Genomic DNA, 57,671 nt, shown 5'->3' with positions numbered 1-57,671 from the left:
CAAAAAGCTTTGCATCAAACACCATACAATGTCGAAATATTCAACGAAATCAGGTGTTTGCAGGGGGTCAGCCAAAGGCTGCGGGGGAGAGTTTCAAAGCTCGCGTGACCGCCGGTCCGTTATCGATACCGGCGGTCCGCCTATCTGGCGTCAATCGTCCGACTGATCGTCGCCTTCACCGTTGCCGCGGCTCATGCCGTATTTGCGCATCTTCTCCACCAGGGTGGTACGACGGATACGCAAGCGCTCGGCAGCCCGGGCAACGATACCGTTGGCGTCATCCAGCGCCTGCTGGATCAGGCCCTGCTCCAGGCCACCGAGGTAGTCCTTGAGGTCCAGGCCTTCGGGCGGCAGCATGGCGCTTGAGGCGAAGTCCGGGGTGTGACCGTTGATGGCCACGCGTTCTTCGAGATCGCTGCGCAGGCTGTCCACCAGTTGCTCGTCTTCGTCGTCGACGTAGCGGAATTTCTTCGGCAACTCGGCAACGCCGATCACACCATAGGGATGCATGATCGCCATGCGCTCCACCAGGTTGGCCAGCTCGCGCACGTTGCCCGGCCAGCCATGGCGGCACAGCGACATGATCGCGGCGGAGTTGAAGCGAATCGAGCCGCGCTTTTCGTGTTCCATGCGCGAGATCAGTTCGTTCATCAGCAACGGGATGTCCTCGACGCGTTCGCGCAGCGGGGCCATCTCGATGGGGAATACATTCAAGCGGTAGTACAGGTCTTCGCGGAAGGTCCCGACCTCGATCATGCTCTCGAGGTTCTTGTGGGTCGCGGCGATGATCCGCACGTCGATGCTCTGGGTCTTGTTGCTGCCCACGCGCTCGAAGGTACGCTCCTGCAGCACGCGCAGCAGCTTGACCTGCATCGGCAGCGGCATGTCGCCGATCTCGTCGAGAAACAGGGTACCGCCATTGGCCAGCTCGAAACGCCCGGCGCGGCTGGTGATGGCTCCGGTGAACGCGCCCTTCTCGTGGCCGAACAATTCGCTTTCGAGCAGCTCCGCGGGGATGGCCCCACAGTTGACCGGCACGAATGGCGCATCGCGGCGCTTGGAATGGTAATGCAGGTTGCGCGCGACCACTTCCTTGCCGGTACCGGACTCGCCGAGGATCAGCACACTGGCGTCGGTATCGGCCACTTGCTGCATCATCTGCCGCACATGCTGGATGGCACGGCTGGTGCCGACCAGGCTGCGGAACAGGTTGGGCTCGCGCTGACGGCCGCGTTCACGGGCCTGGTCGTACATCTCGCGATAGACCTGGGCGCGGTGCAGGGAGTCCAGCAGCTTGCTGTAGCTGGGCGGCATTTCGAGGCTGGAAAGAACACGACGACGCTGGTCGTCAGGCAATTCCGCGGGCGAGACATCCGACAACAACAGCACCGGGAGGAACTCATCCCAGGCGCCCAGGGTCTTGACCAGGGCCTGCAGGCTGCCGGGTGCGGTGACCGCACCGATCAGCACGCACAGGACCTCACGACTGGAGCCCAGCCCTTCGACCGAGTGCTGCCAATCCTGGCTTGAGCAGGACAGGTTGTCTTCACCGAGGAAATTCAGAATGACCGCGAGGTCGCGCCGACGGACGCTATCGTCATCGATCAGCAGGATTTTGGTTTCACGCCACATGCAATAGCAACTTCCCTAGTCAACTCGACGCCCAGAAGGGGCTAGCTCGACGTATTTGAAGGCCGGTTCAGCTCTTTGACGACTGAACCTTGCCAACAGCCACTAGTAAAGTCAAAAAAATGGTCATAGTCAAATTTATGGCGACTTTAGTACCCACTTTCAAACACAACTAGCCGAACAGATGGTATACCTTCGCAGCGCTATTCGCTTGGCGAACTTGCATGACTTCGTCGAACAAGGCTTGACGTTCTCCCGTCGCCGCGTCGATTACCGTTTTATACACGAACAGTAGTTTTTCCAGACTGTTACGCAGCTCACCCTCATGTGCCTTGAAATCCGCCACGCCCGTCAAGCCCTCGACGCAGTCGCGGCAGGCCAGATCGAGCTGGGCGATCGCTGACCAGTCTCGACGCTCCAGGGCGCCAACCAGCGCTTCGCGGGTTTCTTCAATACGTTGCATTGCGACCGACATGGTAATGACCTCGGGTGCTTGCGAACTGCCTGGTGTCGAACCCAGGGTACTAGACGACGGGAGCGATGGCATCCCAACCTTCCTTGACCGTGATCATCAGGCCAGCGACTTCGTCGATGATCTTCACGTCGGTCTTGATATTGGCTTCGGTCAGGCGCGTCATCATGTAGGTATAGAGGGCGTCGACACGGGCCACTTCCTTGGCCGAATTGGTCATGTCGAGGCCTTCGCGCAGGCCACCGATCAAGGCGACGGCACGGGTGATCGCCAGGCCTTTGCCGGGGATATCCTTGCGCGCGATAGCGCCTTTGGCCTGGGCCAGGCGATCGAGCACGCCTTGCATCAACATCTGCACCAGGCGATGAGGGCTGGCCTCGGAAGTCTGTGCCTGCGCGGTTACGTTCTGGTATTGCCGAAGAGCTCGCATCGGGTTCATTTGCTTGCCTCACCACAACTGAAGTGATCTGTATATTCTCTGTATCGGCGTGCGGTCCGGATACTTTAGGCGAAAAGTCAAAAGCCCGGCACACGCTTGCGCATGGCCGGGCTTTCAATCGAGCGACATCAGGACTGCGATGCAGTCAGGTTGTCGAAGAACGAGGTGATGCTGGTCGCCGTGGCCTTCATCTGCCCGACCAGGGTATCCATGGCGTTGTATTTGGCAGTCAGGGTCGCGGTGAAGGTTTCGACGTGCAGGTCCAGCGCTGTCTGCTTGTCTGCCAGGTCCGACTTGGTCTTGTTCAGCTGCGTGTTGCGCTGATCGAGAATGCCGCCGGTCTGGGTATAAGGCGTCAGTACCGCGGTCATTCTCGCGACCACGCCATTGGTGCCCGAGAACATCGCCTGCACCTGACTGCCCAGCCCCTTGTCGGTCATGGCCGAAGTGAACTTGGTGCTGTCGAACGTCAACTGACCCGAGGTGAAGTCGGTGCTGATGCCCAATTGCGACAGGACCGTCAGGCTGCCGCTGGTGGTGGAAGGCGTCGACAGCACGCTGCTCATCGCGGACAGCAGCGAGCGCGGCAACGAGTCACCGGTCATCGCGCCACTGACGACGTTGCCGTCGGAATCGGTGGTCGTGGCCGTCAGCGATTTCACCGCGGTGGTCAGGGTGTTGTATGCCGTGACGAACGACTGCAGCGCGCTTTGCAGGCCGGAGGTGTTCGAGGCCACGGTGATGGTCGTCGGTACGCTGGCGCTGGCATTGATAGCGGTCAGGTTCAAACTCAGGCCGCCAATCGCGTTACTCACCGTGTTGCTGGAACTGGTGACCGACAGACCATCGATGGTCAGCTTCGCATCGGCGCCCTGGGTGATGTAGCCACCCGCGGTGCTGCTGCTCGAAAAGGCCGTGGTGCCATCGACCGCCAACTCGCTGATGCCACTCATGGTCAGGTCATTGCCCGCACCGGTCGTGGAAGAGGTCAGGACCAACCGCGAACCTTGGGTATCGGTAATGATGTTGGCGGTGATGCCCTTGGATTGCAGCGAGCTGTTGATCGAGTCACGCACTGTCTGCAACGTCGCGCCGGAACCTACCGACACACTGTAGTTAGTGCCATTTTGACTGATCTGCAGGGTACCACTCGAAATAGCACTACTCGAACCGCCGGAAAACGACGGGCTGGCAATCTTCGAACCGCTGGCCAGCTGGTTGACGACCACGTTGTAGGTACCCGCTACCGCCGTATTGTCCGAGGTCGCAGTAATGTTGGAGCTCGAGGATGTCGCGGCAAAGGCGTTGAAGGCGGGCGTGGTGGTGCTGCCCAGGGTGGTCAAGGCGGTCTGATAGGCTGCCATGGCACTCTTGAGCGTACCAATCGCCGAAATACTGGCGGTGTTGGCCGTGGTACCGTTGGTGATCTGCGTCTGCGCGGCCAGCTTGTCCGAATCAACCAGCGCGGTCACGATCGAGTTGATGTCCAGCCCCGAGCCAAGGCCCGTGGATGTGGTAATAGGACTCGTCATGTGGATCTCCTGGAATTAGTTGCCGGTCGTTTGACCCGCACACACCCCTGCATGGGTGTGGAAACACTTTTCATGCCAGTTCTCAGACTTTGCCGTCGAACAGCACGCTACCCTGCTTGCTCACGTTATCGGCCAGCTTCAGCGCTTCTTCAGTGGGCATCTGACGAATGACTTCGCCGGTCTCGGTGGACACCACCTTGACGATTGCAATGCCGTGCACCTGGTCGATGGAATACTCCAGGTCGCGCTCGGTGGCCCTGAGAAACTGATCGATGGCCTTTACGGCAGAATCGACACTCGCAGGCTTTACGGAAGAGTCGGCAGAGGCCCCGGTAGCGGTCGTGATCGCCATAGCCGAATCGGCCGTACCGGTGATATCGCTAGAAGGCTTTGTCGCCGCTGTATAAGCAGTATTCAGCTTGACGTTGACGTCCATTTGGGGACCTCCACAAAGTAAAAAAGCGAGAGAGCACGCTGAGCGCCCTCTCCCGCCGAAGCCTAAGCTTTAAACAGTCTTACTGAAGCAGTTTCAGTACAGCGGATGGCAGTTGGTTAGCCTGTGCCAGTACCGAAGTCGAAGCTTGCTGCAGGGTTTGCTGCTTGGTCAGGTTAGCAGTCTCTGCGGCGAAGTCGGTATCCTGGATACGACCCAGTGCAGCAGTTGCGTTCTGGTTCACGTTCTGCAAGTTCGAGATGGTGCTGGACAGACGGTTTTGCGAAGCACCCAGGTTTGCACGAGTGGAGTTGATGGTCTGCAGAGCGGCGTCGATTGCAGTGATAGCGTTAGCGACGGTCGAAGCAGCAGTACCCGTGGTACCACCAGTACCAGTGATCGAAACCGAGCTGCCGACACCCAGGGTGTTGGCGTCGAAGCTGGAGCTCAGGGTCAGCGTGATGGTGTTGGCCGAACCAGTGTTGGAACCGACTTGCAGATTCATGGTGCCAGCCGAGCCGTCCAGCAGGTTCTTGCCGTTCAGGTTGGTCGAAGCCGAGATACGGGTCAATTCATCCGACATCTGGGTGAATTCAGCGTTCAGTGCAACGCGGTCGCTGGAGCTGTTCGAGTCGTTCGCAGACTGCACGGCCAGTTCACGCATACGCTGCAGAATGTTGGTCGATTCCTGCAGAGCACCTTCAGCGGTCTGAGCCATCGAGATACCGTCGTTAGCGTTCTTGATCGCTACGGTCTGGCCACGAATCTGGCTGGTTTCCTTGGTAGCGATCTGCAGGCCGGCGGCGTCATCTTTTGCGCTGTTGATTTTCAGGCCAGAAGACAGACGAGTCATGGAGGTGGTCAGAGCATCGGAAGCTTTGTTCAGGTTGTTTTGAACGGCCAAAGATGCAACGTTGGTGTTTACGCCTAACATAATGAATTCCTCGTGGTTTGGGTACTGGTCCGGCCCTGGCTACAGCCGGTGTGGCCTAGAGAACCTTCGTAATAGTTATCGTCGTGGTGGGCGTTTGCTTGAGCCCTTTTTGAAAGTTTTTTTGCCTTTTTCGCCAGACCCCACGTGAATCAAGGCCTTGAGCAAAATTTGACGCCAAAAAACTTCCACGACGATCCGTTGCTCTGAGAACCGCGTCACACTCCGAGGCTTATGCCTGGTCGTGCTTCAACAGCTGCAGCAGATCTACTTCCAAGGTATCGGCCAGTCCCAACCAATCTTGACGCTCTTGTGCGTGCAATAACGCATTCAGTACGGCGGGGCACTGCTGGGCCACGTCAGGCGGGCAGCCCTGCAGCGTATTCATCAACCCCTCGAACACTTCGACCATCCGCAACGCCGCCTCCACATCGCGCCCCAGGCGAAACAGCGCCGCACATTCCCGTGCCCGGCGTTCGAATGCGAGATCGACACTCATGCCACGAACTCCGGGTGATAGTGCGTGCCGGCGATCCGCGCGCCGTCACGACTGGTATTGAAGAACTCCACCTGCGGATGACGCGCGATGAAGCGCTCGAGCTCCATCAGGTAACTGCGGAAATTGAGTTGGGTCTTGACCCGCTGGCCATGACCATCGTGCAACCAGTACCGCGCGGCATTCACGGACGGGCCCAATTCCCCGTCCAGCCAGCCGGCATGGGTCTTGCCGCGAGGAAACGCAAAGTCGGCGCCGAACAGGGTGATCCGTCGCGCGCCCATCTTCACCGCCAGGTCAACGGCCGGATGCAGCACGCTGCCGGCCGTATGCAGATTGCCCCGGGGCAGGCGTGTGCGCATCGCGTCGTACAGCGGGCTGGCGGAATAACCCGCGTAACGTGGGCCCTGCCAACGCTCCAGAACATCCGCGGGCACCAGCGGCAGATACACCAGCGTCACCGCCTGAGAGTCCTCGGGAGGCAGGTGGCGCTCGCTGATCAGTTGGTCGACGCTGACCACCAGGTCGGGCACGATGCCGTGTTTGCGCAAGGGCCGATAGGCGGTGTCGACGCTGATGATCAAGGGCCGTTCAGCAAGCTGGGCAATCGCCTGGAGCGCCGCGAAATGCTGCTCCAGACTCGGCCCCGTCGCAATCACCAGGACCTCGCGGCCGTGCAGCGTACCGAACAGTCGGGCGACATCGGGATCGCTGCGCACCAGCGCCTCGGTCTCCTGCAGGCGCTGCAGGAGATGCGCTTGCTCGGTGGCGAAGTGGCGATTGTTGAACGCCAGATGAGTCTCGCTTACCAGGCGATCTCGCATCCGTGCATTGAAATCATCGGCCAGCACCATCTCGCCAGGCAGGGCGAAAAACGGCAGGGCCATTTCGCTGTGCTCCCCCGCCAGGCTCAGTTCGATGCGCGGGTCCTCGAGCCATGGGCGTTGGTCGAGCAAACCCAGGACCAGGGCGAAGAGCGCACTGTTGAGGATGTACACCTGCAAGCTGCGCAGTAGCGGGCGCTCCAGCAGCACGGCCTGCAGATCCCCCAGGCCGGTGCCGTAGAGATGCACCACGGCGCTGTCCGGGGCCAGGGTGTCGGCCTGCAGGCGCGCCTCGGCGTGGCGATCGTAACGGCTGGTCAGCTGCACCCCATCGAGGCTCAGGGTGACCCCGCAGCCCTGGACTCGCTGCGACAGGGCAGCGACGTCCTCACCCTGCAGCCGTGCCCACAACGCCGGCCAGCGGCGCTGGAGGACTTCACCGTTGGCCTGGAATGTTTCGTTCATGGCGCTGCGATTCCCTGAAAACGACTGCGCCCAAGGTTAACTCACCTTGGGCGCAGACACATGGCTGGCGGGGCTCCCGACGTGGCGGGAGCGGCCACGGCTCAAGGCCGATAGATGATCGCCGAACCCCAGGACAGACCGACACCGAATCCGCTCAGGGCGACGCGCTTCCAGCTGGAGTCGAGGACGTGTTTTTCCAGCAGCAGCGGCACGCTGGAAGACACCGTGTTGCCGGTCTCGAGCATGTCCTTGACGAACTTCTCCGGCGGCGCGGCTTCGAAGCGGCGTGCCACGGCGTCGACGATCGCGGCGCTGCCCTGATGAATGCAGAACGCGTCGATATCCTCGGCACTGAGGCCCGACTCGTCGAGCAGCTCGTGCAAATGCGCGGGCACCTTGAGCAGGGCGAAGTTGAACACCTGCCGGCCGTTCATGAAGAACACGCCATCGCTGACCTTCAGGTGCGGCGCGCCGGAGCCGTCGGTACCGAACTTGGCCTTGCCCAGCTGCCACGGGGCGTCTTCGCCCATCCAGGTGGCCGTGGCGGCATCGCCGAAGAGCATGGTGGTGTTACGGTCTTCAGGGTCGACGATCTTCGAATAGGGGTCGGCGGTGATCAGCAGGCCGTTCTTAAGGCCCGCGGCTTCCATGAAGCCCTTCATTGCATAGATGCCGTAGACATACCCCGAGCAGCCCAGGGAGATGTCGAACGCGGCAACCTGGGTCGGCAAGCCGAGCTTGTCCTGGACGATCGCGGCCGTGTGCGGCAGGCCTTCTTCGTCGCCGTTCTGGGTGACGACGATCAGCGCGTCGATGGACTCGCGCTCGAGTTGCGGGTTGTTCGCGAACAGCGCGTTGACGGCCTCGACGCACAGGTCGGAGGTTTCCTGCGCGGCGTCCTTGCGCGGCAGGAACGCCGAACCGATCTTGCCCAGGATGAAGTCTTCGTCCTTGGCAAATTTGGCACCCTGCGCGTAGTTATCGACACCGGCCTTCGGCACGTAACTCGCTATGCTTTTTATGCCAATCATTCTGGCTTCCCAATAATAAACCGCTGAATATCACCGCTCGGATGGATCGAGAGGCCGACAGAAACCGGCGCCGCACGGCTCGCAGAGGGCAGCAGCCGGCGGCGCCACAGGCGCGAAGGCCCGGCCATTCGGCCCAGGATCCTCTTCAACGCCCACAAAAACATGACAGTGGGATGCACTGCGTGACCCATAGGTCACGCCAATATAACGTCTGCGTCGCATTTTGTGACATTTTTGCTTGAGTCAGCCAGCGCGGCGGACTTGCCCTGCGTTGTCTCCACGCTCGCCGGCTGCCGCCGACGCGGGTCACCGATCAGCGAAATACGCGGGGTTCAGGCAGGCCACGCAAACGCGATCCACCGATTCGCCATCGACCCAGTAATAGCCTTTCTGGGTGCCCTCTATTACCCAGCCGGCGGCGGTATAGGCTTTGATCGAAGCGATATTGCCGGCCAGCATGCCACTGTGCAGGCGGCGGATGTCAAAGCTGGAAAAGGCGATCTGGTTGGCCAGGGCTATCGCCTTGCGCGCTACGCCTTGGCCAAGAAACTGGCGATTGCCCACCAGGCACACCAGGTCGGAGGTCTTGTTCTTGAGGTCCATCGGGCCGATTTTGACGTTGCCGATTTTTTCGGCTGATGGCCCCTCGATCAAAAAATACCTCCACAGCCCTGATTCCAGGCCCTTGTGGTAATCAGCGAAGATCATGTCCGGGGTGAACATTCGCCCAGAACCGGTGAAATAACGCAAATGCCCGTCCTGGTTATCGAACCAGGCCAGGTATTGATCATCGATATCCTCCACTTCAAGCGCGCGCAGCGTTATTTCGATGCCCATCATCTACCTCGATTATTCATTGGCCCTGCCCGCTCGACCCCGTATGCAGAAACCCAGCGCCAAGCGAGCCCGTGGCCATCGGCAAAGACTCAGTCGACCATCGACCAATCCAGCGCCGTGCCGCGCTGCAGCGGCAGGCGGGCACGGCGGGTGAGCAGCGTGTCGATATGTTTGGGCGCCAGGCCGAGCCCGGGGCGAATGGCCCGCAGGTTATCGGCGCTGAAAGGCTCACCGGCGGCCATATCACGCACCACGTACAGGGATCGGCGGTACACCAGCGACTTTTGTTCGGCCGTGGTCGGGCCGTAATGGACTTGCCCCAGGGCCTGCCACGCCCGCTCGGTTTCGATCACCAGACTGTGCAGCTCTGCCGGCTCCAGCGAGAAGCTGGCATCGACGCCGCCGGCGGCACGGCTCAGGGTGAAGTGCTTTTCGACCACGCTCGCCCCCAGCGCCACCGCGGCGACCGCTGCGCCCACTCCCATGGTGTGATCTGACAACCCCACTTCGCAGCCGAACAGCTCGCGCAGATGCGGGATAGTGCGCAGGTGGGTGTTGAGCGGTTGGGCCGGATAGGTGCTGGTGCATTTGAGCAGCAGCAAATCCTGGCAACCCGCCGCCCGTGCAGCGCGCACGCTTTCATCGAGCTCGGCGACGCTGGCCATGCCGGTGGAAATGATCACCGGCTTGCCGGTGGCCGCCACGCGCCGGATCAGCGGCAGGTCGGTATTTTCGAAACTGGCGATCTTGTAGGCCGGCACGTCGAGGCTTTCGAGAAAATCCACAGCGGACTCATCGAATGGCGATGAGAACGCCAGCATGCCATGGGCCTTGGCCCGGGCGAAAATCGGTGCGTGCCACGCCCATGGCGTATGGGCCTGCTCATACAGAGCAAACAGCGAGGTGTCAGCCCACAGGCTGTCGGGGTCGCTGATCCGAAACTCGCCTTGGTCCAGGTCCAGGGTCATGGTCTCGGCCGTGTAGGTCTGCAGCTTCAGCGCGTGCGCGCCTGCAGCGGCAGCGGCGTCGACTATGGCCAGCGCGGTATCCAGCGACTGATTATGATTGCCGCTCATTTCGGCAATGATGAAGGGGGCCGAGCCCAGACCGATAGTCCGCGTGCCGATCTTGAAAACGCTCATGGCTGCTCCTTGAAAACCGCTATTGAATGAATGTGCCAAGTGATGTCGCAACCTGTTGCGACTGCAGGGCCAGCGCCACCCGCCGCGCGCCGAAGCCGTCCACCAGTTGCCGAGTACGCTGGGCATACTGCTGGCGCAGGTCGAAACGCTGCAACAGCTCGCCGATGGCCGTTGCCAGCATCGGCACCGAGACCGCCGCGCAGGGGCCCAGATAAGTCTGCATGCCCGCCGCCGCCATGGCCTCGGCGTTGGCCTGCTGGTTGTCGGCGACGGCCATGCACAGGGTCGGCAGGCCGAGGGCCGCGCGCTCCCAACTGCTGCCGCCACCGGCGCCGATAAACAGATCTGCCGCCGCCATCAACTGGCCAAAGTCATTGCTATGGGCCAGCAAGCGCCACCCCTCTTGCTCGGCCACACAGGCGTGCAAGGCGTCCAGATCCGGATTGCCGATACCCGCCACCAACGTCACCTGCAGCCCAGCGAAGTCCCGGAGCGCCTGAGCCGCCTTGAGCGTGTGGCCGCCACTGTCCATGCCGCCGAAGTTCACCAGAACCTGCTCCACCTGCGGACGCACCACGCGTGCGTCCCGCTGAAATTCCTCGCGCAGCAGCGCATAGCGCGGTCCCAGCAGGCAGCGACAGGGCCCGGCCAGCCAGGGCGCATAACGCTGCTCGCTGGCGATGTAGTTCTGGTCGAGCAGCAGATCGACCGCGTGGGGGCGATCGGCCAGGTCATCGATCGCCGCAACGTGCGCAGCCCATGCCCGGGCGGCGGACTCCCAGTGCGCATCGAGGCCGTAATGATCGACCACGATCCAGTCGAAGGCCGCACCGCTGGGCAAGGCGGCTGCCAGTGCGCGGCTATCGGCCTGGGAGAAGGGTGCCATGCTGGCGGGTGCAGAGGTCGCCGAGCTCGCGACAAGGCTGGGCGATTCGAGGGTCAGCAGGGTGTAGCCGGGACCGCTGACCAGCGCCTGCAGGCTGCTCGGCAGCGCGCGGCAGGCAAAGGTGATCTGCGCGCCCAGCGACTTGAGCGCAGCCGCCAGTGCCAGGCAGCGCATGACATGGCCGCTGCCGATGAGCGCCGACGCATCGGCACGGATCAGCACCTTCACGGCTGCAACTCGCCACCGGCGCGCAACGCGGCGTGCAGATACTCGGCACGCGTCCAGTCCTCAGGGGTGTCGATATCCTGAACCAGATGCCGCGGCAGCACGACCGGCACGCTGCACTCCGAGAACAGCACGTCGCCGCGCAGCCAGGCCTCGCTGCGGCCCCAATAGAACTGCGCCGCATCCTGATAGGCCGGGGCCAGATCCTGGGAGCGCACCTGGCGAAACTCGGGATACATGGCCGTCAGTTGCCCTTGCTCGTTGATCGCCAGTGCCCGCTGGACCGGGAAGCCGAAGTCGCATACCGAGAACGCATAGGACGCCAGCGGCCGGGCGCGCAATGCCGCAAGCCCTGCAGCGAGGAAACGCTGCTGCAACAAGGGCGCCGTGGCGTAGATGCAGCAGCTGTACTCGGCCGACGTGCCGCTCTCCTGCAGAGCCCGTATTGCGTGGGACACCACTGCCGCAGTGCCGGTAAACGCATCCGCGAGGGTCGCCGGGCGCACGAACGGCACCTCGGCGCCGCACGAGCGCGCCACTTCGCTGATCTCGGGGTCGTCGGTGCTGACAATCACCCGCTCGAACAAGCCACTGGCCAGCGCCACGGCAATGGAGTGAGCGATCATGGGCTGGCCGTTGAACAGCTTGATGTTCTTGCGCGCAATACGCTGGCTGCCGCCCCTGGCAGGGATAATGGCGATGGCGCTCATGGGCGCTTTTCCAGCAAGAACCACGTCACGTCGTCCAAGGCGAACTGGCGATCACGATGGTAGGCAAAGCCGTAGTCGAGCAATTGCAGATCGGCGTAGCGATCGAGCATTTCGCCGGCGAAATCACGTTTGAACAATTTGCCCGCGTGGCCGCGATAGGGAACCTCCACCGGCACAGGATTGTAGTACTCACAAATCAGAATGTAGCGGCTGCTGAGGTTGTACAACTGCTCGTAGGCCACTGCCAGCATCTGCGGATCCAGGTGGATCAGCACTCCCTTGACCAGGGTCAGGCTGAAAGGCTCCGGACTGCGATAGTCGAACAGCGATCCATGCCATACATCCGCCAACCCCAGCGCCTGGGCCTCGGCGCAGGCCAATGCGTTGATCTCCACCCCTTGCAAGCGCGCCAGCGGCAGCGCCTGGTGCAGGGCCTGCAGGTTGTTGCCGATATTGGTCCCCAACTCCAGCACGCTGTCGATCGGCCCGGCAGCGCACAGAGCCCGGGTGAAGAGCGCAAGATTGGCCGTTACCAGGCACTCGCCCTGATTGCGCGACACGTACTGGTCGCCGAAGTCACCGCGCCAGAAATGCTCTTGGTCAGTCAAGCTACGCATGGGTCAGTCCTTCTCTCTTCGACGATCAGTACTCAGCTCAACTGCGCACGCAACTGCTCGACCACTTGATCCTGCTGCTCATCGGTCAACGCCGGGAACATCGGCAGGCTGATCGCTTGCGCGTAGTAATGCTCGGCCTCGGGGAAATCCCCGGCGGCAAAACCCTGCTCGCGGTAATAGGGCTGCAAGTGCACCGGAATGTAATGCAGATTGACGCCGATACCAGCGGCCCGCAGAGCTTCGAACACGTGCCGATGACTCACGGCCAGGTGCTCGGTCTGCAGGCGCACCACGTACAGGTGCCAGGCCGAGTGCGCCTCGGCCTGGGCGCTGGGCAGCGTCAGCGGCAGGTCCGCCAACAGCTGATCGTAACGCTGCGCCAGATAACGGCGTCGGGCGATAAAGGCGTCGAGCTTGCCTAGCTGCGAGAGCCCCAGCGCAGCCTGGAGATCGGTCATCCGATAGTTGAAGCCCAGCTCCACCTGCTGGTAATACCAAGGGCCGTGGCTGGGTTCATCCATTTGCCCCGGGTCACGGGTCATGCCGTGGCTGCGCAGACGCTGCAGCCTGGCGGCCAGTTGCGCGTCGTTGGTGAGAACCATGCCGCCCTCCCCCGTGGTGATGATTTTCACCGGGTGAAAGCTGAACACCGTCATGGCCGCAAAAGCTCCGCAGCCCACCGGGCGGCCGGCATAATCGGCCCCCAGCGCATGGGCAGCGTCTTCGATGAGGATGAAGCCGTAACGCTCGGCCAAGGCGGCGATGGCCTGCAGGTCACAGCTCTGACCGGCGAAGGCCACCGCGACCAGCACCTTGGGCAAGGTCCCGCTGGCTTCGGCCTGCGAGAGCTTGGTGGCCAGCAAGTTGGCGTCGAGGTTCCAGGTGCGGGGGTCGATGTCGACGAAATCCACCGTGGCGCCGCAGTAACGCGCGCAGTTGGCGGATGCCAGAAAGGTGTTGGGGCTGGTCCACAAGCGATCCCCGGGGCCCAGCCCGGCCGCCAGGCAGGCAATGTGCAGCGCCGCCGTGGCGTTGCACACCGCCACCGCGTGCTGCGCCTGGCAGCGCTCGGCCACGGCGACCTCGAAGCGCTCCAGCGTCGGGCCCTGGGTCAGCCAATCGGAATGCAGCACCTCGAGTACGGCGTCGATATCCGCGGCGTCGAGGCTCTGTCGGCCATAGGGGATCATGCCTGCAATTCGCCGTGCAGCCTGGCGATCTGCGCCACGTCGAGGAACTCGCTGTTGGTGTCGGAGCTGTAGTTGAAGTCCTCGGCCACCGGCTCCCCGCGCTCGCCCAGCCCGTCGACGGCAAAGTCGAGATCGGCCTGAGTGAAACGGATCGACGGCTGGATGGTGTAGTGGTCCTTGAATTCCAGGGTCATCCGCGCGTCGTCAGTCGGCACCATCAATTCATGCAGCTTTTCGCCCGGGCGAATGCCCACCAGCTTGTGCGGCAGGCCGGGCGCCATGGCGGTGGCCAGATCGACGATACGAATGGATGGAATCTTCGGCACGAAGATCTCGCCGCCGTGCATGCGCGCAAAATTGTCCAGCACGAACTGCACGCCATGATCGAGGGTGATCCAGAACCGTGTCATGCGCACATCGGTGATCGGCAGTTCCGTGGCGCCCTCTCCCAGCAGTTTGCTGAAGAACGGCACCACCGAACCACGGGAGCCGGCGACGTTGCCGTAGCGCACCACCGCAAAACGGGTCTCCTGGGCGCCGGCAATATTGTTGGCGGCGACGAACAGCTTGTCCGACAGCAGTTTGGTGGCGCCGTAGAGGTTGATCGGGCTGGCGGCCTTGTCGGTGGACAGCGCGATGACCTTCTTGACGCCGTTGTCGATGGCCGCGTTGATGATGTTCTCGGCGCCATTGACGTTGGTGCGGATGCACTCGGTGGGGTTGTACTCCGCCGCCGGCACTTGCTTGAGCGCCGCTGCATGGACCACGTAATCGATGCCGCGCATCGCCACGCGCAGGCGCTCGGCGTCCCGCACATCGCCAATGAAATACCGCATGCAGGGCGCGTTGAACACCTGCTGCATTTCATACTGCTTGAGCTCGTCGCGGGAGAACACTACCACCCGCCGCGGCTGATACTGCTCCAGCAGGCGGCGGATGAAATTGCGCCCGAACGAGCCGGTGCCGCCGCTGATGAAAATCGATTTGTCGTTGAACATGGCGTGATCCTCTGCGCACTGCGGGCTCAGCCCAGCAGCGGCGCCCAGTCGATGGCGGCGGCGTCACCCAAGGCGAACGAGCCGCCGAGCTGGGACAGGTTCTGATTGTACGCAAGGTCATGAGCGAAATTGCCCGGCCACTTGCGCTGCAGCGAGAACAGCGTTTGCGCCGGCTGCGCGACGATGCCGGGGTGCACCACCTGCACGTACGGCGTCCACACGATCAACTGTCCGGCCTGGCCGACTTTCAGGCACAGGTCGACATCGCTCAAGGCGCTGGCGAACAGATTGTCCTCCAGCCCCCCTACCGACTCGAACAATGCCTTGCCGATCATCAGGCAGGTGGCCGAAACCGCCGAGTAGTTCTGGTCGACGATCAGGCGCTGCAGGTAACCATGGGCAGCGTTGGCCTCACCGCTGAAGGCCGGCAGCACGCCCGCCCGGCCGCTGAGGATCAGCCCGGCCTGGGTGACCTGACCGCTGGCGTCTATCAGCTTGGCGCCGACCACACCCACCTCCGGGCGCAGCGCATGGTTGAGCAACGACTCGATCCAGTTCGGGTTGACGATCGCCGCGTCGCTGTCGAGCAATACCAGAAACTCGCCCTGGGCCTGCTGACTGGCGGCGTTGTACAGCGCCGCGAGGCTGATTGGCTGTTCGCTCTTGAGCACCCGCACACGCCCGCCAGGCTGACTGTTGTGATCCAGCCAGTGGAGCATGTCCGGATCCTGCGAAGAGTTGTCCACCACCAGCACTTCGTAACGGTTGTAGCGGGTGCGCAGGCGCAGACTTTCAAGGGTGGCCTGCAGCTGCGCGAGGTTGTCCTGACACGGCAGAATCACACTCACCAGCGGCCTCGCGCTGTGGCGGTAATCGATGCGGTAGGTGCCCGGTTGCTCACTGGTGACGGCAGCCTGGTAGCCACGGGTGGCGAGATGGCGGATCAGCGTCTGGCGCTCGTGGCTGTTTTCTTCCAGCGGCACCGCGCTGCAGATCAGCAGCGGTTCGTCGAGGTGCGCCAGCCAGCCCATGCCGCCGGTTTCGATGATGCGCAGCAGCAGGTCGAACTCCAGCGCATTGCTGAAGTTGGCCGAATAACCGCCCGCTGCGACCAGTACGTCGCGGCGGATCAGCCAGTGGCGCGCCATCAATGCCGGCACGCTTTGCAGCAGGTCGAGATTGAAGCCCGGACGGAACACGTCCTTGAGCGAGCCATCGGCCTGGCGATGAATCTCGTCGGCGGCGACGGCGCGGCAATCGGGCGCCTTGAGCAGCTCCAGCGCCGCGCGGGCCAGGCCCGCTGGAGTGAACTGATCGCCCACCTCAGCGAGGATCAGCCAGTCGCAGGTCGATTGCCGTGCCAGCTGATTGAGCTTGTCAACGTACAGCGCCTTGGTGACTTTGACGAAATGCAGGGTGTTGAGCACGGTCGTCGCTACCGGTGGCTCGCCGGTGGTGAAGACGACGATCTTGAACGCTTTGTAATGTCCCTCGACCAGGCTATCGAGGGTGATCTGCAGCTTCTCCATGTCGTTGTCGAGGTCTAGCAGCAGGATGCCGATCTGCGGCGTGGCAGGCTGGCTCTGCAAGTAGTCGACGATCTTGGCGCCTTGCGCAGGCGCCGGGTCACGGGCATCGAGCCAGCTCATCAGGCGACCGGAAGGCATGCTTGCCAGGGTATCGAAAGGGTCCCGTGCGCCCACAGTGCGCAGCCGCTCGGCCCAGTCCTGAAGCCTCTCGCTGGCTTGGGTTTCGTCCACTTCATCCAGGCGCAGGGCCAGTTGCTCGACGACGCGGCGGTTGAAGACGCTGCAATCCATGGCCTTCCACAGGCGTTCGATGATTGTCTCGGCAACGTCGTTGGCATGCCCCTTGAGCAGCGCTTGCTGACGAGTCCAGACCCCTTCGAGCTGCTCCAGTTGCAAGCGCCCTGCCGGTTTGGCGTGGATCAGGAATTCGATGGCGGTGAGCTGGTCGAAAAACGCCTGATTGTAAAACGGCATCTCGACATATTGGGTCGGCTCGAACAGGCGCTGCGGCGGCTTGAAGGCATCCCTCCAGCGTGACTCGACGATCAACTCCAGGCCCAACGAACGGCCGCTGCTCAGGCATTCGCTCATCGCCTCGAAACAGTCCAGCACCGCCTCTTTGCGTTGCGCCGGATCGTGCTCGGCGAAGCTCGGAACGGTACCGAGCAGCTCGGCAAACGCTTCGCGCACCGCCACCGACGCCTGGTCCGGTTGCTGCAGCACGCCGAGTACATCGCTGCCGTGCTCGGATTGCGGATAGTTGAGCTCGCGTATCACATAAGGGATCGGCAACACCCGCGCCTTGGCGCTCGCCAGCAGCCAGAATACCTGGCTGATTTCAAGCCATTCGAAGCTGATGTCCGCGGGCAGCTGCGCCAGCCAATCGCGGGCCAGTTCAGTGCGCGTCACCGCGTACAGCGTCGGCAAGTATTGACCCATATAGGCCAGGGTCCGCGCCCGGCCCGACTCGTTGGCGTAGTCCTCCTGCACCTTGCGGTCGCGGCGGTAATAGGACACGCCGTCGGCCTGCGCCTGGTACATGAGAGCGTACCCGTGGCACAGCCCGTAGTCGGAATGTTGCTCAAGGAATGTCAACGCGCTGGCAATGCCGTCATGCAAGGCAAAATCATCATCCGCGGCAAACACCATGAATGGCGTCTCGACCTGCTGCACGCCGTAGTCGAGTTTAGCGGGCAGCGCCCGGTACGCGAATTGCGGGACGTGATGGTAATCGGCGTCAGGAAACTGACCGGCGATCTCGGTGTTGGCTGCGGTCGAGGAATCCAGCACCAGCACCCGGCAGCCGAGCGTGGCGTAGTACTGCAGTGCGCGTCGCAGAAAGGCCGGACGATTATGCGTGAGCAACACGAGCGTAAGCCGCCCGTGCAGTGCCGGCGAATGTTCGGAGACTGGCAGATTTGGCATGACCTTTCCTTAGACGGACAAACGGCTGTGGCTGGACAGAGGGGATCGGGGCGACTGCCAGTGATACGTCGCGGTCGCCAACCCCTGCATCGCAAAGAGCGGATTTATGACGCTATCGGGGGGATTTGCATGAAGCATGCCAGCCCACGGCAGGTGTCGGGCCACAGCGGCAAGGGGATTGCCCCCTCGCCGCCCATTCAGCGGTCAGTCACCCAACCATGCCGACGCCCAATGCTGGACGTTGTCGGAGCGCAGCATGTAATCGCGCAACACCGTGCGTTTGAGCTCGTCGCCCATACGGTAGCTGGCCTCGGGGTCGGCCAGGTGCATGCGAATAGCCTCGAGCCATTCTTCGGTGGAGTTGCTGAGCACCCGTGTGCACGGCAAGTAGCCGCCATAGGCGGCGGTATTGCTGCAGATCACCGGGTAGCCGCAAGCGCCGTATTCCAGCAGGCGCAGATTGCTCTTGCAGTCGTTGAAGGGGTGGAACTCCAGCGGCGCCAGCGCCAGGTCGAGGTTGAGGCTGGCGAGCTTGGCCGGGTAGATACCCAGGCCGATCACGCCATGAAACTCATGCACGTACGGGCGCAGGATATCCGGGCACATGCCGAAGAATACCCATTCGACCTCGTCGGCCAGCAGCCGCACGACATCGGCGATCAGCTCCAGGTCGCCGCGGTGGCTGGTGCCGCCGCCCCAGCCGACCCGTGGCTTGCGCGAAGTCCGGCGCTTGCTGTGCAGGTTGCTCCACAGCTCGGTGGCCAGCATGTTCGGCACCACGCGGATATCCTGATGCATGCCGGCCAGGGCATCGGCCAGCGGCTCGGTGGAAACCACCACCCGGTCGCACCGGGCAATCACCTGCTTGATGCTGTCGGCCACCGAGGGCGGCAGGTCCCGAGCATGGTCGTTCTTCTTCGGAACATTGGTGACCAGGTCATCGAGCTCGAAAATCAGCCGGCTGTTGAAGTAGCGCTTGAGGTTGGCGGCCTCTTCGATGGCGTTATCGAAATACCGCCCCTGCAGGATCACGACATCCGGACGCGAGCGCTCGATCTCCACCAGCGTTGGGGTCTCGTAGGCCACGCGGCCGACGATCCGGCCGGCCGCTTCCAGCTCCTTGAGCGGCTGCACGACCCGATAGTGGCCGACCGCAGTGGTGTTGATCGGCAGTCCCATGACCGTAGGCAGTGGCCGGTGGGTAAAGGGATACCAGTCATTGCGCTTGCCGGGCTCGAGAACGAAACTGGCGCCGTCCAGACTGAGATTAGGGTTGTACGCCGGGTCTCGGGCGATACGCGGCAGCCAGCGATCGAGCATGCGAGTACCGACCGATTGCTGGATTTCAGTGGTGTCTTCGTAGGCCTTGCGGGCGCCGATCGCCAGCTGCGCATAAGGGGTCCAGACGGTCAGCAGGCCATGCTCGGCGATGCGCAGGCACAGGTCCACGTCATGGCCCAGACTGGCGAAATGCGTGGTATTGAACCCGTCGAGCTCATCGAACAGCGCCTTGTGCACCATCAGGCAGTCGATACCGACGGCGCTGTAGTTCTGGGTGATCTGCAAGCGCTGCATATACCCCGGCGCGTCGGCCGCCACCGAGAAAAACGGCGTCGCCCAGCCACCTTTCATGCCCAGCACCACGCCAGCCTGCTCGACGCCGCCATCCGGACGCACCAGCCGCGGGCCGACAATGGCTACCTCCGGGCGCTGCGCCAATTGCACCATCTGCCCGAGCCAGTCCTGCTGGGTCGCCATCAGGTACGGGCTGAAAAACAACACCAGCTCGCCTCGCGCCTGTGCCGCACCGGCATTGAAGGCCGCCGCCGGGCTCAGGCTCGATTCGCAATCGAGCACGCGCAGCTTGTCGCCGCCCAACTGGGCCATGCCCGCGAACCATGCCCGCGCATCCGCCGAGGCGCTGGCGTTATTGACCAGCACCACCTCGAAGTGGCCGTAACCGGTATTGCCGAGCAGGCACTCGACGCAGCGCTGCACCAACGCGAGCTGATCCTTGCTGACGATCACGATCGACACCAGCGGGCGGCTCGGATGCAGGTATTCGATATGGGTCAGCAACACGCCAGCGTCCGACTGCAGCCGATAATCGATGCCAAGGCGCTGCAGATGAGCTTCGACCACCGGCGCGTTCTGCTCGACCACCTGCGGTACGGCCAGCCATTGCGCCAGGGAGTACTGCGACTCCACCAGGACCTCGGCGACATGCCCGATCGCCAGGCTGCCGGACGACTCGAACAGCCGCCACAGCAGGTCGATGCCAGCCAGCTCGCCGAAGCGCGACTGCAGACCGCCCACCGCCAGCAAGGCCCGGCGCTGGAACGCCAGATTGCGCCCGACGTAGGGATAGCTGCGCAGCATGTCGAGGTTGAAGTCGGGCTTGAACACCGGGTCCCGGGACTCGCCATCGCGCAGCGCCCCTTCGTCGCCGTAAAGACACTGCAGAGCGGCACTTTGACTGATGCGCTGGGCGAGCAGAAACAGCGCGGGGGCGGTCAAGCGGTCACCACTGCGCAACAGGTAGATCCAGTCGGCGCCCTCCAGTTGCGGTAGCAGCTGGTTGATCTGCGCGTTGACGTCGTCCTGCAACGGCAGGGTGAAGACTTTCTCGACCAGCTGCGGCGCAGCGCAGTCGGCGCTCAGCACCAGGATCAGTTCCGGCGGGTAATGCTGCTCGGCAAGGCTGCGCAGGCTGATCTCGACCCCGGCGCTGTTACCTGCCGGATCGACGATCACCGGCACGATGCGCGGGCGCTGCGGCCAACTGGCAACAACATCCGGGAGCAACGCCAGATGGGCCGCGCTCAACGCTCGGCAGCCGAGCCAATCCTGATAGAGCTCGGCAAAACTCTCGCTCTTGATACCCACATGAAAGGCGTGCTGCCCGACCTTGCGGATCATCGCGTGGTTGAGCGCCAGCTCTTCCCATTCACGGGGTAGCTGGCTGGCCCGCTCCAGCGGTACATAGCGCACATAGCCCGCGTGCGGCGGGGGTTCGCTGCTGCGCTCCTTGAGCATCTGGCTCAGCCAGTCACGCTCGCGCCCTACCGCGTCCCGAACTGATTGACGCTGGCTCAGGCGCTGCGGATGCAAGCGCTCGACCGCCAGGATGTCGTTGATGTAGACCATGTTGCCGCGGCCCAGCAGGCAAATGAACAGCGCCAGGTCCAGCAGCCCGACGAAGCCGTGCCCGGGGGTGGTCAGCGCCGGCAGCAGCACCTGCAGATCGACGCGGCGAAACAGCGCGCTGGTCAGGCATCCGAGAAAGTTGGACGGAAAGGACTCGAGCATGCCCAGCATGTCCGTTCCCAGAAACAGCGACGTGGTGGGAGCGATGCCGATGTTGGCCATGCGTGCCGGCAGGCGGATCTCCTCGCGATCGCAGAAATAGCGCTGTGCGAGCACCAGATTGACATCCGGATTTTCCAGCATGGCGGTGGCCTGATGGCGCAGGCACTCGGTGTACAGACGGTCATCGTCGCAGAGGAACTTGATCAGCTCGCCCCGCGCTTCGTCCAGGCCTCGCTGCAGATTGCCCGCCATCCCCAGGGGTTGCGCATTGCGGTAGTAGCGGATCGGCACCTGGCTGGCGACGCCCTGTGATTCGCAGGCAGCCTGGATCTCGGGACCGGGCGAATCGTCGCAGACGATCACTTCCAGATTGGCGTAGCTCTGCGCCAGCGCATCCTGCAAGGCCATCGCGAAGAAGTCCGGATGGGAGGCGGGAATGACGATGCTGACCAGCGGGACTGAAGACACTATGAACGCTCTCACGCGGCGGGCGTGCGGCGATAACGTGACTAGGTGACTACGTGACGTGCGCGCCGACGCTACAGAAGGGATGACCGCGGGGCACCTGCCCCGCGGCGATGGCTAGCGAGTGTAGCTTAGAGCTTGTTGAACAGCCCGAGTTGCGAGATACGGCTGAACGCCAGTTGCGCCGCCGACAGCATGGTCTGCTGCAGCGTGAGGCGGGTCATGACTTCGGCCGGATCGGAGTCGCGGATCGTCGACTGATTGGTGGTGTTGTTGGTGGTCAGTGTGGTGTTGGTGGTGGACTGGGCATCTACCGCCTGACCCCGCGCGCCGATCGAGCTCAGCGCCGTGCTGATCTGATCGGTACCGGCACTCAAGTTGCCGATCGCCGATTGCAGCTGGGCGTTGAGCTTTTGCTGGGCGACCGGATCACCGTCGGTCGGCGTCATCAAGGCGTTCTTCAGATCGTTCAGGGTATTGAGAATATTCTGAGTGGTATGGGTATTGGCTTGCACTGTGAACTGGTCACCGGTCGCCGGAGTACCGCTGATGTCGAACTTGACGCCCGCCAGGGTCACCGAGCCGCCTGTCAAAGTCTGAGTGTCGATCGCCTTGCTGTTGGTGGTCAGTGGCGAAGCGTAAAGCGCCACCGTGGTCGGCGAGGTCCCAGTGACCTTGAGCACCGCGCCACCGGACGGGAACTGGCTGGTGTAGGCAGTCGCATTGGCAGCCCGGGTGGCTGCGGATGCGCTAGTGTCCGAAGCCCCGGTGATAGCCGAAGTGATCTGCGATGTCGAAGTATTGGAACTGGTGCGCGCCGTGTTGAAGGTATCCGGGGTCGCGGCGAAGGTGAAGCTGCGACCGGTCAATACCGTCGAGGCATCATCCCCCGTGGCCAGGTTGACGTTGAGCGTCAGATCGACGCCCCGGAAGCTCACGGTCTGGTCCGACGCAGTACTGGCCGAGACCACGCCATTGGCGGTCAGCTCGGAGGTCCTGTCGGTGCCGCTGCTGTCCGTGATCGACAGCTGGGTGGGGCTCGTGTACGTGATGGTGTACGGCGCGCCGCTGGTGAAGCTGGAGCTGTAGGTGGCGCTGTTGGAGACGATACCGCCCGACAGCGTGACCTTGCTGTCATCGACGCTCGGTGTCGTGCTGGTACGCGTGGTGTTGGTCGCCTGCTCGAACGCATCCCAGCCGGTGGTATTGCTGGCGATCGACAAGCCCTGGCCGATCGCCAGGTTGATCGAGGTCTGGTCGCCGTTGTAGGTGTACGAGCCGTCGGCGTTCACCGTGTAGGGCGCCGTCGAAGACTTGGAGCCGGAGAACAGGTAGTTGCCGCTGGCATCCTGGCTGTTCATCAGGCCGAGCACCTGGGACTGGATCTGCGCCAGCTCTTCGGCGTTGGCCTGACGGTCAGCGTCGGTATAGGTGGCGTTACTCGCCTCCAGGGTCAGCTCGCGGGCACGCTGCAGGGCGTTGGTGATACTGGTCAGAGCGGTTTCCGACGAGGTCAGCGTGGTGGTGGCGCTGGTCATGTTGCTCTTGTACTGGGTCAGCATCGAACTCTGCTGGCTCAACTGCAACAGACGCGCCGCCCCCAGAGGATCATCCGCAGCGGTATTGACGCGAATCAGGCTGCTGGCCTCTTCGCCGGAGGCAACCACGTTGCCGTAGGTGCGGGAGTAATTGGCAGCGCTGGTTTCGTAGTATTGACTGGTGGAAATACGCATACGTCAGCGCTCCTTAAAGGTTGTTGATCAAGGTATCGAACATGGTCTGGGCCGCCTTGATGATCTGCGAAGAGGCGGTGTAGTACTGCTGATACTTGACCAGGTTAGCGGTTTCTTCGTCGAGGTTGACCCCGGATACCGAATCGCGCGAGGTGGTGGCCTGGGTCAGCACCGCGGTGGTCGCCGTCACGTCACTGGTAGCCTGCGCAGCCTTGGCACCGACGCTGGAGACCAGCGAGGCATTGGCATCGGACAGGCTCTGGCCCGCTCCGGTCGAGGTGCCGATGGTGGCCTTGGTCTGCAGCGCCAGCGTGGTAATGGCGTTGCGGTTGTCCGAGGAACCGGCGGCCGTCATCGACACGGTGTAAGTGTCGTTGGCCGCTGGCGTGCCGGACACGGTCATGGCAAAGCTGTAGCTCTTGCCGGCAATGGCGTTGCCGCTCGAGTCCAGCAGCGGGATCGAGATGTTCAGGTCGTTGTTTTGCCCGGGCACGATGGTGCCGGCGGCGCTGGTGATCTCGCTGCCTGCGGCGGTGTAGACCTTGTAGCTCTGAGTGCCATCGGCGGCCGCGCTGAAGACCAGCTTGACTGGCGCGGAGTTCTTGATCCCGGCCTGCAGATCGGCGCTGGTGCTGTCATTGAGCACCGAGCTCAGGGTCGGCTGAGTCACCGAACCGGACCCGCTGTTGCTGGAGCCCGCATTGACGGTCAAGGCGCCAGCGGCGGCAATGGTCTTGGGATCGGTCATGACGGTGGTCAGCGCCGAGGCACCGGTGCGGGTCGGGATGATCTTGAAGCTGTCGCCCGCCTTCACGTCCGTGCCATTGAGCGACAGCGTGAAGCCGTCGATCTCGGGCGTGTCGCTGGTGCTGTAGCTGCCCATGGCGGTGCCGTCCGGCAGCTTGCTGACGGAGTAATGGGTGGCGTCGCTGAAGGTCACCTGGTAATCGTTGGCCGTCAGCTTGCTGGTGTCGCTGATGCTCACGTTGAAGTTGCTGGTGCCGGTATTGGTCGTGGCACCGATGCTGCGTTGAGTGATCTGCGTGGCGCTGTTGATGTCGCTGTACAGGTCGCTGCCGAAGTTGCCGTTGCTGTCGACACCCTGGGCCAGCTGGCTGTTGACCTGATCGGACATCGTCAAGGCGATACGGCCAAGCTCGTTGGTGGCCGGCGTCAGAACATCGGAACGATAACGCAGCAGGCCGCCAATGGTGCCGCCGGTCACCACCGAGGTGATGTCGGTGCTGTACTGCGAATAGTTGAGCTGCAGGCTCAGCTGGGTCGCGTCGCTGGTGCTGGGCACGGTCGACAGCTTGTTGACGGTGTTGCCGCTGACCAGCGTCTGACCGTTGCCGATGTAGACGTCGTAGCTACCGTTGTTGTCGATGACCTTGGCACCCACCAGCTCGTTGAGTTGGCGGACGGCTTCGTTACGCGAGTCCAGCAGGCTGTTGGGGGTGCCACCGTTGCTTGCCTGAGCGATCTGGGTATTGAGGTTGGCGATGCTCGTCGCCAGGTCGTTGACCTTGCTGGCGGTGCTGGCCAATTGGTTGTTGATGTCGGTGTTCTGGTCGGCCAACTGGCTGGCCACGGAGTTGAACCGCGCACTCAAGGCCTTGGCCGAGGTCAGCAGCGAACTGCGCGCCGACGAGTCGCTGGCCGAGGTCGAAACCGCCTGCAACTGAGTGAAGAACGCCGACAGTGTGGTAGAGATGCCGGTGCTGTCGTCGGACAGCAGCGAGTCGGTGGTGGCCGACTGGGTCTGGTATGCCGTGGCATCGGCCGCCAGCGCGGTGGTGGTCTGCACCTGGGTATCGAGGAAGCTGTTGTAGATGCGACGAACATCGGACAGCGTCGTACCAGTACCAATGTAGCCCACGCCGATGTTCTGCAGCGCGGACGAAGTGGTCACCGTTTGTTGGCGCGAGTATCCAGCAGTATCGACGTTGGCGATGTTGTTACTGATGGTGTTCAGCGCTGCGGTGTTGGCATTGAGCGACGAGAGCCCGATGTTGATCAGCGACATGGTTCAGCCCTTATAAAGTCGTGGAGGAACTACCCATTGCGTAGTTCTGGTAGCTCTTCATCTGCTTGGCAATCTGGGAAATCTTCGAGGCGTAGTCCGGGTCGGTGGCGTAGCCGGCTTTCTGCAACTCTTTTACAAACTGTTCCGGGTTATCGGCCGCATTCACCACACCTTTATAGCGATCGTTGTTCTGCAACAGGCTGACCAGGTCGTGGAAGCTGTCGGCATACGAGGCGTAGGAACGGAACTGCGCGGTTTCCTTGACCATCTGGCCGTTGCGAAACTCGCTGGTGATCGCCCGCGCCTGCTCGCCCTGCCAGTTGCCGGACGCCTTGATACCGAACAGGTTGTGGCTGCTGCTGCCGTCTTCGGCGCGCATGACCGATTTGCCGAAGCCGGTTTCGAGAGCCGCCTGGGCCACCAGAATCTTCGGATCGACACCGATACGCGCGGCGGCTTCCTGTGCCATCGGCAGCATGGTGTCGATGAACTCGTCGCGCGAGGCGAACGCACCTTTGCCCGGCGCCAGAGGAATCTGCACGTGGCGAGCTTCCTGCGCCTTGACGATCGGCAGGGTCGGGTCCTGGGTCCAGTCGCCGTTGCCGCTGTCGGTGCTGGCGACGTCGCTGGTGCTAGCGACCACCGTGGACGCCGTGGACGCCTGATTCCGGCCCGCCAGCAGCACATTGGAATGCGCCGTGCCTTCGGGGTGCAGGCGGTTGCGGCTGGTATCGGTGGTGCCGTCACCTGTAGCCGACGGCACGATGCCCGCCAACAGGCGATCGGACAGCTTGCTCGGCAGCGACAGGCGCCGCTCGTTGAGCTTGGCCATGAGGTTGCCGCCGCTGATCGAGGTGCTGGCGGTGTTGTCGGCGGCGCCGTTGTGCACCGCGCCCAGCGGCGTACCGTTGCTGCCTGGACGCTGGAACGGATTGTTGCCGGCGCTATGGGCCACGCCCTTGGTCTTCGACAATTGCCGCATGAGCACGTCCTGCAGACCAATACCGCCTTGATGCGACATGGTCACGGCAAGCTGCTGGTCGTACATGGACTGGTACTGCTTGACGGTCTCGGTGTTGAGCGGGTTGTCCTTGGCCAGCACATCGTTGGCCGAACGCATGGACTTGAGCATCTCGCCGACGAACAGCGACTCGAACTCCTGAGCCACCTTTTTCAGGTTGGCGTCGCTGTCGCGATCGCCCACCTTGAGGTTGTTCAGACGATTGAGATCGGTGTAGGCGCCGCTGTCGGCGGGGGCGGAAACTCCACCCTTGGGCATGTCCATGGTCGCTTACCTCAAATGACGATCAGGTCGGCCTGCAAGGCGCCGGCCTGTTTCAAGGCTTCAAGAATGGCCATCAGGTCGCTGGGCGCAGCGCCGACCTGATTAACCGCCCGTACGATTTCGTCCAGGGTAGTACCCGGGCCGAACTTGAACATCGGCTTGGCTTCCTGCTGGGCATTGACCTTGGAGCGCGGCACCACGGCCGTGGTGCCGTTGGACAAGGCGCCCGGCTGGCTGACGATCGGATCTTCGGTGATGGTCACCGTCAGGCTGCCGTGGGTCACGGCAGCCGGCGAAACCTTGACGTTCTGGCCGATCACGATGGTGCCGGTACGCGAGTTGATGATGACTTTGGCAACCGCCTGGCCAGGATCGATCTCGAGGTTTTCCAGCACCGACAGGTAGTCGACGCGCTGGTTGGGATCGAGCGGCGCGGTGACTCGCACCGAACCGCCGTCGATGGCCTGAGCCACGCCTGGGCCGAGCATATTGTTGATGGTGTCGACGATATGCTTGGCGGTGGTGAAGTCGGAACGGTTGAGGTTCAAGGTCAGGCTGTTGCCCTGGTTGAAACCGCTCGGTACCGAACGCTCGACCGTGGCGCCGCCAGGAATGCGGCCCGACGATGGCACATTGACGGTGATCTTCGAACCGTCGCGACCTTCGGCGTCGAAACCGCCCACCACCAGGTTGCCCTGGGCGATGGCGTAGACGTTGCCGTCGATACCCTTGAGCGGGGTCATCAGCAGGCTGCCGCCGCGCAGGCTCTTGGAGTTGCCGATGGACGAGACGGTGATGTCGATGGCCTGACCGGGTTTCGAGAACGCCGGCAGATCGGCAAAGATCGATACCGCCGCGACGTTTTTCAGCTGCACGGTGCCCGTACCCGACGGCACCTTGATGCCGAACTGGGCGAGCATGTTGTTGAAGGTCTGCAGGGTGAACGGGGTCTGCGTGGTCTGGTCTCCCGTACCATCGAGCCCTACCACCAGACCGTAGCCGATCAACTGGTTGGTACGTACGCCCGAAATGCTGGCGATGTCCTTCAGGCGTTCGGCTTGAACGCTGAAGGCCACGGACAACAACATCGTCGCCGCAATCAGGTGTTTGAGTTTGAGCATGGTCAGGCGCACTCAGAAAGGCCAATACGGGCTAAGGAAAAAGCGATCCAGCCATCCAGTCTGGCTCGCGTCGGCAAAGGAGCCGGTTCCCGAGTACGTGATCCGCGCATCGGCTACCCGATTCGACGACACTGTATTGTCGGTTGCTATGTCATCTGCACGGATCATGCCAGCGATTCGCACCAGTTCTTCACCGGTGTTCAGGGTCATCCATTTCTCGCCGCGCACTGCCAGAATGCCGTTGGGCAGCACGTCGGCGACCGTCACCGTGACCGAGCCGGTCAGGCTGTTGCCCTGCGCGGCCTGGCTGGTGCCGTTGGTAGCGCGGTCGCCGCTGTAGCCGGCGTTGAGGTTGGCGTCGCCCGAATGCACACTGCTGCCGAACAGAGAGGTGATGCCCATGGTGGTGGCGCTGGTCTTGGCGATCTTGGAGTTCGCCGTTTTACTGGCGGCAGTCTTCTCGTTCAGGGTGATGGTGATGATGTCACCGACCCGGAACGCCTTGCGGTCGCCGTACATGTTTTGCTCGAACCCGGCCTGGTAGATCGAGCCATTGTTGGCCGCCGCAGGCAGCGGGGTGCGTGGCAACACCGGGGCGTAGTACGGGTCGTTTGGCTTGGGCTGAGGACCCATGCAGCCAGCGAGCAAAGTGATTCCACTCAAGGCGATTACGGTAGCGAACAAACGACTCATGACTTTCGACCTCACGGTGTAACAGGCGCCTTGGCGCCAACAGACGGACAGTGGTTTGAACAGCTCGATCAGTGCCTTACAGGTTCTGCGTGACGTACTGCAGCATGGAGTCTGCGGTGGAGATCACTTTGGAGTTCATCTCGTAGGCACGTTGGGTGGTGATCATGTTCACCAGCTCTTCCACGGTGCTGACGTTGGAGTTTTCCAGGGTGTTCTGCAGCGTCGTGCCCAGGCCGTTAAGGCCAGGGGTGCCGGCCTGCGGAGCACCGCTGGAAGCGGTTTCCAGGAACAGGTTGCTGCCGATGGATTGCAAGCCACCTGGGTTGACGAAGTCGGCGATCTGCAAGTTGCCGATCACTTGCGCTGCGGCGCTGCCAGGCACGGTGACCGAGACGGTGCCGTCGGTGCCGACCGTGAAGGTCTGGGCGTCGCTGGGCACGACGATGGCCGGGTTCAGGGCCATGCCGCTGGCGGTGACGATCTGGCCCGTGGAGTCCAGGTGAAAGGTACCGTCGCGGGTGTAGGCGATGGTGCCGTCCGGCTGGGTGATCTGGAAGAAGCCATGACCGTTGACGGCCAGGTCGAGTGGCTGATCGGTGGTCTGCAAGGAACCTGCAGTGAAGTTCTTCTGGGTACCGACGATGCGCACACCGGTACCGACCTGCAGACCCGATGGCAGCTCGGTGTCAGCGGTGGACTGAGCGCCCGGCTGGCGTTTGATCTGGTAGAGCAGGTCCTGGAATTCGGCGCGATCACGTTTGAAACCCGTGGTCGATACGTTGGCCAGGTTGTTGGAAATGGTAGTGAGGTTCAAGTCCTGGGCTTGGAGGCCGGTCTTGCTGACCCAAAGTGCTGGAAGCATGGTATTCGTCTCCTCGAGCGCCGGTTCGTCGGCGCGGGTTACAGATAATTCTTAAGATTGCAAAACGCGGGCCATGGCCTGGTCATCTTCCTTGGCCGTGGACATCATCTTGATGTGCATTTCGAACTGCTTCGAAAGCTCCAGTACCGACGTCATCTCTTCCACGGCATTGACGTTGCTGGCCTCCAGAAACCCGGAAGTCACCTGGACGTCGGCGTTCACCGGTGCGGCCTTGCCGTCGGCGGTACGGATCAGGCCGTCGGTGCCTTTGGTCATGTTCTTGAGATCAGGCTTGACCAGCTTGATGCGGTCGACCTGGGCCAGCGCCTGAGGCGATTGCCCCATGCCGCGAACGCTGATGGTGCCGTCGCTGCCGATCTCGATTTTCTCGTCCGGCGGCACGGCAATCGGTCCGCCGTTGCCCATGACCGGCAAGCCGCTGCCGGTGCGCAAGACGCCCAGGGCATCGATATTGAGGCTGGCCGAGCGGGTGTAGGCTTCTTTGCCGTCCGGGGTCTGCACCGCGATCCAGCCATCGCCGCCACTGCCGCTGACGGCGATGTCGAGGTCACGACCGGTTTCGATCATGGCACCGGGCTGGAAGTCGGTGGCAGGCCGTTCGGTCATGGCATAGGCGCGCGAGGGAAAGGTGTCGCCGAATACCGGCATGGAACGCGCCTGCTCCAGATCACGCTGGAAGCCGTTGGTAGAAACGTTGGCCAGGTTGTTGGCATGCACCTTCTGCGCGAGCGCGTTCTGGCTGGCGCCGGTCATGGCTACATAAAGCAATTTGTCCACACTGTATCTCCGGTGACGGGCGAATGCCGGTTAGCGAATCGATAACAGTGCTAGAGCAATTAGTGGGCCAACTTTGCAAAGACAGCTACAAGCCTTGATTTACAAGGGTTGCGCAATGGAGCGAGGGGGTGTGACAGAGTACCAAGACGGAAATACGGCGCCTGCTTGCCATGAGCGGCAATCTACCGCCGTCGGGTTTCTTGACGCCGAGCAATCCTGTAGCGAGGGGCTTGCCCCCGACAGCGGTCTCCCCGGCAAAGCTGCGTGCCGATGGAGACTTTTCGGAGGCAAGCCCCCTCGCTACATGGATAGCATTACACCGACTGGATCAGGGTCTGCATGATGGTGCTTTGGGTGGAGATGGTCTTGGCGTTCGCCTGATAGTTGCTCTGCTCCTTGATCAGGTTCACCAGCTCGGCAGTCAGGTCGACGTTGGAGTCTTCCAGCGCGTTGGACTGAATGCTGCCCAGGGTCCCGGTTTCCGGAGTACCGATGACCGGCACGCCCGACGCGTAGGACTCTTTCCACTTGGTGCCACCGACCGGGGTCAGGCCTTGGACGTTGGCGAAGTTGGCGATCGCCACCTGGCCAATGGTCTTGCTCTGGCCGTTGGTGAAGGTGGCGAAGATCGCACCGGTACTGTCAACGCTCAGGCTCGACAGCTCGCCGGTGGCGTAGCCGTTCTGGTCTTTGGCGGTCACCGCGGATGTGGCGTTGTACTGGGTCATGGAGTTCAGGTCGACGGTGATGTTGGCCGCCGCGGTAGAACCGTTGGTGCCCCATGTACCGTCTGCGGCCTGGGCGGCCGGCACCCAATCCTTGAGACTGAACACACCCGTGGTGACGCTCAAACCGGTCGGCAAGCCAGTGGTGGTATCGGCGGCAGGCGTAGTCAGATTGGCCACATCCAATGCACCGGACGTAGTGAAGCCGATCTGGTTGGCCAACGGCGTGGTCGACGACGGGGTCTGTGGATTGCGACCATCGATGGTGGTGTACATGGTCCAGGTGTTGGCATCGCTGTTCTTGACGAAGTACTGGTTCAACTGGTGCGAGTTGCCCTGGCTGTCGTAGATCTCGGTGTTGTAGGTGAAGTTGTAGCTGTTGACGTTGGCCGGATCGAAGGTCGCCACGGTCGGCACCGAAGCACTGGAGTTCAGGTTCAGCGTCTCCGACATGGTCGAAGTAGGCTTGGGGTTGAGGTTGGCGGTGTCGATTTTCAGGTTGCTGAGCACACCGGTCTGCAGAGTGCCGTTGGCATCCACGGAATAGCCCTGCAAGTTGTTGCCCGAGCTGTCGACGATGTAACCCGACTTGTCGCTGGAAAACGCACCGGCACGGGTATAGACCTTGGTGCCGTTGTCACTGAGGGTAAAGAAACCGTCGCCGTTGATGGCCAGGTCGAGGTTCTGGTCGGTGGTGCTGATGTTGCCCTGGTTGAACAACTGCGAGACCGCTTCGGTCTTGACACCGCTGCCGACCGTGGTCGACCCGGCGGTGGCCTTGATCGAGGCGGCATATTGGTCGCCGAATTCAGTACGCGAGGCCTTGAAGCCGGTGGTGGCGACGTTGGCGATGTTGTTGCCGGTCACGTCCAGCGCTTTGTTGGCTGCCGACAGACCGCTGAGACCGATATTGAAAGACATGTTGCTACTCCTGCGGCGGTAAGCCGGCCATTAATTCGCGATAGTCTGGACTTTCGAAAGGGCGACGCTGCTGCCCCCGGCGAGATTGAGCGTCATCTCACCACCGCTGGTGGTTGCCATGGTCACACTGCTGACCGTGGCGGGTAGATACGTGGTTGCTGCCGTGGCGACACCATCGAGGGTCGTCGTGGCCTTGAAGCTGTAGTTGCCCGCCGCCTGAGCCACACCTGAGGAGTTGAGGCCATCCCAGGTAAAGGCGGAGTTGCCGGTGGACTGAGCACCCAGGTCGATGGTGTCGACCAGACTGCCGGTGCTGTCGTACACATTGACGCTGGTCGCCGTGCTGGCGCCGGTAACGGCTACCGTACCGGTGATGCCCTTGGTCGGATCGAGCACCGCCGAGTCGCTGGCCACGATGACCGAGCGACCGACCAGCGACGAGGCTTGCAGCGCCTGCGACGACTGGTAGGTGGTGGCCAGGCTGTCAACCGTGGTGTTGAGGTTCTGCATGCTTTCGAGGCTGCTGAACTGGGCCATCTGCGACACGAACTGGGTGTTGTCCGTGGGGCTGAGCGGGTCCTGGTTCTTGAGCTGGGTGACCAGCAATTGCAGGAACGCATCTTTGCCCAACGCGCTGCCGGCGGTGCCGGTGGTTGGATCGGTGGTGCTGGTTGTCGCCTGGTACTGGGCCAGTGCGGCGGCGCCAGTTGCCGTGGTTGAAGTCGTCATGCTTTTGCGCCCCTATCACTGACCGAGGGTCAGGACCTTCTGCATCATGGTTTTCGCGGTGCTCATAATGTCCGCATTGGTCTGGAAGGAGCGACTGGCGGAAATCATGTCCGCCATCTCTTCAACCACGTTCACGTTCGGGTAATACACATAGCCATCCTTGTTGGCGGCCGGCGAGCTGGGCTCGTAGCGCGCTTCCAGGTTGCTCTGGTCCTCGACCACACCGGACACCTGCACACCGGCGCCCGACGAGTCGGAGTCGGCGAACAGCGAACCACTATCACCGCCGCCCTGAGCGTTCTGGAACATGGTGGCGAACACCGGGTGGCGCGCACGGTAGGTCTTGTCGATGCTCGACGAGACGGTCTCGGCGTTGGCGATGTTACTGGCGACGGTATTCAGGCGAGTGGTCTGTGCACTCATGCCGGTCCCGGCGATGTTGAAAACACTGGCTAGAGACATGGCTTAATCCCCGCGCAGGGCCGAGATCAGCCCTTTGAATTTGCTGTTTAACAAAGTGAAGCTGGCTTGGAAGTCCACCGAGTTCTGCGCGTAGTTCGATTGCTCGATCTGCGAGTCGACGGTGTTCTGGTCCAGCGACGGTTGAGTCGAAATGCGGTACATCAGCGCCGGATCGCCACTGCCGCTGACGCCGGAAGCGTCGATGTGCCGGGCGTCGGTGGTTTCAAGGCTGAACGCGCCATTGCTGGTGGTATCGCTCTGCTGCTTGAGGACAGCGGCAAAATCCAGGTCCCGAGCCTTGTAGTTCGGGGTATCGGCATTGGCGATGTTGTTGGCCAGCACTTCGGCGCGCTGAGCACGGAACTTCAATGCCTGTTCGCTGATGCCGAGCGCTTTGTCGAAACTGATGCTCATGTCTGAAACCCTTCGCGGCAGAGCTGATTCTCTTGGCAGAGATATAGCAATGCCTGTGCCAACTTTGCAAAAGCCTTGAAAGGGTTGATCTAGAGGGGTTTTAACGGATTACCTGGGCGGCAATCAGGGCGGCAATGCCAGAAAAGCGGCAATCCGATTCCGCCAGGTGACGGCAAAGCGGCAATGCCCGCGTCAGTTTTTTTGTCACTTCACACAAGGACCACATGTAGCGAGGGGGCTTGCCCCCGATAAACCGTAGCTGACACTCACTGCAGTGTCAGTCTCGGTCTATCGGGGGCAAGCCCCCTCGCTACAGCGTTGCAGCTATTTGGCCTGGTAGATGATCCCCGGACTGCACTGGACCATCTGGTAATGATCCGGCAAGCCATTGAGCGCCTCGCTTGCCCCCAGAAACAGATAGCCACCCGGCTTGAGGGTGCCATGAATGCGAGTGAGGATGTCCTTCTTCACCTGAGCGGAAAAGTAGATCAGCACGTTGCGGCAAAAGACGATATCGAACTTGCCCAGGCTGGCATAACTGTCCAGCAGGTTGAACGAGCGAAACTCCACGCGACTGCGGATCGGCGGTTTGATCGCATAGCGACCGCCGCCCTTGGGATCGAAATAACGCTGCAGACGATCCGGTGACAGGCCGCGCCCCAGTGCCAGGCTGTCGTACTCGCCACTCTTGCAGTTGGTGAGCATCGAGCCGGACAGATCGGTGGCGACGATCTGCGCCCCCATCTTCAACTGGCCCGGATTGCTGCGCTCGAACTCATCGAAGGTCATCGACAGCGAATAGGGTTCCTGACCCGACGAACAGGCCGCCGACCAGACGCGCAAGCGTGCGCCCGGGCTGGCCTTGATGGCCTCCGGAATGACCTTGTTCTTCATCACTTCGAAGGGGTAGGTATCGCGAAACCACAGGGTTTCGTTGGTGGTCATGGCATCCACCACCAACTCGCGCAAACCACTGCGCGGCTGCGTCTGGATGCGCTGCACCAACTCGCTCAAGGTCTTGATGCCCTGCTGTTCCATGAGCTTGTTGAGACGGCTGGAGACCAGGTACTGCTTATTGTCACCCAGCAGAATGCCGCAGGCTTTCTCCAGGAATACTCGGAACTGATCAAAATCCGCATTAGCCGTCGACACAAGTACCGCCTCTTTAAATCGTTTATTCGGCCGGAGCGAACTCCGGGCCGTTATTCGTGGAAATCATTCGTGAAGCTTGATGCGCTCGACGACTCGCGATGCCAGATCGTCAGGCCGGAACTTGGCGAGAAAATCGTCGGCGCCGACCTTCTTGACCATAGCCTGATTAAACACACCCGACAGCGAAGTATGCAGGACGATGTGCAATTTCTGCATGCGCGAATCCGCGCGCACTTCGGCGGTGAGCGTATAACCGTCCATTTCCGGCATTTCGATGTCGGAAATCATCATCAGGAACTCTTCTTCCGGCTTCTTGCCCTCGTCCACCAGCTTGCGCAAGTAGTCGAGCGCCTGGCGGCCGTCGTTGAGCGCGACCACTTCCACACCCACGGTCTGCAGGCAACGGGTGACCTGCTTGCGCGCCACCGACGAGTCGTCGACGGTCAGCACCCGCAGCGTGGTGGCCTTGTCCTGGGTGGCGGCATCCACCACGCCGACGGAAATCGACTCGGACATCGGCGCCACCTCGGCGAGGATCTTCTCCACGTCGATGATTTCCACCAGCTTGTTGTCGACCCGCGTCACTGCCGTCAGGTAGTGGTCGCGGCCCGTGCCCTTGGGTGGCGGATGGATCTCCTCCCAGTTCATGTTGACGATGCGTTCGACCGAGTGCACCAGGAACCCCTGAATCTTCAGGTTGTACTCGGTGATGATCACGAACGGATTGGCCACGCCATCCAGACTCTTGCCGCCCGTGGCCAGGGCCAGGTCGAGAATCGGAATGGTCGCACCACGAATATTGGCGACCCCGCGCACCACTGGATTGGATCGCGGCATCAGGGTGAGCTTGGGGCATTGCAGCACCTCGCGCACCTTGAAGACGTTGATCCCGTAAAGCTGTTCACCGTTGAGCCGGAACAACAGCAGCTCGAGACGATTCTGCCCTACCAGTTGGGTGCGCTGGTTCACTGAATCCATTACACCAGCCATTGTTCAGACTCCTTCACGCCTCCCGACCCAAAGTCGGCACGCGCCTTGCTATTGACCTTGCATGAATGCCATTACGACATATTCCCGACGCATGATACGCAGCGTGCTGATAACCCTGGCAGCCACTTGTTCATTCGCACTTTGCGACGTCAATGCCGAAGAATTCACGTCGCCTGAAGAGCTTATCGGTGCGACCCAGGGTTTTCTTGAGTTCACGGTAGAAGATTATCTGGCCACCGCACAAACCGAGGGCCGCTATGAGGTGTCGGTCAACGATATCGACCCGCGCCTGCGGATGCCCAAGTGCGCCGAGCAATTGACGGCGACCATGGCCAGCCCCGGCGCTCCCCTAGGTCGGGTCAGCGTGCGAGTGCGCTGTGACACCGCTACGCCCTGGACGGTATTCGTGCCGGCACAGGTGAAGTTGTTCAGGGACGTGGTGATGACCACCCGGCCCCTGCCACGCGACACGGTACTGGGCGCTCCGGACCTTGTAATGCGTGAACGCGATGTCGGCCTGCTGACCCAGGGCTATTTGACGTCGCTGGATCAGGCCCTGGGCTACAAGCTGACCCGACCAACGGTCAGCGACCAGGTGATATCGGCGGTTTTCATCGAGCAACCGGAGGTAGTGAGCAAGGGAGACCATGTGGTGATCATCGCCAGGACCGGTGCGCTGGCGGTGCGCATGCCCGGCGAGGCGCTGGCCAAGGGGGCCATGAGCCAGCAGATCCCGGTGCGCAATCTGAACTCGCAACGGGTCATCAAGGCCAGGGTAACGGGCCCCGGCGAGGTAGAGGTCTCGATGTAGACGCTGGCGGTACGGGGCAGCTTTTCTTACACTGTGTGTCTGACACCGTGGAGAACAGACTCCGCAGCGGGCCTTGTGCATTTTTTTCGATATTCACCCTAAAGTTATTCGCTCAAGGGTCGAAAACAAGGCAAGCGCCCACATACCTAAAGAGGTTTACCCCATGGCGATCGACCTAAGCCGACTGAACGGCAACTCACAGGTGCAAAGCACGACACGCACCAGTGGCACCAAGGAAACCACCGCAGTTGACGCTACGACTGCAGTGAGCAAGACCACTGCGACGAGCGGCGAAGCTGTCCATCTCAGTGACGAGGCTCAAAAATTGCAACAGATCAGCGATAGCCTGCGCGATCAACCAACTGTCAACAGCGCCCGCGTGGCGGAGCTGAAGTCAGCCATTGCCGACGGCAGCTATCAGGTCGACAGCAAGCGCGTAGCCAGCAAACTGCTGAATTTCGAAGCTTAAGGCCAGGCTGACTGACCTCGGGTTTCAGGACGTCATCTCACTCCAGAGCCAGCCATGCACGACACGACCCTGCTGCAATTGATCGAAGACGACATCGCCCCGGCAACCCAGCTTCTCGAGCTGCTGCGGGTCGAATCCAACGCCCTGTTCGGGCGGGACATGCAGTTGCTGGAGACTATCCTGGCGAAAAAGCAGTCTTTGGTCGTACAGCTCGAGCAACGCGGACGCAAGCGCAGCCAGGTATTGGCCGCCCTGGGTTTCGCGGCGGATCGTGAAGGCCTGAAGAAGTACGCCGACAGCTCCCCCCAAGGCGCTCATCTGCTGCAACGCAGCGACTTGCTGAGCTCCCTGCTGGTCGACTGCCAGTCGATCAACGACCTCAATGGTCGCTCCATCACGCACCAGCAGAACACCACCGCTACGCAGATTCGTATCCTTATGGGCGGCGAAGCCCCTTCGTTGTACGACGCCCGCGGATCGACCTCCCGACTGGCCAAGCAAAGACCGCTCAGCCAGGCGTAAGCACCCTCTATCAAGAGGCGCAACAAGCTGGCAGAATGCCAGCCACTGGATGTCGTTTTTGCCTGGAGATACAAGCACCGTGTTCAACGCCTCAAACGCCGAAGACGCTCCGCAGCCCCCCAAGGTGCTTACCACACCGTTGGAAATTGCGTCGAATCTGCGCGCCCTGGAAAAATCCCACGATCCGCTGATCATCACCTTTGCCGACCGTGCCCAGCGCTTCCAGACTTTCCTGGTCGACGTCAATCGCGAAAACGGCAGCATGGCGCTGGACGAAATGATCCCGCGCGATGGCGAAAAGTACCTGCTGCAGGGCGAACCGTTCCGGGTCGAAGGCTTCCACGATGGCATTCGCATCGCCTGGGAATGCCACGGCATGATGAGCGTGATCGACAGCGACAACGGCCGTTGCTACCGCGGCGACATGCCCAAGGAAGTCATCTACCACCAGCGTCGTAACGCCTTCCGCGCAGCCCTCAAGCTGACCGCACTGGTAGACGTCGAGCTCGCCGGCGACAAGCTCAACAAATCCCTCAAGGGCAAGCTGCTGGATATCTCCGCGACCGGCTGCAAGCTGCGCTTTGAAGGTGACCACAGCGAAGTGCTGCAACTGGGGCAGATCTACGAGCGCTACACCGCTCACCTGCCGTTCGGCAAGCTGACCACCGCCGTGGAACTGCGCCACCTGCATTACGAAGAAAGCCTGGGCATCACCTTCGCCGGCGTGCGCTTCCACAACATCAATGCGCAGACCCTGCGCAACGTCGAGAACTTCGTCTTCCAACTGCAGCGCGAAGCCCGCCGGTTCGACAAAGACGATTTCTGACCTCCCCTGTAGCGCGGGGGCTTGCCCCCGACTGCATCTCCCCTGCCACTGATGCGTCCGGATGCGGGCAATCGGGGGCTAGCCCCCTCGCTACAGAAGCAATTGCTTAGGCCTTGGCGGGATCATCCTGCATCTGATCCTGCACCACCTGCTCATCGACTCGCGGATCCAGTGCGGCCACCAGCGGCGAACTGGTCATGTTGTCCGGCATGGCAACGTGATGCAGTGGCGCGTCGTCCACCACGTGCAGGTTGGTGACCGCCTTGGGCCGGATCAGCAGCGCCAGCATCAAGGCAAAAAAGCCGAAGAACGCGTAGAGCATCTGGCTGCCGAGATAATTCATCAACACCCCGGCCAGCAGCGGTCCGATACAAGCACCTACCCCATAGGTCACCAATAACATGGCAGTCAGCGACACCCGCCGCTCGCCTTCGACATGGTCGTTGGCAAAGGCGACCGCCAGGGGATACAGGCAGAACTGCAGCAGTGACACTACGAAGCCTGCGACGAACATCACCTCCACCGGCGCGTTACCCCACAGCGCCAGCGGCACCGAAGCCACCACGACGCCCACCGCCATGCAGCGGATCAACAGCGGACGATCGTAGCGGTCCGATAGCCAACCCAGAGGCCACTGCACGATCAGCCCCGCGAAAATGCAGCAGCCCATGAACAGACCGACCTGTTCGGTGCTCATGCCCTGCTGCGCCGCGTAGAGCGGCGCCAGGCCGTAGAACGACCCGATGATCAAGCCCGCCGTGAGCACGGTAGTCAGCGACTGCGGCACCCGCTGCATGAAAAACCGCGGCTCCATTGGCGCCGGATGCAATGGCGACGGGTGAATACCGCGAATCAGCGCTACCGGTACCAGGCACAGGGTGAAGCACAGCGCCACCAGCATCAGCAGTTCGTTGCCCAGACCAGGATGGATCACCAGGATCAACTGGCCCAGCGTCAGGCCCAGGTAAGAGGCGATCATGTAGCCGCTGAACACCAGCCCACGCTGACGGGCCTCGGCCTGCTCGTTGAGCCAGCTCTCGATGACCATGTACTGGCACATCATGCCGAGGCCGACGATGACCCGCAGAATGATCCAGGCAGGCAGATAGTTCACCAGGCCATGTCCTAGCACTGCGGCGGCGACGATGCCGGCGCAGGCTGAGTAGGCGCGGATATGCCCGACCCGGGCGATCAGCCGGTGGCCGATCTTGCCGCCCAGGGCCAGACCAAAATAGTTAGCCGCCATCAAGGCGCCCACCCATATCCCTTCAACATGCTCGGCGGCCAGGCGCAGGCCTAGGTAAGTGCTGAGCAGGCCCGAGCCGATCAACATCATCAGGGCGGCGAAGTACAGCGCGCGAAAATTTTTCCAGATCTGGCGCATCGGCGTTCCGAGCGGCTCCTTGAGGTGGTAGAAAACACAAACGACCGGATGCCCGTGAACCCACGAACATCAGTCATACCGCTTAGCGCCTTGATGCCCCTGCCGCTAGGCGTGGGCCGCCAGTACACGGCGCTCCCACGGGGTAATCTCGTTGAAAAAGCTGATCAGTTCGAGCTGCTTGCTCGCTCCAAAGCCTTCGATGAACTCCTTGCCGAACAGTTCCTCGGCAAGCTCGCTGCGTTTCAGACGCTCCAATGCACCGTGCAAGGTACAGGGCAGCGACAAATTATCCGGCACTGTCATCTCGCCCTGCACCGGCTCGCTCGGCTCCAGCTCATGCTCGATGCCGTAAAGGCCGGCGGCCAGGCTCGCGGCGATCGCCAGGTAGGGATTGGCATCGGCGCCGGGCAGGCGATTCTCGACCCGCCGCGCTGCTGGCGAACTGGCCGGAATACGCAGCCCCGCGGCGCGATTGTCCAGCGACCAGCAGGCATTGTTCGGCGAAGCGAAAGGATGAATGAAGCGGTGGTAGGAATTGACGTTCGGCGCCAGCAACGCAGTGAAATCGGCCATGGCCGTTTGTTGTCCACCGATGAAATGCCGGAACAGCGCCGTCGGCTCACCCGCCGCGTCGCTGAACACATTGCGGCCGCTGCCCTGCTCCACCAGGCTCTGATGGATATGCATCGAGCTGCCAGCGGTGTGCGCCAGCGGCTTGGCCATGCACACCACCATCAGGCCATGCTTGAGCCCGACCTCCTTGAGCAGGTGCTTGAACAGCAGCGTCTGATCGGCCAGCAGCAAGGGGTCGCCGTGCAGCAGGTTGATCTCGAACTGGCTCACGCCCATTTCGTGCATGAAGGTATCGCGGGGCAGCCCCAAGGCGGCCATGCAACGATAGACCTCATTGAAAAACGGCCGCAGGCCATTGCTGGAGCTGACACTGAACGCGCTGGCGCCGTCTTCGCGACGACCATCCAGGCCCTCGGGCGGCAAAAACGGCTGCTGTGGATCGCGATGACGATCGAACACATAGAACTCGAGCTCGGTGGCCACCACCGGCGCCAGACCCCGCGCCGCGTAGCGGGCGATGACCGCCTTGAGCTGGCCGCGAGTGGACAGTCGCGAGGGTTGGCCATCGAGCTCGTCAGCATCGCAGATCACCAGCGCGCGCGGGTGATCGCTCCAGGGCAGCCGATACAGCTGGGCCAGATCAGGCACCAGCGCCAGGTCGCCATCGTCGGCACCGTAGACCTGGGCGTCCGGGTAGCCGCCCATGATGCATTGCAGCAACACGCCCCGGGCCAGTTGCAGACGACGGCCCTCCAGAAAACCCTCGGCGGTCATGACCTTGCCGCGCGGTACACCGTTGAGATCAGGGGTGATGCATTCGATTTCATCAATGCCCGTGAGGCGCTCGGCGAGGGAGCGTGGGCAAGCGGTCGTCATGACTCGATCCTTGTGAGAAAACGCCGGAATGGCTGCCCGACAAAATCGCACCGCGCTACACAAAGATCAACCATGTAGCGAGGGGGCTTGCCCCCGAAAGATATCGCGGCCCCCAGATATCGCTGACAGATCATGATCGGGGGCAAGCCCCCTCGCTACAGGAATCTGGATTGTTACAGCCCACGCAATAGCCTGTTACCGATTGCCGGGCGCAAATGTGTCCAAATATGTCTAAGCTGAAAACAGGGCAGTCATATAGATGACTTATCTTGCACGCGCTTTATTTTTGCATGGCACGACCAAATCGCGCGCGCTACCAAAAGTCGCACCTGCCCCGAACAGCACCCACCTTGCGTAGACAAGGTACAACCGTGATCACATCGCAACGGCCTCACTGCGCGTATCCGTGTGGATAGCTTGCTGAGCGCCTGTTGCAGGAGCCCTGCATGACCGACAAGCCCAGCAAGGGAGTGACCCGCAGGCAACTGCTGTTTACCTCCGCCACCACCGTCGCCGTAGGCGCGGCGGCCAGCGCCAAGGCCGCCACTCTGGCCGGCGTACCGCAATGGATCCCCTTCGACCACAACGGCCCCCAACACTATGACACCCCAGGCTGGCAGTTCTTCAGCGTCGAGCAGGCTCGTGAAGTCGAAGCCATCGTCGAACGCCTGATCCCTGCCGATGACCTCAGTGTCAGCGGCAAGGACGCCGGTTGCGCGGTGTTCATCGACCGCCAGCTGGCCGGCGAATACGGCACTTTCGCCCGCCTGTACCGTGAAGGCCCGTTCCAGCCCGGCACGCCGACCCAAGGCGACCAGTCCGCGCTCAACCCGCGCGAGCGCTACACCCTGGGCCTCGCCGCCTTGAGCAAATATTGCCAGGCGCAGTTCCAGAAGCCCTTCAGCGGCCTGTCTGCCGAACAGCGCGATCAGGTGCTGACCGCACTGGAGAAAGGCACGGCGCAGCTCGACGGCATCGACAGCAAGCTGTTTTTCCAGCAAGTGCTGGCCAACACCATGGAAGGCTTTTTTGCCGACCCGATCTATGGCGGCAACCGTGAAATGGTGTCCTGGAAGATGATTGGCTTCCCCGGCGCACGCTACGACTACCGCGACTACATCGGCCAGCACAACCAGAAGCTCGATCTGGTACCGCTTTCCATCATCGGCAGCTCCGCCTGGAACAAGAAGGGTTAATCCGCATGGCCAAGAAACTACCTTCCACCGACATCGTGGTTGTCGGGCTCGGCTGGGCCGGATCCATCATCGCCAACGAACTCACTGACACCGGCCTCAACGTCATCGGCTTCGAACGCGGCCCCTGGCGCGATACCGCCAGCGATTTCAACCTCGCCTCGGCGGCCGACGAACTGCGCTACAACCGCCGTCAGGAGCTGATGCTGCGCACCAAGCAGAACACCTGCACCATGCGCAACAGCGTTAGCGAAACCGCCCTGCCGATGCGCACCTGGGGCTCGTTCCACCCCGGCAACGGCACCGGCGGCGCCGGTAACCACTGGGCCGGTATCGCCTTTCGCTTCCAGCCCCATGAATTTCGCCTGCACAGCCACCTGACCGAGCGCTATGGCAAGGAACTGCCGGCCGAACTGACCCTGCAAGACTGGGGCACCGACTGGGAAGAGATGGAACCGCACTACGCCGCGTTCGATCGCCTGGCGGGGGTGTCCGGCAAGGCCGGCAACATCAAGGGCCAGATCATCGAAGGCGGCAACACCTTCGAAGGCCCGCGCTCGGCCGAATACCCCAATCCGCCGACCCTGCAGACCTACGCCCCGACCCTGTTCGCCGAAGCGGCGCGCAACATGGGCTACAAGCCGTTCCCGGTGCCCTCGGCACTGGTTTCGCAGCCTTACACCAACTCCCTCGGCGTGAAAATGGGGCCGTGCACCTATTGCGGCTTCTGCACCAACTACGGCTGCGCCAACTACTCCAAGGCCAGCGCCATCACTACGGTGCTGCCGGCTTTGATCCGCAAGCCCAACTTCACCGCGGTGACCAACGCCGAAGTGCTCAAGGTGGTGATGGACAGCACCGGCACCAAGGCCACCGGCATCATCTATGTGGACGCCAATGGCGATGAGTTCGAGCAACCGGCGGACCTGGTGGTGGTCTCGGCCTTCATCTTCGAAAACGTGCGGCTGATGCTGCTGTCCGGGGTCGGCAAGCCGTACGATCCCGTCAGCAACACCGGCACCACCGGGCGCAACTACGCCTACCAGACGGCCAACAGCGTGCAGATGTTCTTCGATGACAAGAACTTCAATCCCTTCATCGGTGGCGGCGCCATCGGCATGGGCATCGACGAATTCAACAACGACAACTTCGACCACTCCGGGCTTGGCTTCATGGGCGGCGGCAGCACCCGCGTGACGCCGATCGGCGCCGCGCCCATCGACTCGCGGCCGGTTCCGCCCGGTACCCCGGCGTGGGGCGCGAAATGGAAGCAGGCCACGGTCAAGAACTACCTCAGCACCATGTCCATCGGCTGCGAGGCCAGCAGTTATTCGGTGCGCACCAATTACCTGTCGCTCGACCCGAATTACTCTGATCCCCACGGCCGACCGCTGCTGCGCATCACCTTCGACTTCCCGGAAAACGATCGGCGGATGGCCAAGTACTGCATCGGCAAGGTCGCAGAAATCGCCAAGAGCATGAATCCACGGGAGATGGTGGTCAAAAGTCAGCAAGGCCATTGGGACAGCGCGCCCTATCAGTCTTCGCACATCGTCGGCGGCTTCATCATGGGCGCCGATCCGGCCACCAGCTCGGTGAACAAGCACCTGCAGGTGTGGGGCGTGCCGAACCTGTTCGTGGTGGGCTCGTCGGCCTTTCCGCAGAACCCCGGCTACAACCCGACGGGCACCGTGTGTGCCTTGGCGTTCAAAGCGGCGGATGCCATCCGCAGCCGCTACCTCAAGCGTCCTGGGGAGATGATCAGCGTATGAAGACCTCCCTTTCGTTGTGCGCCGGCCTGCTGGGCCTGGCCGTTGGCTACGCTCACGCGGGCACTGGCGGCGACTCTTACAACCTGGTGGAAAAGGGCCGCTACCTGGCGACCTTGGGTGACTGCACCGCCTGCCACACCTTGCCGAACAAGCCGCTGTTTTCCGGCGGCGTGATACTGGATACGCCGTTCGGCAAACTGCTCGGGGCCAACATCACCCCGGATCCGGTCCACGGCATCGGCCGCTGGACCTTCGAAGACTTCCAGAAGGTCATGTCCGAAGGCCACAGCCCGGGCAACAAGCGGCTCTACGGGGCCATGCCGTTCACCGCGTACACCAAGGTCTCGCGCGAGGACAACATGGCCATCTGGGCCTATCTGCAGACGGTACAACCGTCGGACAACCCGGTTGAAACCAACCAGTTGCCCTTCCCTTTCAACATCCGCACCAGTCTGATCGGCTGGAACCTGCTCAACTTCACCCAGGGCGAGTTCAAGGCCAATCCGCAAAAATCCGTGCAGTGGAATCGCGGCGCCTATCTGGTCGAAGGGCTAGGGCACTGCGGCACCTGCCACACGCCCAAGAGCCTTATCGGCGGAGACGACAACGACCACTTCCTGGGCGGCAACAACTTGCAGGGCTGGGTGGCTCCGGACATCACCTCCAACACCCACTCCGGTATCGGCGGCTGGACTGCCGAGGACATCGTCCAGTACCTGAAGACCGGCGCCAACCGCTTCGATATCGCTTCAGGCCCCATGGCCGAAGAGGTGGAGCATTCTTCGCAGCACTGGAAGGACGAGGACCTGATGGCGGTGGCGGTCTACCTCAAGGACGATCCCAAGACCAGCGACGCGCCGAAGGCCCTGGCCGCCAGCGATCCGACCATGGTCGCCGGCAAGGCGATCTATGCCGATCGCTGCTCGGCGTGTCATGTGGGCAAGGGTGAAGGCGTGGAAGGATTGTTCCCCAAACTGGCCGGCGCACCGCTGGTCAATGGCACCGATCCGGCGTCGATGATCCGCGTGGTGCTGTCCGGCAGTCGCGCCGGCGCTACCGACGCCGCACCGACGGCACCGGCGATGCCGGCGTTTGGCTGGAACCTGTCGGATGACAACGTGGCGGCGGTCTTGACTTACGTGCGCAACAGCTGGGGCAATGCCGCCCCTGCGGTGTCGAGCGGCGATGTGAAGGATTTGCGCGAGGAGTTGCGGGCTAAATAGACGCGAGACCCACCTGTAGCGAGGGGGCTTGCCCCCGAAAGATCGTGTCAGCCGTATCGTCTGGGCCGATAGACCTTTCGGGGGCAAGCCCCCCCGCTACAAGGGTGTTTCAGTCCAGACTATCCACAGCCCGGTCCTTGCGCTCGTTACGCACACCCATCCAGAACCCCAGCAAACCCAGCACTGCGGCAATGCTGAGCACCATCGCCGCCGCCAACGCCGGATCGCGGCCCAGGCCCACCGCGCTGGTCGACAGCACTCCCACCAGCATTTGCGAAAAGCCATAGAACCCCGCCGCCGAGCCCACCAGATGGGCATCCACGCTCAAGGCTTTGGTCATCGCCGCCGGGCTCGCGAGCCCTGCCCCCAGTGTCAGCAGGCAGATCGGGATCATGACCGTCAGCACACTCACTTCGCCGAGCAATACCACCAGCAGCAGGCTCAGCGCGCTGCACAGGCCGATCAAGTTGCCCACCAGCAGCAGGCGCTCCAGGCGCACCACCCGGATCAGCCGTCGCGTCAGGGCATTGCCGACGAACATGCCGACGATCAGCATCCCCAGGTACACGCCCACTTCCTGCAACGGCCGGTGCAACTCATCGACGAAGATGAACGGCGCCGCGGCGATGAAGCCGTACATCGAGGTCGTGGTGCATCCGCCGCCCAGGGCATAGCCGACAAACGAAGGCAGGCGCAGCAACCGTGAATAATCGCGCAGCAATGCCTTGAGGCTGACCTCACCGGATGGCCGACTGGTTTCCGGCAGATGCCGCCAGCTGAACAGCAGCGTCACCAGCCCCATGCAGCCGAGCACCACGAAAATCGAGCGCCAGCCGAAGTGCACCGACAGCAGCGAACCCGCCAGCGGCGCCAGGCCGGGGCCTGCCATGACCATCAGATTGAGCAACGCCAGATCCCTTACCGAGTCGTCGAGCGTCGAGGTATCCCGCACCATGGCCCGCCCCAGCGCCAGCCCCGCGCAGCCGCCGAGGGCCTGCAGCAGACGCGCCGCGACCAGGGTATGAACATCCCCGGCCAACGCCGCCAGGAGGCTGCCGGCGGTATAGAGCGCCAGCCCGAACAGCAGCATCGGCCGTCGCCCCAGGCCGTCGGACAGCGGGCCATACACCAGTTGACCGGCGGCCAGGCCGAGAATATAGACACTGATGGTCATCTGCATCGCCGCCGGACTGACATCGAAAGCCCGAGCCGCCGCGGGCAGGGCCGGAACGAACATGTGCATGGCGAGGGTGCCGCTGATGGTGATCATCACCAACAGCCAGAGGGGTGGTTTGACGATGGGTACAGCGGGGATTGCCACAGGGCGAACGTCAGGCATGAACGGACTCGCTTGATTGCCTGTCTGAACCGGTCAGCAGGCCTATTATTTAGATAGCGAGGCAATTATAAGCGGGGCAACGAATTAACATAGCCCCGCCGGATACAAACTTCATGATGGTCCAAAGTTCGTCGACATATTTTTGACAAACGCTTCACCGCAAACGTACCGCGGCCGCCCTAGATTGCGTCCAACATGAACAGTGGCTGAACAACTCTAAATCTCGGCATATGGCTTATTTCCCCTGGGAGCAGAGCGAGCTACCATCGCGCCAACCGCCGCATCGTCGGCCAACGGATCACAGGGTAACCGGTCTGCAACCGGGCTTGGCCTAGACGTGCAGACACACACCGCTACGCTTTACATGGGCATCGAGCCTGCTGCGAATGGCCGATAGTTGCCTGCGAAACCTAGCCTGAAGGAATGCCATGAGCCAAAGTTTTCTGCCCTTCTCGCGCCCCAGCATGGGCGATGAGGAAATCGCCGCCGTCGAGCAGGTGTTGCGCTCCGGCTGGATCACCACCGGGCCCAAGGCCCAGGAACTTGAACAACAATTTGCCGAATATGTAGGCGCCCGCCATGCCGTCGCGCTGTCTTCGGCCACCGGCGGCATGCACATCGCCCTGCTGGCACTGGGCATCGGCCCGGGTGACGAAGTCATCACCCCCTCGCAGACCTGGGTCTCTACCGCCAACATGATCTGCCTGCTGGGCGCCACGCCGGTGTTCATCGATGTCGACCGCGATACCCTGATGAGCGACGTCAGCGCCTTCGAGGCGGCCATCACCCCACGCACCAAGGCGATGATTCCGGTGCATTACGCGGGTGCGGCGTTCGACCTCGATCCGCTCTACGCGCTGGCCGACCGTCACGGCATCAAGGTCATCGAAGACGCCGCCCATGCCGCTGGCACTCAGTACCGCGGCCGCCGCATCGGCCAGCAAGGCACGGCGATCTTCTCCTTCCACGCCATCAAGAACATGACCTGCGCCGAAGGTGCAATGTTCGTCAGTGACGATCAAGCCTTCGCCGATCGCGTACGCATGCTCAAGTTTCATGGCCTGGGCGTCGACGCCTACGACCGCATGACCCATGGCCGCAAGCCACAGGCGCAGGTCATGGAGCCCGGCTTCAAGTACAACCTGGCGGATATCAATGCCGCCATCGCGCTGGTGCAATTGCAGCGCCTGGATGCCATCAACGCCCAACGTGCCAAGCTCGCCGGCGCCTACCAGCAGCGCCTGGCAGCGCTGCCGATCGAATCGTTGCAGCTGCCCAGTCATCCACAGCAGCATGCCTGGCACCTGTATATCGTGCGGGTCGACCCCGAGCGCTGCGGCATCGACCGCGAGGCCTTCATGAAAGGCCTGCAAGAGCAAGGCATCGGTACCGGTATCCACTTCATCGCCACACACCTGCACACCTGGTACCGCGAGCGCTTCCCGAACGTGAAGCTGCCCGCGACCGAGTGGAACTCGGCGCGCCTATGCTCGATTCCGCTGTTCCCCGACATGACCCTCGACGATGTCGAGCGTGTTGCCTGCGCCATTGAAACAACCCTCGGACGTCGCCCGTGAGACCTTACCCAATCAATAGCGTTTCGATCGTCATCCCGGTCTATAACGAAGAGCAAAGCCTGCCTGAACTGCTGCGCCGTACCGAAGCCGCCTGCTCGCAACTCGACTGCGAATACGAGATCGTGCTGGTCGACGACGGCAGCCGCGACGAGTCTGGCGAAATGCTCCTGCGCGCCGCTGAGCGCGAAGGCAGCCAGGTCGTGGCGGTGATCCTCAACCGCAACTACGGTCAGCACGCCGCCATCATGGCCGGCTTCGAAGAATCCAAGGGCGATCTGGTGATCACCCTGGATGCCGACTTGCAGAACCCGCCCGAAGAGATTCCGCGCCTGCTCGAACAAGCGCGCCTGGGCTACGACGTGGTCGCCACGGTGCGCAACAACCGCCAGGACTCGGCACTGCGCCGCTGGCCGTCGAAGCTGATCAACAAGGCCGTGCAGCGCTCCACCGGCGTGGCCATGAGCGATTATGGCTGCATGCTGCGCGCCTATCGCCGCTCTGTGGTCGACGCCATGCTGGCGTGCCGCGAGCGCAGCACCTTCATCCCGATCCTGGCCAACAGCTTCGCCCGCCACACCACCGAGGTACTGGTGCAGCACGCCGAGCGCGAGCACGGCGATTCCAAATACAGCCCGATGCGCCTGGTCAACCTGATGTTCGACCTGGTCACCTGCATGACCACCACGCCGCTGCGCATGCTCAGCATCGTCGGTTTCATCATGGCCTTCCTGGGCGTGCTGTTCGCCTTCATCCTGATCGTCCTGCGGCTGATGTTCGGCGCTCACTGGGCCGGTGAAGGCAACTTCGTGCTGTTCGCCGTGCTGTTCGTGTTCACCGGCGGCCAGTTCATCGGCATGGGCCTGCTGGGTGAATACCTGGGGCGCATGTATAGCGATGTGCGGGCGCGCCCACGCTTCTTCATCGAGCGAGTGCTACGCAACCCTGGCAAGACACCCGTGCGCGACACCCAACCTTCTTCTGCCAACTCCACCACCAAGGCTGCGTCATGACTCTGAAAGCCGTTGTTTTTGCCTACCACGATATCGGCTGTGCCGGGATTCAAGCCTTGCTGGACGCCGGCTACGACATCGCGGCAGTGTTCACCCACGCTGACGACCCCAAGGAAAACGCCTTCTACGGGTCGGTCGCGCAGCTGTGCGCCGTCAAAGGCATCGCCGTGCACGCCCCGGAAGACGTCAACCACCCGATCTGGATCGAACGCATCCGCAAGCTGGGCGCCGACATCGGCTTCTCGTTCTACTACCGTAACCTGCTCAACGATGACGTGCTGAGCGCGTTCCCACGCGGCGCATACAACCTGCATGGCTCGCTGCTGCCGCACTACCGCGGTCGCGCGCCGGCCAACTGGGTACTGGTCAACGGTGAAACCGAAACCGGCGTAACCCTGCACCGCATGGTCAAGCGCGCCGACGCTGGCGACATCGCCGCCCAACAGCGCGTCGCCATCGAGCGCACCGACAACGCCCTGACCCTGCACGGCAAACTGCGCGAAGCCGCCGCTGCCCTGCTCAAGGATGCCCTGCCACAGCTGGCCGCCGGCACCCTCAAGGAAACCCCGCAAGACATCAGCCAGGGCAGCTACTACGGTCGCCGTACACCGGCCGATGGCCTGATCGACTGGAACCAGCCCGCTGAGAAGCTCTTCAACCTCGTGCGTGCCGTCACCCAGCCATACCCGGGCGCCTTTTGCGCTGTGGGCGAAAACAAACTGATCGTGTGGAACGCCCAGGTCGTGGCCGGCAACGAAGGCGGTACGCCGGGCCAGGTCATCAGCGCCAATCCGCTGCGCATTGCCTGCGGTCAGGACTCGCTGGTGATCAGCGCCGGCCAGCGCGGCGATGCCGGGCTGTTCCTCAGTGGCGCGCAATTGGCCAACGAGCTGGGCCTGGTCGAAGGCTCGCGCCTGATCAGCACCCAGAACCGCCGTCCGACGCGCCTGACCCGCGTGCTGATCCTGGGCGTCAACGGCTTCATCGGCAACCACTTGTCCGAGCGCCTGCTGCAGGACGAGCGCTATGAAGTGTACGGCCTGGACATCGGCTCCGACGCCATCGAGCGCCTGCGCAGCCACCCGCGCTTCCACTTCGTCGAAGGCGACATCAGCATCCACTCCGAGTGGATCGAATACCACATCAAGAAGTGCGACGTGGTGCTGCCACTGGTGGCTATCGCCACGCCGATCGAATACACCCGCAACCCACTGCGCGTGTTCGAGCTGGACTTCGAAGAAAACCTCAAGATCGTTCGCTACTGCGTCAAGTACAACAAGCGTGTGATCTTCCCGTCCACCTCTGAAGTCTATGGCATGTGCCAGGACCAGAACTTCGACGAAGACACCTCCAACCTGATCGTCGGCCCGATCAACAAGCAGCGCTGGATCTATTCGGTGTCCAAGCAGTTGCTGGACCGCGTGATCTGGGCCTACGGCGACAAGGGTCTGAAATTCACCCTGTTCCGTCCGTTCAACTGGATGGGCCCGCGTCTGGACCGTCTGGACTCGGCCCGTATCGGCAGCTCGCGCGCCATCACCCAGCTGATTCTGCATCTGGTCGAAGGGACCCCGATTCGCCTGGTAGACGGTGGCGCACAAAAACGCTGCTTCACCGACGTGGCCGACGGTATCGAAGCGCTGGCGCGGATCATCGACAACCAGAACGGCGTGTGCAACAACCAGATCATCAACATCGGCAACCCGGACAACGAAGCCAGCATTCGCCAACTCGGTGAAGAGCTGCTGCGTCAGTTCGAAGCCCACCCGTTGCGCGGCAACTTCCCGCCGTTCGCCGGTTTCCGTGAAGTCGAAAGCAAGACCTTCTACGGTAACGGCTACCAGGACGTGTCGCATCGCAAGCCAAGCATCGACAACGCGCGCCGCCTGCTGAACTGGGCACCGACGGTAGAGCTGAGCGAAACCATCGGCAAGACCCTCGACTTCTTCCTGCGCGAAGCCATGCTGGAACGGGAAGGCAAACGTTAATGCAGGCGGGGTTGCGCATCGATGTCGATACCTACCGAGGCACCCGTGAAGGGGTGCCGCGGCTGCTCGACATGCTCGCCGAGGCTCAGGTCAAGGCCACATTTTTCTTCAGCGTCGGCCCGGACAACATGGGCCGGCATCTGTGGCGGCTGATCAAGCCGCAGTTCCTCTGGAAGATGCTGCGCTCCAACGCCGCCGGGTTGTACGGCTGGGACATTCTCCTGGCCGGGACCGCCTGGCCGGGCAAACCGATCGGCCGTGATCTGGGTCACCTGATGCGCCAGGCCCAGGACGCCGGTCACGAAGTCGGCCTGCATGCCTGGGATCACCATGGCTGGCAGGCCAACGCCGGACGCTGGAGCGATGCCCAGTTGCACGAGCAGATTCGCTGCGGGGTCGATACCCTCAGCGATATTCTCGGCCGCGCCGTCGATTGCTCGGCGACCGCCGGCTGGCGTAGCGATGAACGTGTCGTGCAAGCCAAACAGGCCTTCGGTTTTCGCTATAACAGCGACTGCCGCGGGACCTCCATTTTTCGTCCGCAGTTGGCCGACGGCCAGCCGGGGACCGTGCAGATACCGGTCGACCTGCCTACCTTCGACGAAGTGGTCGGGCCGCAGGTCAGCGCCGAAGGGTTCAACGCCTGGATCCTGCAACGTTTCAAACCCCAGGCGCTGAACCTGTACACCATCCATGCCGAAGTCGAAGGCATTCTGTACGCAGAGGCTTTTCGCCAGTTGCTGGCACAGGCGCAACGCCAGGGCATCCGCTTCACGCCGCTGGGGGACATGTTGCCGGCGTCCCACGACTCGATACCCGTCGGCCACCTGCGCCGCGGGCACCTGAATGGCCGCGAAGGCTGGTTGGGAGTGCAACAACCATGACCCGACAACGGGCCGCTCTATCCTTGATGTTCGTGTGTGCCATGTTTTACCTGATCCCGCTGTCGTTCCACGGGCTGTGGGCGCCCGATGAGACCCGCTATGCCCAGGCCAGCCAGGAAATGCTCCTGACTGGCCAGTGGGCGGCGCCGCACTTCATGGGCCTGCGCTATTTCGAAAAACCGGTGGCCGGCTATTGGATGATCGCCGCCGGGCAGGCGGTTTTCGGCCAGAACCTGTTCGGCGTGCGCGTAGCTTCGGCGTTCAGCCTGGGTCTCAGTGTGCTCATCACTTACCTCATGGCCCAACGCCTGTGGCGCGACCCGCGTCGCAGCCTGGCCTGCGCCGTGCTGTACATGAGTTTCGGGCTGGTGGTTGGCCTGGCCGGCTACAGCAATATCGACCCGCCCTTCACGCTGTGGGTCAACCTGAGCTTCATGGCCCTGTGGTGGGCGCTCGATAGCGACAGCCGGCGCATGCGCCTGTGGGCCTGGGCAGGCGTGGGCCTGAGCTGTGGCATCGGCATGATGACCAAGGGCTTTCTGGCGTTGGCGCTGCCGGTGCTGATTGCGGTGCCCTACATGATCTGGCAAAAGCGCTTCGGCGAATTGCTGCGCTACGGCATGCTGGCGGTACTGGTCGCGGTGCTGGTGTGCCTGCCCTGGGCGATCGCCGTGCACCTGCAGGAGCCGGACTTCTGGCATTTTTTCTTCTGGCACGAGCACATCCAGCGCTTCGCCGGCGATGACGCGCAGCATAGCGAACCGATGTGGTTCTACCTGCCGCTGCTGGTGCTGTCCAGCCTGCCGTGGGCGGCACTGCTGCCGATGACCCTGGAGCACAGCTGGCGTCAGCGCCTGCAACCGAACATCGTCTTCCTGGCGCTGTGGCTGTTGCTGCCACTGGCCTTCCTGAGCCTGGCCAAGGGCAAGCTGCCCACCTATATCCTGCCGTGCATGCTGCCGCTGGCGCTGTTGATGGGGCATAGCCTGGTCGCCGCACTGGAGGCCGGTCGCCATCGCGCCTTGCGGGTCAACTCGCTGCTCAACGCGGCACTCGGTATCGTCTGCCTGGGCATGCTGGCGGCCGTGCAACACCGGCGGCTGATCTATATCCATGAGCCTTGGCATGTGGCGCTGATCTGTGCCGTGCTGCTGGCATGGGTCGTGATCCACCTCGTGAGCGGTTTCAAACCCGTCCGCTACTGGATGGCCCCGGCGCTGGCCATGGGCCTGCTGGTGGCGGTGCTACCGGCGGTCCTGCCCGCTGTGGTGGTCAATCGCAAGACCCCGGACGCCTTCATCGCCCGGCACAGCGCCGAACTCAAACAGATGAACAGCCTGATGGCCAACGAGCTGGGCGCCGCGGCGGCAGTCGCCTGGCACACCGCCAAGCCGCAGATCTTCCTCTACAACACCGAGGGCGAAGCCAACTACGGGCTCAACTACCCCGACACCCAGTATCGACGCGTCACCCTCGACAATGTCGGCCAGTGGATCGTCGATGCCCGCAAGGCCGGCTCCGTGGGCGTGATCATGCGCATCAAGGGCGAAGGCGAAGACCACGAACTGGATCGCTTGCCTACCGACGCCAAACGCTATGAACAAGGTGGCCTGGTGATCCTCATTTATGCACAGACGCCACCATGATCTTCGTCTTGTTGCTGGTCGCCTGCCTGCTCACCTGCCTGGGCCAGATCGCACAGAAGCACGCCGTCGAAAGCTGGCGCGGCGCCCATGCCAAACGCGGGCTGCTGGGCAAGCTGAGCAGCGGCTGGTTATGGTTGGCGCTGGCCAGCCTGGGCTTGGGCCTGCTGCTTTGGCTGCTGGTGCTGCAGCATCTGCAAGTGAGCATCGCCTATCCGATGCTGAGCTTGAATTTCGTGCTGATTACCCTGGCTGCGCGGTTTCTGTTCGGTGAACACATCGACCGTCGCCACTGGCTGGGAGTGGGCCTGATCATGCTCGGCGTGCTGTGCCTGGGGTGGCAGGTATGAGCCTGCAACGCGGCTTGAGCTTTGCCGCCGCCAGCGTGGTACTGGTCAGCGGTGCCCAGTTGGGGATGCGCTGGAGCATGGCGCGGTTGCCGGTCCCCAGTCAGTGGCTGCATGCGTTCAGCGCAGGGAGCCTGTCGTACCCGGACCTGGCCATCATCGTCGGCGCCATTCTCGCCTACGGTCTGTCGATGGGCTGCTGGCTGATGGCACTGCGGGATCTGCCACTGGGCCGCGCCTACTCTCTACTGAGCATCAGCTACGCACTGGTCTATCTGCTGGCAGCCAGCATTGCGGCCTTCCACGAAGATTTTTCCGCTTTCAAAACCCTGGGAGTGACCTTGGTCATCCTCGGCGTCCTGACCATCAACTCAAGACGCACACCCCGTATCGAGCCTTAGGATCCGCGCATGAAAATCAGTGTAATCGGTAGTGGCTATGTCGGCCTCGTACAAGCCACCGTTCTGGCCGAAGTCGGCCATGACGTGCTATGCATGGATGTCGATGAAGCCAAGGTCAAGCTGCTCGAACAGGGGCAAGTGAGCATCTTCGAGCCGGGCCTGGCCGATCTGGTCAAAGAGAATCTGGCGAACAAGCGCCTGCGTTTCACCACCGATGAAAAACTCGCGGCCGAGCACGGTCGGGTGTTGTTCATCGCGGTGGGCACGCCGTCGGGCGATGACGGATCCGCCGACCTCAAATACGTGTTTTCGGTGGGCGACGCCATTGCCCGGCACCGTACCGAGCCGTTGATCGTGGTCGAAAAATCCACCGTGCCGGTGGGCACCGGCGATGCCCTGCGCGCGCACATCGACGAGGCGCTGGCGGCCAGCGGCCGCAGCCTGGACTTCGATATCGTCTCCAATCCGGAATTCCTCAAGGAAGGCTCGGCCGTCAACGACTGCCGCCGCCCGGACCGCATCGTCATCGGCTGCGAGCGCGAGGAAGTGCGCGAGGTGATGCGCGAGCTGTACGCGCCGTTCAACCGCAACCATGACCGAATCATGTTCATGGACCTGCGCAGCGCCGAGCTGACCAAGTACGCCGCCAACTGCATGCTCGCCACCAAGATCAGCTTCATCAACCAGATCGCCGAGCTGGCCGAGCACCTGGGCGCCGACATCGAGTCGGTTCGCCAGGGCATCGGCGCCGACTCGCGTATCGGCTACGACTTCATCTATGCCGGCTGCGGCTACGGCGGCTCGTGCTTCCCCAAGGACATGCGCGCCCTGATCCACAGCGCTGAACAAGCCAATTGCTCGAGCGACCTGCTGCAGGCCGTCGAAGCCATCAACCACCGGCAGAAAAACAAGCTGTTCGAGCGGGTCAACGCGTATTACCAAGGCGATCTGCGCGGCAAGACCTTCGCCCTTTGGGGCCTGGCGTTCAAGCCCAACACCGACGACATGCGCGACGCCCCAAGCCGGGTGCTGATGGAAGCCCTGTTCGAGGCCGGCGCCCATGTGCGCGCCTTCGACCCCGAGGCCATGCACCAGACGCAGCTGATCTACGGCGAGCACCCGCAGCTGCACCTGATGGGCACGCCAGAAGCGGCGCTGACCACGGCCGACGCCTTGATCATCTGCACCGAATGGCAGCAGTTCAAGGCGCCTGACTTCGAGATGATCCACAAGCGCCTAGCCGCACCGCTGATTTTCGACGGTCGCAATCTGTACGACGCCGAGCGCATGAAGGCCAAGGGCTTCACTTACTATCCGATCGGCCGCGGCGAGTCGCGCGAATTGCCGATCCCACACGGCAAGTGGAAGGGCCAAGCCTCGGCCTGATTCCAGCTTTCATGTAGCGGGGGGGCTTGCCCCCGAAAACAGCCCGGCCAACCAAATCAGGTTGACTGGACACTTTTCGGGGGCAAGCCCCCTCGCTACATTCACTTGGGCAATTGCATCAACAGGTAAGGCTGCTTGTCGAACTGGCCCTGCAGCACTTGCTCGAAGCGCCCGGTGACAGCCGCTGGCAGCGCCTGCCAATCGTCCTGACTGACCACGACGTAGACCGGACTCCGCAATGCCTGCAACTGGTCGGCGCTGCTGGTGAAGGTCGCTGGCAGATCGGCATCGATATTGACCATGAACTTGATCGCCTTGCCGTCCTTGGTCAGCCCGTGCAGCACCAAGGGTGCCGGGGCGCTCTGGATTTTGCGATAGACCGCCTCGCTGAACTGGCGGGTGTCGTACTGCCCATGCTGCAAGGGCTCGACCACGCCGACATAGGCCAGCCACACCGCCAGCACCGCGCTGGCCCCCAGGCTCGTGCTGCGCCAGTGCGGCCACAGCAACGTCACCAGCGCCATGATCTGCAGCGCGGCCAGCAATAGCGAAATCCAGATCAACGAAGCGACCGGCTCGCCCAGCTTGCGTTGCGCCACCCAGAGACCGACGATCAGCGCTCCGGGCAGGATCAGCCAGAGCGTTTGAATCAGCACGCGCAACGCCTTGAGCGCCCGCCCCCCTGCGGCTTGAAACCCATACCCGGCCACCACGGCGGCCATCGGCAACATCGGCAGCACATAGCGCGCTTTTTTCGCCATCGGGATCGACAACCCGACCAGTACGATCAACCCCGCCACGGTACACCCGGCGATCAGGCGCATCGCCTCGCTGTGCCGCGCTTTACGGCTGCAGGCCAGCACGGCCAGCGTCAGCAAGGCCAGGGGATAGGTCGGCGCATAGTTGCCCAGCGAACTGCTGAAATAGTAGAGCGGGCCGCTGGCGCCTTCGGAGCCGTCGATGCGGCCGACCACCTGCATGCGGATCACATCCTGGACGAAGGCATCGCCGCCACTGAGCCAGGCCAGCCACAGCGTCAGGCCGATACCGATGGCCAGCAGCCCCAGGGCGGCAAAGCCGACCGCGAACAGTCGCCGCCATTGCCCACTTACCAGGTAATAGCCGCAGAGCATGCCGGTGGGGATCACCAGGCCAATGGGGCCACGAATCGCAAAGCCCAGCGCCAGCAGGACAAACACCCAGCCCAGCCGCCGCGGTGCGGCAAAGTGATCGGCGGTGTATGCCAGGTAGAACACGGCAAAGGCCACCGCCGCAAGCATCTGGTCCAGCGACACCGCGCGAGTCTCGCTGATGAACATCAGGCTCATCGTCATCAGTGCAAGGCTGGCAAATGCCCAGCGCTGAGAATAAGGCGCCAGCAGGCGATACATCAGCACCACCACCGTGGCACTGGCGATCGCCGTCGGCAGCCAGGCGGTCAAGCTGTTGACCTGGCCGAAAGGCCACGACAGCAGATAGACGAAGAACGTCGAGGTGGCGGAATAGTCCGCGTAGGGCTGGCCGTAAGTGGTGGGGAAGAAGCTGGGGCCGTTGCGCAGCATCTCTTGGGCGAACATGACGAAACGCGAGTCGAAACCGATGGCGGTCTGGTGGACGTTGCCGGCAACGAACAACAGCAGCGCCAACAGGCCCAGCCACAGGGATTGGCGGCGCTGCGCCGGGGATGGCCGCACGGCCAGAGAAGATGACATCGGAAGCTGCCTTGCGAAGGGAGACGGGGGATTATTTCGCGGTGAAACTGAACGGCAGCTGTCCGAGTAGTGCATGACCCAGGCAGGTACACATCATGAATCAATAAACCGACGCGTCGATATTCCAGCGCGCAGGCTCATGTCACCTTCGCGGGCAAGCCTTGCTTGTATGGTAGAACTTGAAGGGGTGGTGGGACGAACGCTAAGCATCTGACTGCGCCAACAGTACAGACCGTGGG

General features: G+C 62.3%; 50 protein-coding genes and 1 pseudogene. 15 read left to right on the top strand and 36 right to left on the bottom strand.

Features of this window, described 5'->3' with window-relative positions; genetic code table 11:
* Nucleotides 1-150: 150 nt before the first annotated feature.
* From AC3WJP_RS10620 to AC3WJP_RS10465, 32 genes and pseudogenes are all read right to left on the bottom strand, one after another.
* A complete protein-coding gene (locus tag AC3WJP_RS10620) occupies nucleotides 151-1,632 on the bottom strand; it encodes a sigma-54 dependent transcriptional regulator (protein WP_493721224.1) in 1,482 nt (493 codons plus the stop codon).
* Nucleotides 1,633-1,801: 169 nt separating this feature from the next.
* Complete coding sequence (gene fliT, locus AC3WJP_RS10615; RefSeq protein ID WP_493721223.1) at nucleotides 1,802-2,104, bottom strand: flagellar protein FliT; 303 nt, start codon at nucleotides 2,102-2,104, stop codon at nucleotides 1,802-1,804.
* Nucleotides 2,105-2,153: 49 nt separating this feature from the next.
* The gene (gene fliS, locus AC3WJP_RS10610) at nucleotides 2,154-2,540 is read right to left on the bottom strand and encodes a flagellar export chaperone FliS (protein WP_493721222.1); all 387 of its coding nucleotides are present in this window, start codon (nucleotides 2,538-2,540) and stop codon (nucleotides 2,154-2,156) included.
* 128 nt (nucleotides 2,541-2,668) lie between these two features.
* Nucleotides 2,669-4,072 (bottom strand): flagellar filament capping protein FliD, encoded by a 1,404-nt coding sequence (fliD, locus tag AC3WJP_RS10605; protein WP_493721221.1) that lies wholly within the window; start codon nucleotides 4,070-4,072, stop codon nucleotides 2,669-2,671.
* An 82-nt stretch (nucleotides 4,073-4,154) separates the two neighbouring features.
* Nucleotides 4,155-4,508: a flagellar protein FlaG gene (locus tag AC3WJP_RS10600; RefSeq protein WP_493721220.1), complete on the bottom strand. Its 354-nt coding sequence runs from the start codon at nucleotides 4,506-4,508 to the stop codon at nucleotides 4,155-4,157.
* A gap of 79 nt (nucleotides 4,509-4,587) precedes the next feature.
* Entirely contained in the window at nucleotides 4,588-5,442 is an 855-nt protein-coding gene (locus AC3WJP_RS10595) for a flagellin domain-containing protein (protein ID WP_493721394.1), read from the bottom strand.
* A 226-nt stretch (nucleotides 5,443-5,668) separates the two neighbouring features.
* On the bottom strand, nucleotides 5,669-5,935 hold the full coding sequence (locus tag AC3WJP_RS10590; RefSeq protein WP_493721219.1) for a hypothetical protein: 267 nt from the start codon (nucleotides 5,933-5,935) through the stop codon (nucleotides 5,669-5,671).
* Nucleotides 5,932-7,221 carry a motility associated factor glycosyltransferase family protein gene (locus AC3WJP_RS10585; protein ID WP_493721218.1) on the bottom strand — a complete coding sequence of 430 codons (1,290 nt, stop codon included), beginning with the start codon at nucleotides 7,219-7,221 and terminating at the stop codon, nucleotides 5,932-5,934. The genes AC3WJP_RS10590 and AC3WJP_RS10585 overlap by 4 nt, the downstream gene beginning before the upstream one ends.
* 101 nt (nucleotides 7,222-7,322) lie before the next feature.
* Entirely contained in the window at nucleotides 7,323-8,252 is a 930-nt protein-coding gene (locus AC3WJP_RS10580; RefSeq protein WP_493721217.1) for a ketoacyl-ACP synthase III, read from the bottom strand.
* A 306-nt stretch (nucleotides 8,253-8,558) separates the two neighbouring features.
* On the bottom strand, nucleotides 8,559-9,089 hold the full coding sequence (locus tag AC3WJP_RS10575; protein ID WP_493721216.1) for a GNAT family N-acetyltransferase: 531 nt from the start codon (nucleotides 9,087-9,089) through the stop codon (nucleotides 8,559-8,561).
* Between the two features lie 89 nt (nucleotides 9,090-9,178).
* Complete coding sequence (gene pseI / locus AC3WJP_RS10570; protein WP_493721215.1) at nucleotides 9,179-10,231, bottom strand: pseudaminic acid synthase; 1,053 nt, start codon at nucleotides 10,229-10,231, stop codon at nucleotides 9,179-9,181.
* A gap of 19 nt (nucleotides 10,232-10,250) precedes the next feature.
* Nucleotides 10,251-11,345: a UDP-2,4-diacetamido-2,4,6-trideoxy-beta-L-altropyranose hydrolase gene (pseG, locus tag AC3WJP_RS10565; RefSeq protein ID WP_493721214.1), complete on the bottom strand. Its 1,095-nt coding sequence runs from the start codon at nucleotides 11,343-11,345 to the stop codon at nucleotides 10,251-10,253.
* Nucleotides 11,342-12,052, bottom strand: coding sequence for a pseudaminic acid cytidylyltransferase (pseF, locus tag AC3WJP_RS10560; protein ID WP_493721213.1), 711 nt, complete (start codon nucleotides 12,050-12,052; stop codon nucleotides 11,342-11,344). The genes pseG and pseF overlap by 4 nt, the downstream gene beginning before the upstream one ends.
* Nucleotides 12,049-12,669, bottom strand: coding sequence for a pseudaminic acid biosynthesis-associated methylase (locus tag AC3WJP_RS10555; protein WP_493721212.1), 621 nt, complete (start codon nucleotides 12,667-12,669; stop codon nucleotides 12,049-12,051). The genes pseF and AC3WJP_RS10555 overlap by 4 nt, the downstream gene beginning before the upstream one ends.
* Before the next feature lie 32 nt (nucleotides 12,670-12,701).
* Nucleotides 12,702-13,859, bottom strand: a complete 1,158-nt coding sequence (pseC, locus tag AC3WJP_RS10550) for a UDP-4-amino-4,6-dideoxy-N-acetyl-beta-L-altrosamine transaminase (RefSeq protein WP_493721211.1) — start codon at nucleotides 13,857-13,859, stop codon at nucleotides 12,702-12,704.
* The gene (pseB, locus tag AC3WJP_RS10545; RefSeq protein ID WP_493721210.1) at nucleotides 13,856-14,857 is read right to left on the bottom strand and encodes a UDP-N-acetylglucosamine 4,6-dehydratase (inverting); all 1,002 of its coding nucleotides are present in this window, start codon (nucleotides 14,855-14,857) and stop codon (nucleotides 13,856-13,858) included. The genes pseC and pseB overlap by 4 nt, the downstream gene beginning before the upstream one ends.
* Nucleotides 14,858-14,883: 26 nt before the next feature.
* A complete protein-coding gene (locus AC3WJP_RS10540; RefSeq protein WP_493721209.1) occupies nucleotides 14,884-17,811 on the bottom strand; it encodes a TIGR00180 family glycosyltransferase in 2,928 nt (975 codons plus the stop codon).
* Nucleotides 17,812-18,015: 204 nt separating this feature from the next.
* A complete protein-coding gene (locus AC3WJP_RS10535; protein WP_493721208.1) occupies nucleotides 18,016-21,588 on the bottom strand; it encodes a glycosyltransferase in 3,573 nt (1,190 codons plus the stop codon).
* A gap of 128 nt (nucleotides 21,589-21,716) precedes the next feature.
* Complete coding sequence (locus AC3WJP_RS10530; protein ID WP_493721207.1) at nucleotides 21,717-23,318, bottom strand: flagellar hook-associated protein 3; 1,602 nt, start codon at nucleotides 23,316-23,318, stop codon at nucleotides 21,717-21,719.
* A 13-nt stretch (nucleotides 23,319-23,331) separates the two neighbouring features.
* A complete protein-coding gene (gene flgK / locus AC3WJP_RS10525; RefSeq protein ID WP_493721206.1) occupies nucleotides 23,332-25,344 on the bottom strand; it encodes a flagellar hook-associated protein FlgK in 2,013 nt (670 codons plus the stop codon).
* Between the two features lie 10 nt (nucleotides 25,345-25,354).
* Nucleotides 25,355-26,107, bottom strand: a complete 753-nt coding sequence (flgJ, locus tag AC3WJP_RS10520; RefSeq protein WP_493721393.1) for a flagellar assembly peptidoglycan hydrolase FlgJ — start codon at nucleotides 26,105-26,107, stop codon at nucleotides 25,355-25,357.
* A pseudogene (locus tag AC3WJP_RS10515) lies at nucleotides 26,093-26,629 on the bottom strand (rod-binding protein); the annotation flags it as partial. The pseudogene AC3WJP_RS10515 and the gene flgJ, both read right to left, overlap by 15 nt.
* Before the next feature lie 11 nt (nucleotides 26,630-26,640).
* A complete protein-coding gene (locus AC3WJP_RS10510) occupies nucleotides 26,641-27,750 on the bottom strand; it encodes a flagellar basal body P-ring protein FlgI (protein WP_493721205.1) in 1,110 nt (369 codons plus the stop codon).
* Nucleotides 27,751-27,762: 12 nt separating this feature from the next.
* Nucleotides 27,763-28,443 carry a flagellar basal body L-ring protein FlgH gene (flgH, locus tag AC3WJP_RS10505; protein ID WP_493721204.1) on the bottom strand — a complete coding sequence of 227 codons (681 nt, stop codon included), beginning with the start codon at nucleotides 28,441-28,443 and terminating at the stop codon, nucleotides 27,763-27,765.
* 76 nt (nucleotides 28,444-28,519) lie between these two features.
* Complete coding sequence (gene flgG / locus AC3WJP_RS10500) at nucleotides 28,520-29,305, bottom strand: flagellar basal-body rod protein FlgG (RefSeq protein WP_493721203.1); 786 nt, start codon at nucleotides 29,303-29,305, stop codon at nucleotides 28,520-28,522.
* A gap of 51 nt (nucleotides 29,306-29,356) precedes the next feature.
* Nucleotides 29,357-30,103, bottom strand: coding sequence for a flagellar basal body rod protein FlgF (locus AC3WJP_RS10495; protein ID WP_493721202.1), 747 nt, complete (start codon nucleotides 30,101-30,103; stop codon nucleotides 29,357-29,359).
* 314 nt (nucleotides 30,104-30,417) lie between these two features.
* Nucleotides 30,418-31,749, bottom strand: coding sequence for a flagellar hook protein FlgE (flgE, locus tag AC3WJP_RS10490; protein ID WP_493721201.1), 1,332 nt, complete (start codon nucleotides 31,747-31,749; stop codon nucleotides 30,418-30,420).
* Between the two features lie 30 nt (nucleotides 31,750-31,779).
* Nucleotides 31,780-32,478 (bottom strand): flagellar hook assembly protein FlgD, encoded by a 699-nt coding sequence (locus AC3WJP_RS10485; protein WP_493721200.1) that lies wholly within the window; start codon nucleotides 32,476-32,478, stop codon nucleotides 31,780-31,782.
* Between the two features lie 15 nt (nucleotides 32,479-32,493).
* Nucleotides 32,494-32,940 (bottom strand): flagellar basal body rod protein FlgC, encoded by a 447-nt coding sequence (flgC, locus tag AC3WJP_RS10480; RefSeq protein WP_493721199.1) that lies wholly within the window; start codon nucleotides 32,938-32,940, stop codon nucleotides 32,494-32,496.
* A gap of 3 nt (nucleotides 32,941-32,943) precedes the next feature.
* Complete coding sequence (flgB, locus tag AC3WJP_RS10475) at nucleotides 32,944-33,354, bottom strand: flagellar basal body rod protein FlgB (protein WP_493721198.1); 411 nt, start codon at nucleotides 33,352-33,354, stop codon at nucleotides 32,944-32,946.
* Between the two features lie 324 nt (nucleotides 33,355-33,678).
* On the bottom strand, nucleotides 33,679-34,506 hold the full coding sequence (cheR, locus tag AC3WJP_RS10470; RefSeq protein WP_493721197.1) for a protein-glutamate O-methyltransferase CheR: 828 nt from the start codon (nucleotides 34,504-34,506) through the stop codon (nucleotides 33,679-33,681).
* Between the two features lie 63 nt (nucleotides 34,507-34,569).
* Nucleotides 34,570-35,496 (bottom strand): chemotaxis protein CheV, encoded by a 927-nt coding sequence (locus AC3WJP_RS10465; RefSeq protein WP_493721196.1) that lies wholly within the window; start codon nucleotides 35,494-35,496, stop codon nucleotides 34,570-34,572.
* Nucleotides 35,497-35,557: 61 nt separating this feature from the next.
* Here AC3WJP_RS10465 and flgA point away from each other — a divergent pair, with 61 nt between their 5' ends.
* The 4 genes from flgA to AC3WJP_RS10445 all read left to right on the top strand — a co-directional run bounded on the left by flgA (nucleotide 35,558) and on the right by AC3WJP_RS10445 (nucleotide 38,124).
* The gene (flgA, locus tag AC3WJP_RS10460; protein WP_493721195.1) at nucleotides 35,558-36,307 is read left to right on the top strand and encodes a flagellar basal body P-ring formation chaperone FlgA; all 750 of its coding nucleotides are present in this window, start codon (nucleotides 35,558-35,560) and stop codon (nucleotides 36,305-36,307) included.
* A 163-nt stretch (nucleotides 36,308-36,470) separates the two neighbouring features.
* A complete protein-coding gene (gene flgM / locus AC3WJP_RS10455; protein WP_493721194.1) occupies nucleotides 36,471-36,776 on the top strand; it encodes a flagellar biosynthesis anti-sigma factor FlgM in 306 nt (101 codons plus the stop codon).
* A 54-nt stretch (nucleotides 36,777-36,830) separates the two neighbouring features.
* Nucleotides 36,831-37,298 carry a flagella synthesis protein FlgN gene (locus AC3WJP_RS10450; RefSeq protein WP_493721193.1) on the top strand — a complete coding sequence of 156 codons (468 nt, stop codon included), beginning with the start codon at nucleotides 36,831-36,833 and terminating at the stop codon, nucleotides 37,296-37,298.
* A gap of 79 nt (nucleotides 37,299-37,377) precedes the next feature.
* Nucleotides 37,378-38,124 (top strand): flagellar brake protein, encoded by a 747-nt coding sequence (locus AC3WJP_RS10445; RefSeq protein ID WP_493721192.1) that lies wholly within the window; start codon nucleotides 37,378-37,380, stop codon nucleotides 38,122-38,124.
* Nucleotides 38,125-38,230: 106 nt separating this feature from the next.
* Here the strand turns inward: AC3WJP_RS10445 and AC3WJP_RS10440 are convergent, their stop codons facing one another.
* Together AC3WJP_RS10440 and AC3WJP_RS10435 are read right to left on the bottom strand one after the other, a co-directional pair.
* A complete protein-coding gene (locus AC3WJP_RS10440) occupies nucleotides 38,231-39,508 on the bottom strand; it encodes an MFS transporter (RefSeq protein WP_493721191.1) in 1,278 nt (425 codons plus the stop codon).
* A 105-nt stretch (nucleotides 39,509-39,613) separates the two neighbouring features.
* Complete coding sequence (locus AC3WJP_RS10435) at nucleotides 39,614-40,855, bottom strand: glutamine synthetase family protein (protein ID WP_493721392.1); 1,242 nt, start codon at nucleotides 40,853-40,855, stop codon at nucleotides 39,614-39,616.
* Between the two features lie 548 nt (nucleotides 40,856-41,403).
* Between AC3WJP_RS10435 and AC3WJP_RS10430 the strand changes: the two genes are divergently transcribed.
* From AC3WJP_RS10430 to AC3WJP_RS10420, 3 genes are read left to right on the top strand one after another with little or no spacing between them, the layout of a single operon-like run.
* The gene (locus tag AC3WJP_RS10430; RefSeq protein WP_493721190.1) at nucleotides 41,404-42,153 is read left to right on the top strand and encodes a gluconate 2-dehydrogenase subunit 3 family protein; all 750 of its coding nucleotides are present in this window, start codon (nucleotides 41,404-41,406) and stop codon (nucleotides 42,151-42,153) included.
* A 5-nt stretch (nucleotides 42,154-42,158) separates the two neighbouring features.
* Nucleotides 42,159-43,922 (top strand): GMC family oxidoreductase, encoded by a 1,764-nt coding sequence (locus tag AC3WJP_RS10425; RefSeq protein ID WP_493721189.1) that lies wholly within the window; start codon nucleotides 42,159-42,161, stop codon nucleotides 43,920-43,922.
* Nucleotides 43,919-45,145, top strand: coding sequence for a c-type cytochrome (locus tag AC3WJP_RS10420; RefSeq protein WP_493721188.1), 1,227 nt, complete (start codon nucleotides 43,919-43,921; stop codon nucleotides 45,143-45,145). The genes AC3WJP_RS10425 and AC3WJP_RS10420 overlap by 4 nt, the downstream gene beginning before the upstream one ends.
* A 109-nt stretch (nucleotides 45,146-45,254) precedes the next feature.
* On the opposite strand, the gene AC3WJP_RS10415 is transcribed toward AC3WJP_RS10420, so the two are convergent.
* Nucleotides 45,255-46,484, bottom strand: a complete 1,230-nt coding sequence (locus AC3WJP_RS10415; protein WP_493721187.1) for a multidrug effflux MFS transporter — start codon at nucleotides 46,482-46,484, stop codon at nucleotides 45,255-45,257.
* 428 nt (nucleotides 46,485-46,912) lie between these two features.
* On the opposite strand from AC3WJP_RS10415, the gene arnB reads away from it, so the two are divergent.
* From arnB to AC3WJP_RS10375, 8 genes are read left to right on the top strand one after another with little or no spacing between them, the layout of a single operon-like run.
* Complete coding sequence (gene arnB, locus AC3WJP_RS10410; protein WP_493721186.1) at nucleotides 46,913-48,061, top strand: UDP-4-amino-4-deoxy-L-arabinose aminotransferase; 1,149 nt, start codon at nucleotides 46,913-46,915, stop codon at nucleotides 48,059-48,061.
* Nucleotides 48,058-49,071, top strand: a complete 1,014-nt coding sequence (arnC, locus tag AC3WJP_RS10405; protein ID WP_493721185.1) for an undecaprenyl-phosphate 4-deoxy-4-formamido-L-arabinose transferase — start codon at nucleotides 48,058-48,060, stop codon at nucleotides 49,069-49,071. Before arnB ends, arnC begins: the two co-directional genes overlap by 4 nt.
* Nucleotides 49,068-51,059 (top strand): bifunctional UDP-4-amino-4-deoxy-L-arabinose formyltransferase/UDP-glucuronic acid oxidase ArnA, encoded by a 1,992-nt coding sequence (gene arnA / locus AC3WJP_RS10400; protein ID WP_493721184.1) that lies wholly within the window; start codon nucleotides 49,068-49,070, stop codon nucleotides 51,057-51,059. Before arnC ends, arnA begins: the two co-directional genes overlap by 4 nt.
* Nucleotides 51,059-51,943, top strand: a complete 885-nt coding sequence (arnD, locus tag AC3WJP_RS10395) for a 4-deoxy-4-formamido-L-arabinose-phosphoundecaprenol deformylase (RefSeq protein WP_493721183.1) — start codon at nucleotides 51,059-51,061, stop codon at nucleotides 51,941-51,943. The genes arnA and arnD overlap by 1 nt, the downstream gene beginning before the upstream one ends.
* Entirely contained in the window at nucleotides 51,940-53,589 is a 1,650-nt protein-coding gene (gene arnT / locus AC3WJP_RS10390; protein WP_493721182.1) for a lipid IV(A) 4-amino-4-deoxy-L-arabinosyltransferase, read from the top strand. The genes arnD and arnT overlap by 4 nt, the downstream gene beginning before the upstream one ends.
* Nucleotides 53,586-53,936, top strand: a complete 351-nt coding sequence (arnE, locus tag AC3WJP_RS10385) for a 4-amino-4-deoxy-L-arabinose-phosphoundecaprenol flippase subunit ArnE (RefSeq protein WP_493721181.1) — start codon at nucleotides 53,586-53,588, stop codon at nucleotides 53,934-53,936. Before arnT ends, arnE begins: the two co-directional genes overlap by 4 nt.
* Complete coding sequence (gene arnF / locus AC3WJP_RS10380) at nucleotides 53,933-54,334, top strand: 4-amino-4-deoxy-L-arabinose-phosphoundecaprenol flippase subunit ArnF (RefSeq protein WP_493721180.1); 402 nt, start codon at nucleotides 53,933-53,935, stop codon at nucleotides 54,332-54,334. The genes arnE and arnF overlap by 4 nt, the downstream gene beginning before the upstream one ends.
* Before the next feature lie 9 nt (nucleotides 54,335-54,343).
* On the top strand, nucleotides 54,344-55,720 hold the full coding sequence (locus AC3WJP_RS10375; protein ID WP_493721179.1) for a UDP-glucose dehydrogenase family protein: 1,377 nt from the start codon (nucleotides 54,344-54,346) through the stop codon (nucleotides 55,718-55,720).
* Nucleotides 55,721-55,821: 101 nt separating this feature from the next.
* Here the strand turns inward: AC3WJP_RS10375 and AC3WJP_RS10370 are convergent, their stop codons facing one another.
* Nucleotides 55,822-57,432: an ArnT family glycosyltransferase gene (locus AC3WJP_RS10370; protein ID WP_493721178.1), complete on the bottom strand. Its 1,611-nt coding sequence runs from the start codon at nucleotides 57,430-57,432 to the stop codon at nucleotides 55,822-55,824.
* Nucleotides 57,433-57,671: the final 239 nt, after the last annotated feature.

The sequence above is a fragment of the Pseudomonas sp. GW821-FHT01A09 genome (assembly GCF_058986725.1).
This window is presented reverse-complemented; position numbering and strand designations above follow the sequence as displayed.

Coding starts and splice junctions, on each gene's coding strand:
- AC3WJP_RS10620 (WP_493721224.1), bottom strand. CDS start 1,632: ATGTGGCGTGAAACCAAAATCCTGCTGATCGATGACGATAGCGTCCGT.
- fliT (WP_493721223.1), bottom strand. CDS start 2,104: ATGTCGGTCGCAATGCAACGTATTGAAGAAACCCGCGAAGCGCTGGTT.
- fliS (WP_493721222.1), bottom strand. CDS start 2,540: ATGAACCCGATGCGAGCTCTTCGGCAATACCAGAACGTAACCGCGCAG.
- fliD (WP_493721221.1), bottom strand. CDS start 4,072: ATGACGAGTCCTATTACCACATCCACGGGCCTTGGCTCGGGGCTGGAC.
- AC3WJP_RS10600 (WP_493721220.1), bottom strand. CDS start 4,508: ATGGACGTCAACGTCAAGCTGAATACTGCTTATACAGCGGCGACAAAG.
- AC3WJP_RS10590 (WP_493721219.1), bottom strand. CDS start 5,935: ATGAGTGTCGATCTCGCATTCGAACGCCGGGCACGGGAATGTGCGGCG.
- AC3WJP_RS10585 (WP_493721218.1), bottom strand. CDS start 7,221: ATGAACGAAACATTCCAGGCCAACGGTGAAGTCCTCCAGCGCCGCTGG.
- AC3WJP_RS10580 (WP_493721217.1), bottom strand. CDS start 8,252: ATGATTGGCATAAAAAGCATAGCGAGTTACGTGCCGAAGGCCGGTGTC.
- AC3WJP_RS10575 (WP_493721216.1), bottom strand. CDS start 9,089: ATGGGCATCGAAATAACGCTGCGCGCGCTTGAAGTGGAGGATATCGAT.
- pseI (WP_493721215.1), bottom strand. CDS start 10,231: ATGAGCGTTTTCAAGATCGGCACGCGGACTATCGGTCTGGGCTCGGCC.
- pseF (WP_493721213.1), bottom strand. CDS start 12,052: ATGAGCGCCATCGCCATTATCCCTGCCAGGGGCGGCAGCCAGCGTATT.
- AC3WJP_RS10555 (WP_493721212.1), bottom strand. CDS start 12,669: ATGCGTAGCTTGACTGACCAAGAGCATTTCTGGCGCGGTGACTTCGGC.
- pseC (WP_493721211.1), bottom strand. CDS start 13,859: ATGATCCCCTATGGCCGACAGAGCCTCGACGCCGCGGATATCGACGCC.
- pseB (WP_493721210.1), bottom strand. CDS start 14,857: ATGTTCAACGACAAATCGATTTTCATCAGCGGCGGCACCGGCTCGTTC.
- AC3WJP_RS10540 (WP_493721209.1), bottom strand. CDS start 17,811: ATGCCAAATCTGCCAGTCTCCGAACATTCGCCGGCACTGCACGGGCGG.
- AC3WJP_RS10530 (WP_493721207.1), bottom strand. CDS start 23,318: ATGCGTATTTCCACCAGTCAATACTACGAAACCAGCGCTGCCAATTAC.
- flgK (WP_493721206.1), bottom strand. CDS start 25,344: ATGTCGCTGATCAACATCGGGCTCTCGTCGCTCAATGCCAACACCGCA.
- AC3WJP_RS10510 (WP_493721205.1), bottom strand. CDS start 27,750: ATGCTCAAACTCAAACACCTGATTGCGGCGACGATGTTGTTGTCCGTG.
- flgH (WP_493721204.1), bottom strand. CDS start 28,443: ATGAGTCGTTTGTTCGCTACCGTAATCGCCTTGAGTGGAATCACTTTG.
- flgG (WP_493721203.1), bottom strand. CDS start 29,305: ATGCTTCCAGCACTTTGGGTCAGCAAGACCGGCCTCCAAGCCCAGGAC.
- flgE (WP_493721201.1), bottom strand. CDS start 31,749: ATGTCTTTCAATATCGGTCTCAGCGGTCTGTCGGCAGCCAACAAAGCG.
- AC3WJP_RS10485 (WP_493721200.1), bottom strand. CDS start 32,478: ATGACGACTTCAACCACGGCAACTGGCGCCGCCGCACTGGCCCAGTAC.
- flgC (WP_493721199.1), bottom strand. CDS start 32,940: ATGTCTCTAGCCAGTGTTTTCAACATCGCCGGGACCGGCATGAGTGCA.
- flgB (WP_493721198.1), bottom strand. CDS start 33,354: ATGAGCATCAGTTTCGACAAAGCGCTCGGCATCAGCGAACAGGCATTG.
- AC3WJP_RS10465 (WP_493721196.1), bottom strand. CDS start 35,496: ATGGCTGGTGTAATGGATTCAGTGAACCAGCGCACCCAACTGGTAGGG.
- flgA (WP_493721195.1), top strand. CDS start 35,558: ATGAATGCCATTACGACATATTCCCGACGCATGATACGCAGCGTGCTG.
- flgM (WP_493721194.1), top strand. CDS start 36,471: ATGGCGATCGACCTAAGCCGACTGAACGGCAACTCACAGGTGCAAAGC.
- AC3WJP_RS10450 (WP_493721193.1), top strand. CDS start 36,831: ATGCACGACACGACCCTGCTGCAATTGATCGAAGACGACATCGCCCCG.
- AC3WJP_RS10440 (WP_493721191.1), bottom strand. CDS start 39,508: ATGCGCCAGATCTGGAAAAATTTTCGCGCGCTGTACTTCGCCGCCCTG.
- AC3WJP_RS10435 (WP_493721392.1), bottom strand. CDS start 40,855: ATGACCGCCGAGGGTTTTCTGGAGGGCCGTCGTCTGCAACTGGCCCGG.
- AC3WJP_RS10430 (WP_493721190.1), top strand. CDS start 41,404: ATGACCGACAAGCCCAGCAAGGGAGTGACCCGCAGGCAACTGCTGTTT.
- AC3WJP_RS10425 (WP_493721189.1), top strand. CDS start 42,159: ATGGCCAAGAAACTACCTTCCACCGACATCGTGGTTGTCGGGCTCGGC.
- AC3WJP_RS10420 (WP_493721188.1), top strand. CDS start 43,919: ATGAAGACCTCCCTTTCGTTGTGCGCCGGCCTGCTGGGCCTGGCCGTT.
- AC3WJP_RS10415 (WP_493721187.1), bottom strand. CDS start 46,484: ATGCCTGACGTTCGCCCTGTGGCAATCCCCGCTGTACCCATCGTCAAA.
- arnB (WP_493721186.1), top strand. CDS start 46,913: ATGAGCCAAAGTTTTCTGCCCTTCTCGCGCCCCAGCATGGGCGATGAG.
- arnA (WP_493721184.1), top strand. CDS start 49,068: ATGACTCTGAAAGCCGTTGTTTTTGCCTACCACGATATCGGCTGTGCC.
- arnD (WP_493721183.1), top strand. CDS start 51,059: ATGCAGGCGGGGTTGCGCATCGATGTCGATACCTACCGAGGCACCCGT.
- arnT (WP_493721182.1), top strand. CDS start 51,940: ATGACCCGACAACGGGCCGCTCTATCCTTGATGTTCGTGTGTGCCATG.
- arnE (WP_493721181.1), top strand. CDS start 53,586: ATGATCTTCGTCTTGTTGCTGGTCGCCTGCCTGCTCACCTGCCTGGGC.
- arnF (WP_493721180.1), top strand. CDS start 53,933: ATGAGCCTGCAACGCGGCTTGAGCTTTGCCGCCGCCAGCGTGGTACTG.
- AC3WJP_RS10375 (WP_493721179.1), top strand. CDS start 54,344: ATGAAAATCAGTGTAATCGGTAGTGGCTATGTCGGCCTCGTACAAGCC.
- AC3WJP_RS10370 (WP_493721178.1), bottom strand. CDS start 57,432: ATGTCATCTTCTCTGGCCGTGCGGCCATCCCCGGCGCAGCGCCGCCAA.